At 67.1% G+C, this 47,730-nt stretch carries 43 protein-coding genes, 7 tRNA genes, 2 pseudogenes and 1 riboswitch (1 of these 53 cut by a window edge); of the genes and pseudogenes, 27 read left to right on the forward strand and 25 right to left on the reverse strand.

The annotated features are described in order from the left end of the window. On the reverse strand, positions 1-30 hold the start of the coding sequence (locus JOF29_RS21025; protein WP_209695850.1) for a hypothetical protein. Its footprint begins 420 nt before the window's first position; 30 of the gene's 450 nt are visible here — the first part of the coding sequence; its start codon is at positions 28-30; its stop codon lies beyond the left edge, outside the window. Positions 31-93: 63 nt separating this feature from the next. Here JOF29_RS21025 and JOF29_RS21030 point away from each other — a divergent pair, with 63 nt between their 5' ends. Beyond that, entirely contained in the window at positions 94-501 is a 408-nt protein-coding gene (locus tag JOF29_RS21030; protein WP_209695851.1) for an HIT family protein, read from the forward strand. Here the strand turns inward: JOF29_RS21030 and JOF29_RS21035 are convergent. From JOF29_RS21035 to pgsA, 3 genes are read right to left on the reverse strand one after another with little or no spacing between them, the layout of a single operon-like run. Beyond that, entirely contained in the window at positions 494-1,591 is a 1,098-nt protein-coding gene (locus JOF29_RS21035) for a glycosyltransferase family 4 protein (RefSeq protein WP_209695852.1), read from the reverse strand. The two genes, JOF29_RS21030 and JOF29_RS21035, sit on opposite strands and share 8 nt — an antisense overlap. Positions 1,592-1,601: 10 nt before the next feature. Further along, positions 1,602-2,471 carry a phosphatidylinositol mannoside acyltransferase gene (locus JOF29_RS21040; RefSeq protein WP_209695853.1) on the reverse strand — a complete coding sequence of 290 codons (870 nt, stop codon included), beginning with the start codon at positions 2,469-2,471 and terminating at the stop codon, positions 1,602-1,604. Next, positions 2,471-3,106 (reverse strand): phosphatidylinositol phosphate synthase, encoded by a 636-nt coding sequence (gene pgsA, locus JOF29_RS21045; protein ID WP_245357692.1) that lies wholly within the window; start codon positions 3,104-3,106, stop codon positions 2,471-2,473. Before pgsA ends, JOF29_RS21040 begins: the two co-directional genes overlap by 1 nt. 107 nt (positions 3,107-3,213) lie before the next feature. Between pgsA and JOF29_RS21050 the strand changes: the two genes are divergently transcribed. After that, positions 3,214-4,161, forward strand: coding sequence for a hypothetical protein (locus JOF29_RS21050; RefSeq protein WP_245357693.1), 948 nt, complete (start codon positions 3,214-3,216; stop codon positions 4,159-4,161). 1 nt (position 4,162) lies between these two features. Here the strand turns inward: JOF29_RS21050 and JOF29_RS21055 are convergent, their stop codons facing one another. From JOF29_RS21055 to JOF29_RS21070, 4 genes and pseudogenes are all read right to left on the reverse strand, one after another. After that, entirely contained in the window at positions 4,163-4,732 is a 570-nt protein-coding gene (locus JOF29_RS21055; RefSeq protein ID WP_209695854.1) for an HIT family protein, read from the reverse strand. Continuing rightward, positions 4,729-6,751, reverse strand: a pseudogene (gene thrS, locus JOF29_RS21060) (threonine--tRNA ligase). Before thrS ends, JOF29_RS21055 begins: the two are co-directional and overlap by 4 nt. A gap of 240 nt (positions 6,752-6,991) precedes the next feature. After that, positions 6,992-8,542 carry a MinD/ParA family ATP-binding protein gene (locus JOF29_RS45440; protein ID WP_209695855.1) on the reverse strand — a complete coding sequence of 517 codons (1,551 nt, stop codon included), beginning with the start codon at positions 8,540-8,542 and terminating at the stop codon, positions 6,992-6,994. Between the two features lie 210 nt (positions 8,543-8,752). Beyond that, a complete protein-coding gene (locus tag JOF29_RS21070) occupies positions 8,753-9,835 on the reverse strand; it encodes a LacI family DNA-binding transcriptional regulator (protein WP_209695856.1) in 1,083 nt (360 codons plus the stop codon). A gap of 165 nt (positions 9,836-10,000) precedes the next feature. On the opposite strand from JOF29_RS21070, the gene JOF29_RS21075 reads away from it, so the two are divergent. Beyond that, a complete protein-coding gene (locus JOF29_RS21075) occupies positions 10,001-11,464 on the forward strand; it encodes an ArnT family glycosyltransferase (protein WP_209695857.1) in 1,464 nt (487 codons plus the stop codon). A gap of 127 nt (positions 11,465-11,591) precedes the next feature. Then, the gene (locus JOF29_RS21080) at positions 11,592-12,110 is read left to right on the forward strand and encodes a GNAT family N-acetyltransferase (protein WP_209695858.1); all 519 of its coding nucleotides are present in this window, start codon (positions 11,592-11,594) and stop codon (positions 12,108-12,110) included. A 581-nt stretch (positions 12,111-12,691) separates the two neighbouring features. On the opposite strand, the gene JOF29_RS21085 is transcribed toward JOF29_RS21080, so the two are convergent. The 3 genes from JOF29_RS21085 to JOF29_RS21095 form a co-directional block, all read right to left on the reverse strand. Next, positions 12,692-12,763, reverse strand: a tRNA-Val gene (locus tag JOF29_RS21085). A 35-nt stretch (positions 12,764-12,798) separates the two neighbouring features. Beyond that, positions 12,799-12,869 (reverse strand) — tRNA-Cys (locus JOF29_RS21090). Between the two features lie 22 nt (positions 12,870-12,891). Then, a tRNA-Gly gene (locus JOF29_RS21095) sits at positions 12,892-12,964 on the reverse strand. Positions 12,965-13,138: 174 nt separating this feature from the next. Between JOF29_RS21095 and JOF29_RS21100 the strand changes: the two genes are divergently transcribed. Next, entirely contained in the window at positions 13,139-13,957 is an 819-nt protein-coding gene (locus tag JOF29_RS21100; RefSeq protein ID WP_209695859.1) for an aminotransferase class IV, read from the forward strand. A 115-nt stretch (positions 13,958-14,072) separates the two neighbouring features. Here JOF29_RS21100 and JOF29_RS21105 read toward each other — a convergent pair whose 3' ends face one another. After that, positions 14,073-14,633, reverse strand: a complete 561-nt coding sequence (locus tag JOF29_RS21105; protein WP_209695860.1) for a CGNR zinc finger domain-containing protein — start codon at positions 14,631-14,633, stop codon at positions 14,073-14,075. Between the two features lie 128 nt (positions 14,634-14,761). Here JOF29_RS21105 and JOF29_RS21110 point away from each other — a divergent pair. From JOF29_RS21110 to JOF29_RS21125, 4 genes are all read left to right on the forward strand, one after another. After that, positions 14,762-14,833: transfer RNA gene (locus JOF29_RS21110), tRNA-Val, on the forward strand. 528 nt (positions 14,834-15,361) lie between these two features. After that, the gene (locus tag JOF29_RS21115; protein ID WP_209695861.1) at positions 15,362-15,895 is read left to right on the forward strand and encodes a PadR family transcriptional regulator; all 534 of its coding nucleotides are present in this window, start codon (positions 15,362-15,364) and stop codon (positions 15,893-15,895) included. Positions 15,896-15,966: 71 nt separating this feature from the next. Continuing rightward, complete coding sequence (locus tag JOF29_RS21120; protein ID WP_307863528.1) at positions 15,967-16,665, forward strand: ABC transporter ATP-binding protein; 699 nt, start codon at positions 15,967-15,969, stop codon at positions 16,663-16,665. A gap of 5 nt (positions 16,666-16,670) precedes the next feature. Next, on the forward strand, positions 16,671-18,515 hold the full coding sequence (locus JOF29_RS21125; RefSeq protein ID WP_209695863.1) for an ABC transporter permease: 1,845 nt from the start codon (positions 16,671-16,673) through the stop codon (positions 18,513-18,515). A gap of 37 nt (positions 18,516-18,552) precedes the next feature. On the opposite strand, the gene JOF29_RS21130 is transcribed toward JOF29_RS21125, so the two are convergent. Both JOF29_RS21130 and JOF29_RS21135 read right to left on the reverse strand, forming a co-directional pair. Further along, positions 18,553-19,257, reverse strand: coding sequence for a P-loop nucleotide/nucleoside kinase family protein (locus JOF29_RS21130; protein WP_209695864.1), 705 nt, complete (start codon positions 19,255-19,257; stop codon positions 18,553-18,555). A 26-nt stretch (positions 19,258-19,283) separates the two neighbouring features. After that, positions 19,284-20,279 carry an SDR family NAD(P)-dependent oxidoreductase gene (locus JOF29_RS21135; RefSeq protein ID WP_209695865.1) on the reverse strand — a complete coding sequence of 332 codons (996 nt, stop codon included), beginning with the start codon at positions 20,277-20,279 and terminating at the stop codon, positions 19,284-19,286. A 71-nt stretch (positions 20,280-20,350) separates the two neighbouring features. On the opposite strand from JOF29_RS21135, the gene JOF29_RS21140 reads away from it, so the two are divergent. After that, positions 20,351-21,274 carry an AraC family transcriptional regulator gene (locus JOF29_RS21140; protein WP_209695866.1) on the forward strand — a complete coding sequence of 308 codons (924 nt, stop codon included), beginning with the start codon at positions 20,351-20,353 and terminating at the stop codon, positions 21,272-21,274. 79 nt (positions 21,275-21,353) lie between these two features. On the opposite strand, the gene JOF29_RS21145 is transcribed toward JOF29_RS21140, so the two are convergent. Continuing rightward, complete coding sequence (locus JOF29_RS21145; protein WP_209695867.1) at positions 21,354-21,794, reverse strand: pyridoxamine 5'-phosphate oxidase family protein; 441 nt, start codon at positions 21,792-21,794, stop codon at positions 21,354-21,356. A 132-nt stretch (positions 21,795-21,926) separates the two neighbouring features. Between JOF29_RS21145 and JOF29_RS21150 the strand changes: the two genes are divergently transcribed. The 4 genes from JOF29_RS21150 (at position 21,927) to JOF29_RS21165 (ending at position 23,218) form a co-directional block, all read left to right on the forward strand. Then, positions 21,927-22,799 carry a sigma-70 family RNA polymerase sigma factor gene (locus tag JOF29_RS21150; protein ID WP_209695868.1) on the forward strand — a complete coding sequence of 291 codons (873 nt, stop codon included), beginning with the start codon at positions 21,927-21,929 and terminating at the stop codon, positions 22,797-22,799. A 146-nt stretch (positions 22,800-22,945) separates the two neighbouring features. After that, positions 22,946-23,018 (forward strand) — tRNA-Gly (locus JOF29_RS21155). 22 nt (positions 23,019-23,040) lie between these two features. Beyond that, positions 23,041-23,111 (forward strand) — tRNA-Cys (locus JOF29_RS21160). Between the two features lie 35 nt (positions 23,112-23,146). Continuing rightward, positions 23,147-23,218, forward strand: a tRNA-Val gene (locus tag JOF29_RS21165). A 236-nt stretch (positions 23,219-23,454) separates the two neighbouring features. On the opposite strand, the gene JOF29_RS21170 is transcribed toward JOF29_RS21165, so the two are convergent. The 3 genes from JOF29_RS21170 to JOF29_RS21180 form a co-directional block, all read right to left on the reverse strand. After that, positions 23,455-24,198: an SDR family NAD(P)-dependent oxidoreductase gene (locus JOF29_RS21170; RefSeq protein ID WP_209695869.1), complete on the reverse strand. Its 744-nt coding sequence runs from the start codon at positions 24,196-24,198 to the stop codon at positions 23,455-23,457. A 31-nt stretch (positions 24,199-24,229) separates the two neighbouring features. Next, positions 24,230-25,297 (reverse strand): ribosome small subunit-dependent GTPase A, encoded by a 1,068-nt coding sequence (gene rsgA / locus JOF29_RS21175; protein WP_209695870.1) that lies wholly within the window; start codon positions 25,295-25,297, stop codon positions 24,230-24,232. A 153-nt stretch (positions 25,298-25,450) separates the two neighbouring features. Beyond that, entirely contained in the window at positions 25,451-26,611 is a 1,161-nt protein-coding gene (locus JOF29_RS21180; protein ID WP_245357694.1) for a YihY/virulence factor BrkB family protein, read from the reverse strand. Between the two features lie 63 nt (positions 26,612-26,674). On the opposite strand from JOF29_RS21180, the gene JOF29_RS21185 reads away from it, so the two are divergent. Both JOF29_RS21185 and JOF29_RS21190 read left to right on the forward strand, forming a co-directional pair. Then, positions 26,675-28,321: an acyl-CoA dehydrogenase family protein gene (locus tag JOF29_RS21185; RefSeq protein ID WP_209695872.1), complete on the forward strand. Its 1,647-nt coding sequence runs from the start codon at positions 26,675-26,677 to the stop codon at positions 28,319-28,321. Then, a riboswitch (ZMP/ZTP riboswitch) is annotated at positions 28,321-28,400 on the forward strand. (Overlaps the previous gene by 1 nt.) A gap of 28 nt (positions 28,401-28,428) precedes the next feature. Beyond that, a complete protein-coding gene (locus tag JOF29_RS21190) occupies positions 28,429-29,895 on the forward strand; it encodes a glycine hydroxymethyltransferase (RefSeq protein ID WP_209695873.1) in 1,467 nt (488 codons plus the stop codon). 48 nt (positions 29,896-29,943) lie between these two features. Here the strand turns inward: JOF29_RS21190 and JOF29_RS21195 are convergent, their stop codons facing one another. After that, a complete protein-coding gene (locus tag JOF29_RS21195; RefSeq protein WP_209695874.1) occupies positions 29,944-31,497 on the reverse strand; it encodes a DHA2 family efflux MFS transporter permease subunit in 1,554 nt (517 codons plus the stop codon). A 63-nt stretch (positions 31,498-31,560) separates the two neighbouring features. On the opposite strand from JOF29_RS21195, the gene JOF29_RS21200 reads away from it, so the two are divergent. From JOF29_RS21200 to JOF29_RS21230, 7 genes are all read left to right on the forward strand, one after another. Further along, positions 31,561-32,031 carry a GbsR/MarR family transcriptional regulator gene (locus JOF29_RS21200; RefSeq protein WP_209695875.1) on the forward strand — a complete coding sequence of 157 codons (471 nt, stop codon included), beginning with the start codon at positions 31,561-31,563 and terminating at the stop codon, positions 32,029-32,031. Next, complete coding sequence (locus tag JOF29_RS21205; RefSeq protein ID WP_209695876.1) at positions 32,028-33,035, forward strand: hypothetical protein; 1,008 nt, start codon at positions 32,028-32,030, stop codon at positions 33,033-33,035. The genes JOF29_RS21200 and JOF29_RS21205 overlap by 4 nt, the downstream gene beginning before the upstream one ends. A gap of 4 nt (positions 33,036-33,039) precedes the next feature. Continuing rightward, a complete protein-coding gene (locus JOF29_RS21210) occupies positions 33,040-33,360 on the forward strand; it encodes a hypothetical protein (RefSeq protein ID WP_209695877.1) in 321 nt (106 codons plus the stop codon). Between the two features lie 150 nt (positions 33,361-33,510). Continuing rightward, a complete protein-coding gene (locus JOF29_RS21215) occupies positions 33,511-34,797 on the forward strand; it encodes a tyrosine-type recombinase/integrase (protein ID WP_209695878.1) in 1,287 nt (428 codons plus the stop codon). Between the two features lie 20 nt (positions 34,798-34,817). Beyond that, a complete protein-coding gene (locus JOF29_RS45445) occupies positions 34,818-37,304 on the forward strand; it encodes a tyrosine-type recombinase/integrase (protein WP_209695879.1) in 2,487 nt (828 codons plus the stop codon). Positions 37,305-37,330: 26 nt separating this feature from the next. Further along, entirely contained in the window at positions 37,331-38,071 is a 741-nt protein-coding gene (locus tag JOF29_RS21225) for a TetR/AcrR family transcriptional regulator (protein WP_209695880.1), read from the forward strand. Positions 38,072-38,157: 86 nt separating this feature from the next. Next, positions 38,158-38,781 carry a class I SAM-dependent methyltransferase gene (locus JOF29_RS21230; protein WP_307863531.1) on the forward strand — a complete coding sequence of 208 codons (624 nt, stop codon included), beginning with the start codon at positions 38,158-38,160 and terminating at the stop codon, positions 38,779-38,781. A 51-nt stretch (positions 38,782-38,832) separates the two neighbouring features. Here the strand turns inward: JOF29_RS21230 and JOF29_RS21235 are convergent, their stop codons facing one another. Then, positions 38,833-39,330 (reverse strand): TetR/AcrR family transcriptional regulator, encoded by a 498-nt coding sequence (locus tag JOF29_RS21235; RefSeq protein WP_372446322.1) that lies wholly within the window; start codon positions 39,328-39,330, stop codon positions 38,833-38,835. Positions 39,331-39,471: 141 nt separating this feature from the next. Between JOF29_RS21235 and JOF29_RS21240 the strand changes: the two genes are divergently transcribed. The 4 genes and pseudogenes from JOF29_RS21240 to JOF29_RS21255 all read left to right on the forward strand — a co-directional run bounded on the left by JOF29_RS21240 (position 39,472) and on the right by JOF29_RS21255 (position 41,885). Beyond that, positions 39,472-40,131, forward strand: coding sequence for a class I SAM-dependent methyltransferase (locus tag JOF29_RS21240; RefSeq protein WP_209695883.1), 660 nt, complete (start codon positions 39,472-39,474; stop codon positions 40,129-40,131). Continuing rightward, positions 40,128-40,274 (forward strand): annotated as a pseudogene (locus JOF29_RS21245) (ATP-binding cassette domain-containing protein); the annotation flags it as partial. The gene JOF29_RS21240 and the pseudogene JOF29_RS21245, both read left to right, overlap by 4 nt. 62 nt (positions 40,275-40,336) lie before the next feature. Next, positions 40,337-41,404 (forward strand): recombinase family protein, encoded by a 1,068-nt coding sequence (locus JOF29_RS21250; protein ID WP_245359293.1) that lies wholly within the window; start codon positions 40,337-40,339, stop codon positions 41,402-41,404. A gap of 13 nt (positions 41,405-41,417) precedes the next feature. Beyond that, a complete protein-coding gene (locus tag JOF29_RS21255; protein ID WP_209695886.1) occupies positions 41,418-41,885 on the forward strand; it encodes a hypothetical protein in 468 nt (155 codons plus the stop codon). A 461-nt stretch (positions 41,886-42,346) separates the two neighbouring features. On the opposite strand, the gene JOF29_RS21260 is transcribed toward JOF29_RS21255, so the two are convergent. From JOF29_RS21260 to JOF29_RS46320, 5 genes are all read right to left on the reverse strand, one after another. Then, positions 42,347-44,263 carry an FtsK/SpoIIIE domain-containing protein gene (locus tag JOF29_RS21260; RefSeq protein ID WP_209695887.1) on the reverse strand — a complete coding sequence of 639 codons (1,917 nt, stop codon included), beginning with the start codon at positions 44,261-44,263 and terminating at the stop codon, positions 42,347-42,349. Positions 44,264-44,340: 77 nt separating this feature from the next. Further along, entirely contained in the window at positions 44,341-44,625 is a 285-nt protein-coding gene (locus tag JOF29_RS21265; RefSeq protein ID WP_209695888.1) for a hypothetical protein, read from the reverse strand. Between the two features lie 256 nt (positions 44,626-44,881). Then, a complete protein-coding gene (locus JOF29_RS21270; protein WP_209695889.1) occupies positions 44,882-45,049 on the reverse strand; it encodes a hypothetical protein in 168 nt (55 codons plus the stop codon). 855 nt (positions 45,050-45,904) lie between these two features. Then, on the reverse strand, positions 45,905-46,261 hold the full coding sequence (locus JOF29_RS21275) for a hypothetical protein (protein ID WP_209695890.1): 357 nt from the start codon (positions 46,259-46,261) through the stop codon (positions 45,905-45,907). Next, complete coding sequence (locus JOF29_RS46320) at positions 46,258-46,575, reverse strand: hypothetical protein (protein WP_504739547.1); 318 nt, start codon at positions 46,573-46,575, stop codon at positions 46,258-46,260. Before JOF29_RS46320 ends, JOF29_RS21275 begins: the two co-directional genes overlap by 4 nt. Between the last annotated feature and the right edge of the window lie 1,155 nt (positions 46,576-47,730).

Consider the following 47,730-nt stretch of genomic DNA (forward strand, 5'->3'; position numbering starts at 1 on the left):
GATGGTCGGGCGCAGGAGATCGTCCGGCATCGGGCTCCTAGGAGGACAACTGTGCTGGGCAGGTTCGGCTCGCGCAGTGTATAGCCTGGGCGGATGAGCGAGAACTGCCTCTTCTGCGGGATCGTGGCCGGCACCATCCCCTCCACCCGGGTCGCGGAGACGGATCGCGCGATCGCCTTCATGGACATCGCGCCGGCGACCCCCGGACACCTGCTGGTGATCCCGCGCGCGCACTCGACCGACCTCCGCGAGGCCGCCCCCGAGGACCTGACCGCGGCCACCCTGCTCGCCCAGTCCCTGGTCGGCCGCGTCATCGACCGCCTCGACGGCGCCACGGGTGCGAATCTGCTGAGCTGCATCGGCGCCGACGCCTGGCAGAGCGTCTTCCACACCCACCTGCACGTCATCCCCCGCTACCCGAACGACCCGATGGTCCTCCCGTGGAAGCCGGAGTCCGGCGACCTGGACGAGATCAAGGCCGTGCACGAAAAGCTCATCTAGCGACGAGCTCGTACACGGACAGCAATTCCGGGAGCAGGACCGACCAGTCATAACGCGGTACGGCGGCCAGGCCCGCGGACCGGAGCCGCTCGCGTTCTTCGGGGCGACGGAGCAGCCGGAGCGCGCGGGCGGCCAGCTCGGGTACGTTGCCGGGCTCGAACAGCTCGCCCAGGTCGCCGCCGTCCAGCACCTGGCGGAACGCGGCCAGGTCGCTCGCCAGCACCGGTGCGCCCGCAGCCATCGCCTCGAGCAGCACGATGCCGAAGCTTTCCCCGCCGAGGTGCGGCGCGACGTACAGGTCGGACACGGCGAGCATGTCGGCGCGGGCCTCGTCGTCGATCGCGCCGAGGAACAGCACGTTGTCGCGGTACCGCGACGGCAGGGAGCGGCGCGCCTCGTCCGCCTGGCCCGACCCGGCGACGAGGATCTTCAGCCGCGGCCGCTCGGCCAGCAGCAGCGGTACGGCGTCGAGCAGGACGCCGAGCCCCTTACGGTGCTCGTCCAGCCGGCCGAGGAAGCTGATCGTGCCGTCCGCGCCCATCCACTCCGCGCGCGGGCTGCCCTTGAAGCGGGCGGTGTAGAGGCCGTTCGGGATCACCACGGCCTCGCCGCCGATGTGCTGCACCATCATCGAGCGGGCGTTCTCCGAGACCGCGATCCGCGCGTCGATCTTCTCCAGCGCCGGGCGCAGCAGGCCGGCCGCCACGCTCATCGCCCGGGACCGCACCTGCCAGGTGTGGAACGTCGCCACGAACGGCCCGTCCGCGGACCAGAGCGCGATGATCGACGCGCTCGGCGTGGTGGGCTCGTGCACGTGCACCACGTCGAAGTTCCCGTCGGCGAGCCAGTTCTTCACCCGGGCCGCCGTACGGGGGCCGAACGTCACGCGGGCGACCGACCCGTTGTACGGTACGCCGACCGCGCGGCCGGAGGAGACGACGTACGGCGGAGCTGTGTCGGCATCGTCGACCGGTGCGAGGACGGACACCTCGTGCCCGAGGGCGAGCAGCGCCTCGGCGAGGTCGCGGACGTGGTTCTGCACCCCGCCGGGCGTACCCAGCGAGTACGGGCACACCACGCCGATCCTCACACCTGGATTCTTACTGGTCGAGGAAGATCCGCTGCAGCATGTGCCAGTCGCCGGGGTGCTCGGCGATCCCCGCGGCGAACGCGTCGGCGCACCGCTGGGTCATCGCGGCCGTGCCGCCGTCCGGCTCGATCGCGTCGTGGAACGTGATCACCAGCTCGGGTCCGTCGTAGTGCAGGGTCGCCGGAATCAGCGGCGCGCCCGTCTTGAGGCTCAGCGCGGCCGGCCCGGCCGGCATCCGCGACGGGCGGCCGAAGAACGTCACCGGGACGCCGCGCTCGGACAGGTCCCGATCGGCCACCAGGCAGACGAATCCGCCCGCCCGCAGCCGGTCCGCGAGTACCGCCGTCGGGTCCTCGTCGCCGCCGGTGAGCGGCAGCACCTCCATGCCGAGCTTCTTGCGGTACTCGATGAAGCGGTCGAACAGGGACTCCGGCTGCAGGCGCTCCGCGACCGTCGACACCGGCATCCCGGTCAGGCCGGCCCAGGCGCCCGCGTGGTCGTAGTTCGCCAGGTGCGGCAGCGCGCAGATCACACCCTGCCCGGCGGCGTACGCGTCCCGCAGCAGCTTCTCGTTGACCGTCCGCACCCGGCCGACGATCTGCTCGTCGGACCATTCCGGCAGCCGGAACGCCTCCTGCCAGTAGCGCAGGTACGAGCGCATCCCGGCCCGGGTCAGCGCGTCCAGCTCGGCGTCGGTGGCCTCCGGGCGTACGGCGGCCAGGTTGCCGCGCAGCCGCCGTACGCCGCGGCTGTTGCGGGCGTAGGTACGGTCGGCCGCCTTCGTGAACAGCCAGGTCACGGTCCGCTCGGGCAACCGCCGTACCAGGGTCCAGGCGAGCGCGAACGCCAGGTCGACGGCCCGCTGCCGGGCGGCGGCCATCAGGACTCGAGGTCGTTCTTCGCCGGGTCGGACATGACCTGTTTGCGGACCGAGAGCGAGCGCTGGATCACCGTGATCGTGCTCGCGACGGCGACGTACCAGATCACCAGCTCGAGCAGGATCGGCAGGTCGAAGACGTCCGAGAAGAACGCCAGGATCAGCGTGAACACCAGCCGGTCGGCGCGCTCGGCGAGACCGCCGCTGGCCTTCAGGCCGAGGCTCTCCGCCTTGGCCCGCGCGTACGACGTGACCGCGCCCATGACCAGCGCCCACAGCGTCACCGCGGCCATCAGGGTGGAGTCGCCGGCCCGCGAGTTCGCGTAGTACATCACGAGGCCGCCGTAGATCGCGCCGTCGGCGATCCGGTCCAGCGTCGAGTCGAGGAACGAGCCCCATTTCGAGGACGTCCCCGAGGTCCGGGCCATGTGGCCGTCGATCAGGTCGGAGAACACGAACAGCGTGATCACCACGACGCCGATCCACAGCTGCCCGCGCGGGAAGAAGATCAGCGCACCGGCGGACACCCCGATGGTGCCGACGAGCGTGACCATGTCGGCGGTCACGCCGAGCTTGAGCAGGAGGGTGGCGATCGGCGTGATCACCTTGGTCCAGAACTGCCGGAATCTGTTAAGCATGGCAGCGCGATCGTAGTTCACCAGGATCACCATCAGGTGAAGAGGCACGGCTTTCGGCCTGCGGTGAAGCCTCCCAGGCGCGATGCTGGGTCTGGAGGAGGTGACGCATGCCACGACGACTGGCCGGTGCGCTCGTTCTCCTGCTCCTCACCAGCGGGTGTGCGGTGGCTCAGCGCGCGAACGGCACAACGCCGCGGCCCGCGCTGCCCACCACGGTGGTCCCGACCGCGGTCGCTCCCCCACAGGCCGAGGGCCTCGACGGTACGGCGGGAGCGCCCGGACCGCAGGTGTGTACGGCGATCTCCCGGACGCTGGCAGCCCGGCTGAATCATCCCGTCGCCGCGAAGCCGAACGCGTGGAACGACGGCGGCCTCCCCGCGATGGACCTGTGCACGCTGCTCGTCGACGGGCGCGCGGTCACGATCGGTGTCAGCGCCCTGCCGAGCCGGCCGGACTCGCTCGTCCGGCTGATGAAGGGCGCCGGCGGGGTGGACTCGCTGCCCGAGCTCGGACCGGAGGCCCTGATCGGCGAGTCCCGCCTGGTGTTCCACGCCGACGGCCACGCGGTCCGGGTCACGCCGGCCGGCGGTATCGACCTCGGTACGCCGGACGGCATCAACCGGGCCACGGCCGTCGCGATCGCCGAGGCCGCGCGGGACGCCGTACCGCGGAGTCTGCGGCCCGCGCGTCAGGTCGACGAGACGTGCCAGCTATCCAACTCGGCGGCCGAGCGGTTCGTCCGCGCGCAGGTGCAACTGCGACGCGACTACCGCGTGAAGGGCGCCCTCACGTGCATCTGGGGAACCCGCGACGCCACGGTCTCGATCGTCGAAGCCTTCGGCCAGAAGACGATCCCCGAAACCCAGCAGATCCCCCCACCCCAGTTCGCCCCACTGGGCGACCCCGGCTACTACCTCCCCGAAACCCCCGAACTCGTCTTCCGCCAGGGCCGCCGAGTAGTCCGCGTCACCGCCCTCACCGACCCACCCCAGCCGGTAAGCCTCGACACCCTGACGACGTTGGTCGACCCAATGCTCCCGTTGTTCCTGCGCTGACCTACGGCCAGGACTTCGCGAGCAGTGCCCGGGTGTCGGTGAGGAGTTGCGGGAGGACCTTGGTACCGGCGATCACCGGCATGAAGTTCATGTCGCCGGACCACCTGGGCACCACGTGCTGGTGAAGGTGCGCGGCGATTCCGGCGCCGGCGATGTCGCCCTGGTTCATGCCGATGTTGAAGCCGTGCGCTCCGGAGACGGCGCGCACGGCCTGCATCGCCTGCCGGGTGAGGGTCGCGACGTCGGCGACCTCCTGGTCGGTCAGCTCGGTGTAGTCGGCGACGTGCCGGTAGGGCACGACCATCAGGTGGCCCGGGTTGTACGGGTACAGGTTCAGGACGGCGTACGCCGACTCGCCGCGATGCACGATCAGCGCGTCCGCGTCCGCCAGCCCGGGGAGCCGGCAGAACGGGCAGCCGGAGCCGGCCGCCGAACTGGTCGGCTTGTTCTCCCCCTCGATGTACGCCATCCGGTGCGGCGTCCACAGCCGCATGAACGCATCCGGCACCCCGACACCGCCCTGCCGCACCAACTCGTCCGGCGCGTACGGCGAGTCGGGGTGTTCGGTCATACCTGGACGCGCTTTTCGACCGACTCGACGATCTCCGCGACCGCGTCCGCGATCGGTACGCCGTTGTGCTGCGAGCCGTCGCGGTACCGGAACGAAACGGACGCCATGGCCACGTCGTCGTCGCCGGCGATCAGCATGTACGGCACCTTGGACTTCTGCGCGTTCCGGATCTTCTTCTGCATCCGGTCGTCGGAGGCGTCGATCTCGACCCGGATGCCCTGCGCCTTCAACTGCTTGGCGACCTCGAGCAGGTAGTCGACGTGCCCGTCCGTGATCGGGATGCCGATCACCTGGACCGGGGCCAGCCACGGGGGGAAGGCGCCCGCGTAGTGCTCGGTCAGTACGGCGACGAACCGCTCGATCGAGCCGAACAGGGCCCGGTGGATCATCACCGGCCGCTGCCGGGAACCGTCCGGCGCGGTGTACTCCAGGCCGAACCGCTCCGGCAGGTTGAAGTCCAGCTGGATCGTCGACATCTGCCAGGTCCGGCCGATCGCGTCCTTGGCCTGGACGGAGATCTTCGGGCCGTAGAAGGCCGCGCCGCCCGGGTCCGGGACCAGCTCGAGACCGGAGCCCTCGGCAACTTCCCGGAGCGTCTCGGTGGCCTCCTCCCAGACCTCGTCGGAGCCGACGAACTTGTCCGGGTTCTTGGTCGAGAGCTCGAGGTAGAAGTCGTCCAGGCCGTAGTCGGCGAGCAGGCCGAGCACGAAGGTCAGCAGGTTCCGCAGCTCGTCGCGCATCTGCTCACGGGCGCAGTAGATATGCGCGTCGTCCTGGGTGAAGCCGCGGGGCCCGGGTCATGCCGTGCACGACGCCGGACTTCTCCAGCCGGTACACGGTGCCGAACTCGAACAGCCGCAGCGGCAGCTCCCGGTACGACCGGCCGCGGGCCGCGAAGATCAGGTTGTGCATCGGGCAGTTCATCGGCTTCAGGTAGTAGTCCTGGCCCTGCTTGCGGATCTGCCCGTCCGCGCCGCGCTCCTCGTCCAGGTGCATCGGCGGATACATGCCGTCGGCGTACCAGTCCAGGTGCCCGGAGGTCTCGAACAGCTGCGCCTTGGTGATGTGCGGCGAGTAGACGAACTCGTAGTCGTCCTCGACGTGCCGCTGCCGGGAGTAGTCCTCCATCACCTTCCGCAGCACGCCGCCCTTGGGGTGGAAGACCGCGAGGCCGGAGCCGATCTCGTCGGGGAAGCTGAACAGGTCGAGCTCGGTGCCGAGCTTGCGGTGGTCCCGCTTGGCGGCCTCCTCCAGGCGGGTCAGGTACGCCTTCAGCTCGTCCCTGGTCTCCCACGCGGTGCCGTAGATGCGCTGCAGCTGCGGGTTCTTCTCGCTCCCCCGCCAGTACGCCGCCGCCGTCCGCATCAGCTTGAAGTTGCCGAGGTACCCCGTGGCCGGGACGTGCGGGCCGCGGCACAGGTCCTTCCAGGCGACGCTGTCGTCGCGGCGGACATTGTCGTAGATCGTCAGCTCACCGCCGCCGACCTCGACCGACGCGCCCTCGGCGTCGTCCGCGGCCGAGCCCTTGATGCCGATCAGCTCGAGCTTGTACGGCTCCGAGGCCAGCTCGGTGCGCGCGTCGTCGTCGCTGACCACCCGGCGGCTGAACCGCTGCCGCTCCTTGATGATCTGCTGCATCTTCTTCTCGAGCTTGGTCAGGTCCTCCGGCGTGAACGGCGTCGGTACGTCGAAGTCGTAGTAGAACCCGTTCTCCACCGGCGGGCCGATGCCGAGCTTGGCCTCCGGGAACACGTCCTGCACGGCCTGCGCGAGCACGTGCGCGGTCGAGTGCCGGATGATCGCGCGGCCGTCCGCGGACGCCGCCTTGACCGGCTCGATCCGGTCGCCGTCCGCGACCACCCGGGAGAGGTCGCGCAGCTCACCGTTGACGCGGGCGGCGATGGCGGAGCGGTCCTGGCCGAAGATCGCGGCGAACAGCTCCCCGATCGTCGTCGTCTCGGTCACACTCCGCTCAGCCTCGCCCTCGACGCCGACCAGCTGGACCTTGACTTCCGACACGTTCACTCCTCGGTTCGTGCGTGACCGGCCGAATTACCGGCCACGAAGCAGATGGTATCGACCCCGCTGACCTCCACCCCGCGCCACCACCCCCGCCAGCCCCGGGCACAACCCTCCAGGTCAGGGGATATCGCTTCAAGTGGAGGGTTGCCCCCTCATATTTTGAGGGGGCAACCCTCCAGTCGAAGGGGCAAGCTCCTTAGCGCGGGGTGTTCGGCGCGGGGTGTTCGGCGCGGGGTGTCAGCGCGGAGTGTTCAGGGCGATCGTGATCTGCTCGGAGACCTTGGCGGCCAGCTCCAGGGCGGCGCGGCGGGTGGCCGGCTGCAGGGCGGAGTGGTCGAGCGGGCCTTCGGCGGCGATGTGCATGTCGGTCGGGATGTCGATGACCGCGGCCGCGCGGGACTCGAAGTACGGCCGGAGCTGCTTCTCGACGTCCCTGTTCACGTCGCCGGGGCCGTTCGAGACCGCGATCACCGCGCGGCGGATCAGCCGCTGCGCCTCGGGGCCCTGGTTGTCGAGCTCCTCCAGCATCTGCACGGCGGCCGCGCAGGACAGGCTCTTCCACTTGATCGGGATGACGAGGGCGTCGGCCGCCTTCATCGCTTCGCGCCAGTTGCTGGAGCCCTCGTTGTTCCCGGTGTCGATCACGAGCACCTTGTAGAACCGGCTCAGCAACCGGTGCACCAGGTCGAAGTCCTTCGCCTCGATCTGCGCGTACGTCGTGGTCGCCGACGTCAGCACGTCGTACTGACCGGACACCTGGTGCCGCAGGTACGCCGCGACGTCGCCGAGCCGGGCGTCCGGCTGAGTCAGCATCGGCATCGCCTGCAGCATGTCCGTGACGGTGGACCGCGAGTTCGTGTCGTGGGTGCGCAGGTGCATGTTGCCGCGCAGCTCGTTGTTGTCCCAGGCCACGACACCGCCGCCGCGGGCCTGGCCGAGCGCGCCGGACAGCAGCAGCGTCGTCGGCGTCTTGCCGGAGCCGCCCTTCGGGTTCGCGATGACGATCGTCACCGGGCGGCGGAAGGCCGTCGCGGCGATCGCGCGGGCGAGCCGCTCGGAGCGCTCCGTCGTACCGGGACGCAGCTTCAGCATGCTCCGGACGCCGCGCTCGGCGGGAGCCTCGCGCGGCAGCGGCAGCGCCTGAATCAGGTCGTCGGTACGGAACGACAGGTTCTGCGGCGGCTGCTGCTGGGCCTGCTGGCCGGGGATGCCCTGCGGGAAGAAGTGCTGCGCGGCCGGCGAGAGCGGCTGACTGCCCTGACCAGGCTGCGGGTTCTGCTGGTTCTGCGGTGTCTGCGGTGTCTGGGGAGCCGGGGGGAACTGGCCGGACTGCGGGGCCTGCTCCTGACCGGCGTTCTGGAACGAGCCGCCGCCGAACACCGGGGCGTCCGGCTGGGGACTCGCAGGCTCGTCCGTCGTCGTGGTCTCCGGCTCCGGGTCGGCCTCGTCGTCCTGCGGCTCCGGCTGGCTCCACGAGGACGCGGCAGAGTCCGGCACCGGCTGCGTCCAGGAGGGGGCCGGCTGGCTCTGTTGCGGCTGGGTCCACGGCGCGGGCTGGTCGACCGGCTTGGCCGCCGGTCCGGACCAGGAGTCGCCCGGGAAGTCGTCGGACAGTGCGTCCGGCTGCTGCGCCGAGTACTCAGGGTCCTCGGCGTTCCCCGTGGTCTCCTCGACGGCCTCGCCGTCGTCCGGCTGGGTCCAGGAGGGGGTCGGCTGCCACATTCTCCGGACCTCGGCCGCCGCCGCTTCCCGGTCCTTGTGCTGTCCGGAGTTGTGCGAGTCGGTCACGACCTGGATCCCCGATTCTGTCAGAGGGGGCGGGTGGCCCCTGGAGCTTGTTCTGGGTACTTGTTCTCGGTACGCCGGAGGTGAGGTCTCCGGGAGGGGTCCACTATCCCACGACCGAGTGTCCTCACCACGTCACCACCCGGAGCCGTCCGGTGACGGTTCCGCAACCAGTATCCAGGCTCACCAGGACCATGCGTCCCGGTGAGCTGGTCACACCTGCCGGCGCTCGGCGTCGATCAGCTCGAACGGTACGTACGAGAGGCTCGGCACCTGCTCACCGCGCAGTTGTGCGAGCAGGAGGTCGACGGCGCGGCGGCCCATCTCGGTCTGGTTCTGTCTGACGTGCAGGTACGGCGGTCCGCCGATGGAGTCGCCCGGTGAGTCGAAGCAGGCCACCACGCGGTCCCCGCCCAGCACCCGGTCGACCATGCGGGCCAGGTTGTACTCACAGGCGAAGTACGCCGTCACCTCGGGCCGGTTGGCGCGGAACGCGCGGATGGTGTCCAGGTCCGCCCGCACGCTCTCCGTCGTAGTCGAACCCGGCAGGGTGCTCCGCAGGTCGGTCAACTCGTACGGCTGGCCGCGCTCGCCGAACGCGGTACGGAAGCCTTCCAGCCGGTCCTCGATGGACGAGGTGTTCACGGGCGGTGGCGAGACGAACGCGATGTGCTCATGCCCGTGGTCCAGCAGCCGGGTGGTCAGTGCCCGCGCCGCGGCGACGTTGTCGGTCAGTACGGCGGACACCGGGATCCCTGACAGGTGGCGGTCCACCAGCACTACCGGGAACCCGTCCAGCACCTGGCGGAGCAGGCTGGCGTTGTAGAAGTCCCCGTGTACCGGGAACACGATCAGCCCGTCCACAGCGGCCACCAGCGAGTCGACGGCCTTCTCTTCATCGGTCTGACGCCCGTGGGTACGCCGTACCACCAGGTGCGCGCCGTACTCCGCGCAGCGTTCCTCGATCGCGTTCAGCAGGTCCAGCCCGTACGCCTCGGACATGTCCGGGACGATGAGCGCCACGGACCGCGCCTCCCGCCGCTGCGCCGGCCGGAGCGGGACGCTCAGGTCGGTGAGGTCAGGCAGCCGCCGTACGACGAACGTGCCTTTGCCGCGGACCCGCTCCACCAGACCGGCCTCCCGCAGCACCTCCAGGGCACGCTTGGAGGTGATCCGGCTGACGCCGAACTGCGCCGCCAGCTCCATCTCCGACGGCACCCGGTCCCCCGGCCGGAGCGCACCACGGCGCAGCTGCTCCAGCACATGAGCGCAGATCCGCTCGTACAGCAGTGTCACGAAGTCGCCACCTCACCTGTCCTCTTGACATATCCAATCATCCCGCCGGAACTGTCGGCGGTGGCGGACGTCGACGCTCACGGGCCGGGTCCTGCTTCTCGATCGCGCCACCGAACCTCGCTTCCTGCCCTGGTCGCGGCCCGCTTCGACTGACACCATGCCGCCATGACCCGCCCAGCAGTGCCTGCCTTCGCGGCCCGGCCGGTAGCGGCCGTCGCAGTCCTGGTCGGCGTCGTACTCACCGCGCTGTCCGGCCGCTACGGCTACCACCGCGACGAGTTGTACTTCATGGTCGCCGGCCGGCACCTCGGCTGGGGGTACGTCGACCAGCCGCCGCTGACGCCGTTCATCGCGCGCGTGTCGACCACGATCTTCGGCGACACCGTGATGGGTCTGCGGGTGCTGTCGACGCTGAGCAGCGTCGCGACGATCGTCGTGGTCGCGCTGCTCGCCCGGGAGTTCGGCAGCGCGCGGCGCGGTCAGGTGCTCGCGGCCGTCTGCGCCGCGGTCTCCGGGTTCGTGCTCGGGGTCGGGCACATGGTGTCGACGGCGACGTACGACCTGCTGGCCTGGATGCTGATCGCGCTGTTCGCGGTGAAGCTGCTGCAAACGCGGGACGGCCGATGGTGGCTCGCCCTGGGGCTGACGGCCGGGATCGCGTTGGAGAACAAGTACCTTGTGGTGCTGCCGATCGGCGCACTGCTGGTGTCGTTGCTGATCGTCGGTCCGCGGAGCGTGCTGCGGTCCTGGTGGGTGCTCGCGGGCTTGGCTGTCGCAGGGCTGATCGCCTTGCCGAACGTGGTGTGGCAGTTCCAGCACGACTGGCCGCAGCTCAAGGTCGCGGGCGGGATCAGTGCCGACGACGGCACCGAGAACCGGATCATGTTCGTCCCGCTGCAGATCCTTCAGCTGTCGCCGTTCCTGGTCGCGGTCTGGGTCGCCGGGTTCCGCCGCATCTGGCGTTCGTTGCCTTGGGCCCGTGCTGTGGCGCTCGCCTACCCGGTGCTGTGCGTCGCCGTACTCGCCGTCGGCGGGAAGTCGTACTACGCGCTGCCGTTGCTGCTCGTACTCGTCGCGGCGGGGTGCGAGCCGACGCTGCGGTGGGTCGAACGGCGGCGACGTACGGCGGTCGTCACGTTGGTACTGACCGCATTGTCGTCGGCGTTATTCACGCTGCCGGTGCTGCCGGCGTCGGCGGCGGACCTCGTCATACCGGTGAACAAGGAGCAGGGCGAGCAGATCGGCTGGCCCTCGTTCACCGATGCGGTGGCTGCCGCGTGGCACCAGGTGCCGGCGGATCAGCGTTCCACCGCGACGATCGTGACCGGCAACTACGGGGAGGCCGGGGCGCTCGTTCGGTACGGTCCCGCCCGCGGGCTGCCGATGCCGTACTCCCCGCACATGAGCTTCTGGGAGTGGGCCCGGCCGCCGGACTCCAGCACCGGGCCGGTACTGCTCGTCGAAATCGAACGGACGCCGATCTTCGAGAAGTACTTCCGCGACTGCAACCAGGTCGGCACCGTACACAGCATCGTTTCGAACGACGAGGACGGCACCGCGCTGGTCCTGTGCGCGGCACCGGCCGAGCCGTGGTCCGCGCTCTGGCCGAAGATCCGCCAGTACTACTGAGCGCCCACTGCGGCGCGGGCTTCCAGCTCGCTGGATCGTGGTCGTCAGGTGCGGGCCGATCACGTGCACGGGATCCTCGTCGTAAATCCGGTAGCCCTCAGCTGAACCCGACCGCTAACGTCCCCGAATGGAGCTCACCACCCCAAGGCTCACCCTCCGCTGGCCCGTCGAGTCCGACTTCCAGATGCTCTGCGAACTCTGGACCGACCCCCGAGTAGCCCGCTTCATGGACGACTACGGCCCCCGCGACATCCCGTCCGTCCGCGAATGGCTGGACCTCCACGCCGGCGGCACCAGCCGAAACGGCACCCACCTCCAGCTGATCCTCACCCACCACACCACCCCTGTCGGCTGGCTAGGCCTAGGCGAAAGCAACTCCCCCATCGCCGCCTGGAGCTTCGGCTACGCCATCCACCCCGCCCACCGCTCCCACGGCTACGCAACCGAAGCCCTGACCGCGGCCCTCACCCACTGCCACACCCACCTGTCAGTCCCCACCCTGTGGGGCGAATGCCACCCACCCAACACCGCCTCAGCCCACGTAATGCTCACCGCCGGCCTGCAAGAACTCTCCCCCACCCCCACCAGCCGCCGCTTCCTCTACACCCCAACAACCCACCAGCCCCTCCCACAGCCCACGACCTAACCCCACCACCTCATCCCCTACACCCCACCCACGGGGCAGGCCCCACGCCGCAACCCCCAACTCCGCCACAGCTACCGGACCGCCACGCCATCACAATCCACGCAACCGGCCCTACCTCACGCCTACCGCACCCCATCCCACGCAAATTGTGATGGCCTGGCGATCCGCCCCAACCAGCCCACCCCACCCGAGCCACCCGCCCACCGCGGGAGCCGAGCGAAGCGAGGTCACCCGCAGAACGTCCACCCGTGCAGTAGGCAACTACCGGCCCAACACAAGGTGATCCACCCGCCCGACCCCGACGTACACGGGTACGCAAACCACACACCCGACCTAGTACGTGCATGAGCGAGGTCGCGGCGGGGCACTACGACGACCCGGCCGGTGAGCCAACCGCCGGGGCCGACCCAAGCAGGTGAACCAACAGCGCAACCCGACCCAAGCCGCCGAGCGAAGCGAAGGCGTAGGGGGTGCGGGTGGCGGAGCCCCCGCAACGCGGCAAGCGAAGCGCAGCCGCACAAATAACGAAGGCGACGAGGTCAGCGCACGCAGTGCGCGACACACGTCGCCCATCGCCTTCGTGGACGATACTGGGATCGAACCAGTGACCTCTTCCGTGTCAGGGAAGCGCGCTACCGCTGCGCCAATCGTCCAAAACCGGAACCATCAGAATACCCTGAGGTTCTCGAGGTGGAGACGGGATTCGAACCCGTGTACACGGCTTTGCAGGCCGTTGCCTCGCCTCTCGGCCACTCCACCACTGAGAGCCGAACCCTCTCCGAGCGGACGACCGGGTTCGAACCGGCGACCTCAACCTTGGCAAGGTTGCGCTCTACCAACTGAGCTACGTCCGCAGTGCGACCGGGCTTTTCCGTCCCTCGGCGCGAAAAGAACATTAGCCCATCTCCGCCCGAGTTCAAAAACGGGGGCCTCCGCCGTCGACGTACGGTCATCAACTGCTCACCTTCGAAGGGCCGCGCTGCGCCGGATCAACTGCGCACTAAGGTGTTCCGCGGAAGGAGCACCACATGCGTATCTGGCTCAACGGCGCCCTGCTGGACGACGCGGCGACGGTCTCGCCGCTGGATCACGGGCTGACCACCGGTGACGGCGTCTTCGAGACGATCAAGATCGAGGACGGCAAGCCGTTCGCGGTACGCCGGCACCTGGACCGCCTGGTCCGCTCGGCGGTCGGGCTCGGTCTGCCGACGCCGGACGTGACCGCGATCGAGGGCGGCATCGACGCGGTGATCGCGGCCGACCCCGGCATCCCGTTCGGCCGGCTGCGGATCACGTACACCGGCGGCGTCTCCCCGCTCTCGTCCGACCGCGGCACCTCCGGCCCGACGATCCTGGTCGCGACGCAGGCGATCAAGCGCCCCGCCGCGACCTCCGCGATCGTCACGGTCCCCTGGGTCCGCAACGAGCGCAGCGCGGTCGCCGGCCTGAAGACCACGTCGTACGCCGAGAACGTCCGCGCGCTCGCCTACGCGAAGGAGCGCGGCGGCAGCGAGGCGATCTTCGCGAACACGATCGACGACCTGTGTGAGGGCACCGGGTCGAACATCTTCTGCGTGTACGACGGTGAACTGGTCACGCCGACGCTCGCGTCGGGCGCACTCGCCGGGGTGACCCGGGCGCTGGTGCTCGAGTGGTTCGGCGGCGTCGAGTGCGACGTACCGCTGGCGAAGCTGTCCGAGGCCGAGGAGATCTTCCTCACATCGACAACGCGTGACGTCCAGGCGATCCAGCGTGTCGACGACCGCGAACTGCCCGCGCCCGGCGTGATCACGGCGCAGGTCGCGAAGATCTTCGCCGAGCGTTCGGCGCAGGACCTCAATCCCTGACGGTCGCGGACCTCAGGCACTGACCAACCCGCCGGAGAACAGCCAGTACGGCGCCGGTCAGGCGGCGGCCTGTCGCTGACGGCGAGGTTGGTCAGTGGTGCAGGTCCGCGTCCGGCTACTCCCCCGATGCCTTGCGGCGTTCGCGGTACGCCGCAACGTGCAGGCGGTTGCCGCACGTCCGCGCATCGCAGTACCGCTTCGAACGGTTCCGGGAGAGGTCGATCAGGGCGTCGTCGCAGTCCGGCGCCTCACAGCGGCGGAGGCGTTCACGTTCGCCGGCCGAGATCACCTGAGCAAGCGCGATCCCGCACTCCACCGTGATCCGGCAGGCCAGCGACGCACCCGCCCGGGAATAGTGGATGTGCCACGGGTGCCCGTCGTGGTTCGTGAGCCGCGGAGTCGACGTACCGCGGGCGATGATCGCGTTGATCATCGTCGCCGCCGACGCGTCGGCATCGGTCGTGAACACCGGCGCGAACAGCGGCCGCAGATCGCGGACCTCGGCCAGGTCCTTCTCCGACAACGAGTCGACCGCGCTGAACTCCCGTTCCTGGACGAACTTCTCCAACTCCTCAAGAGTCTCCAGCGAATCGACCTGGCTGTTCGGTCCGGGCAGGGTGTTGACGAGCCGGACCAGCGTCCCGAGCGCCTGCTCGGTGTCGTGCGAGAAAGTCACAATCACGTCTCCAACGCGACGGGATCTCCGTCCTGACCCAAGAGTAGCCCGGCCCGATTAGATCAGGCGCCTCATCATGCGCTAAGGTTTCACCCGCAACACCACATCAGAAACACCAGCACCACGCTGGGCGATTGGCGCAGTGGTAGCGCGCTTCGTTCACACCGAAGAGGTCACTGGTTCGAACCCAGTATCGCCCACGACAGTCGACAGGCGACGTGTGTCGCGCACTGCGTGCGCTGACCTCGTCGCCTTCGTTATTTGTGCGGCTGCGCTTCGCTTGCCGCGTTGCGGGGGCTCCGCCACCCGCACCCCCTGCGCCTTCGCTTCGCTCGGCGGCTGGGTCGGGTCGCGCTGTCGGTGCACCTGCTCGGGTCGGGTCGCGCTGTTGGCTCACCTGCTTGGGTCGGGTCGCGCTGTTTGCGCACCGGCGGGGGGCGGGTTGAACTGTTTGCTCACCTGCGTGGGCCGGGTTGCACCGTCTGCTCACCCGCGGAGGGCGGGTTGAACTGTCTGCTCACCTGTGTGGGGGCGGGTTGCGCTGTTGGCTTAGCCGCGTGTGTCAGGTCCGGCGGTTAGCTCGCCGCCCGTGGGGTTCGCGGTGGTTCAGCAGGGGACGCCCCATCGAGGGCGCCGGTGTGCCTTCCGGATCGCGCTTCGGGTTTGGCGACCTTGAGGTTGGATGACATAACGGTTAGGGTCTGCATAACCGTTATGTGGAGGTTGCGGTGCGGCAGGAAGTGTTGTTGGCGTTGCTGGCCAAAGAGCCGTCGCAGGGGTATCAGTTGCGGGCTCGGCTGAACGACGCGTTGGGTTCGTTCGGTGCGGAGCTGAATGACGGGCAGATCTATGTGCCGTTGGGCCGGTTGCAGAGGGCCGGCCTGGTCACGGCTGACGGGTCGCGATCGCGGGAGCGCGCAGACCGCAAGGTGTACTCGTTGACCGCGGCAGGACAAAGCCGGGTTGGTGAGTGGCTGAGCGAGGTGAGCTGGCCGAAGCCTGACGTGGCTGAGTTCCATCTGAAGCTGATCGCCGCCGCGACCGCCGGCTTGGCTGACCCGGTGGCGATCATCGATGCCCAGCGGCGTGAGTTGTTGCGCCTGTTGCGGGAGGCGCAGGACGCGGCGATGGCCGAGGTGGAGGGCTCGTCGGCGTCGCTGCTCCTGGAGGGGATCGCGCTGCGGCTTCAGGCGGACGTGCGCTGGCTGGAGGCCTGCGAGGGCGCTTGGTCCAAACCACGGAACAAGGGGAGTACGTCGTGACCGTCGCCGTTGACCACCCACCTGTCGTCGCCCGCGGATTGAGCAAGATCTACGGGCGTGAAGGTGGGTTGGTGCGCGCCGTCGACGCGGTCGATCTCGAGGTTGCCGAGGCCGAGACAGTGGCGGTGATGGGCCCCAGCGGATGCGGAAAGTCCACCTTGCTGCAGATGCTGGGTGGGCTGGACCGCCCCAGTTCGGGGGAGGTCTGGCTCGCTGGCCGTCGCATCGACGACACGAGCGAGCGGGAGTTGGCGCGCCTGCGGCGCGGCGTCGTGGGGTTCGTGTTCCAGGCGTTCCAGCTGATGGATGAGCTCACCGCCCAGGAGAACGTCGAGTTGCCGGCGCTGCTGGCCGGACGCACTCCGCGCCTGGCCCGCCGGCGGGCTGCCGAGTTGCTCGACAGCGTCGGGTTGGCCGACCGGGCGGCCCATCTGCCCTCGGCGCTGTCGGGCGGTCAGCGCCAGCGGGTCGCGATCGCCCGGGCGTTGGTGAACGACCCGCTGGTGGTGCTGGCCGATGAGCCCACCGGCAATCTCGACAGCGCGGCCACCCTCGACGTACTCAAGCTGTTCAGGCAGCTACGCGCGAGCGGACAGACATTGGTGATCGTCACCCATGACGAGCGAGTGGCGGCCACCGCGGACCGGCTGATCTCCATGCGTGACGGCGCGTTCGTGGACCAGACACACCTGACCGGCGGCACCACCGGTCGGCTGGCCGGACTGGCTGGACTGGACTGGCTGGCTGGTCTGGACGGGCTGGACGGCTGATCGGAATGGGGAGAGCCTTTCTGTTCGGCCGTCTGGCCGCCAAGGACCTGCGCCGGCACCTGTCCGAGGCGGTACTGCTGTTCTTGGTCATCGCCGCCGCCGCGGCCACGCTGACGATGGGGCTCGTCCTGCACGGCGAAACCAGCAATCCGTACGACACGACCCAGGCCGCAACCAACGGCCCCGACGCGGTCGCCAACCTCTCCCCCACACTCTCGGACAGCGGCTCTGTCCGTGCGAATGCGAACCCGGCGGATCTCGCAGCGCTCGAAAGTGCACCAGGGGTCGTCGGGCACAGCGGGCCCTACCCGACGACCTTCGCGTTGCTCGACGCGCGCGGCATGAGGACGAGCGCCATGGTGGAAGGCCGCGACCTCGCGCCTGCGACGCTCGCGCAGCCCGCGCTCACCGCCGGCAGTTGGATCCGCGACGGTGGGGTGGTGATCGAGCGTAGTTTCGCCGACGCGCTGGGCGTACAGGTCGGGGACGCCATCAGTTTGCGCGGCCGGCCTTACCGGGTTGCGGGGATCGCGGTCGATGCCGCGACGGCGCCTTATCCGCACGTGTGCGCCGGGGGCTGGTGCGACGTGATCTATCGCCCGTCCGTCGCGAAAGATCAGATCTCGCAGTACCAGCCCGGCGTCATCTGGCTGCCGCGCTCCGACGCAGTCGATCTCGCCGCACCTGACATCGGACTCTCGTACCTGCTGAACCTGAAGCTGACCGACCCTGCTCAGGCTCCGGCGTTCGCCGCCTCGCGTACCCACACCTCGTCGCCGGGATCACCCGTGGTGATCAAATCCCGCCAGGAAATCTCCACCGATGCCGCCAAGTTGGTGCGTGGCCCTCACACGGTCCTGCTCGTCGGTAGTGGGCTGTTGATTCTGCTCGCCCTGGCCAGTGTCACCGTTCTCGTCGGCGGCCGCCTGGCCGAACAGACCCGGCGGGTCGGGCTACTCAAAGCGGTCGGCGCCACCCCAGGGACTGTGGCGATCCTGCTGCTCGTCGAACATCTCGCCGTGACCCTCGTCGCGGCGGCTGCGGGCCTGGCGATCGGCTGGGACCTCGCGCCCCTGCTCACCAGCCCCGGAGCCGGGCTGCTCGGCGCGCCCGGCACCCCACCGATCACCGTGTCGACCGTCGCTGCCGTTGTCGGTGTCGCGCTGGCGGTTGCCGCGCTGGCGACGGTTACGCCTGCGCTGCAGGCAGCGCGGACCAGCACCGTGAACGCCCTCGCCGACACTGCCCGCCCACCAAGGCGAAGCACAGTGGTCAACGCCCTCTCGACCCATCTGCCCGTACCACTGCTCTTAGGCGTACGACTCGCCGCCCGGCGACCCCGCCGCCTCGCCCTGAGCACGCTGAGCGTGACCGTCACCGAGGCCGGCATCATCGCGATCGTCATGGAACACGCCCGCCTCGGCGGAACCTCCGGGCTGGTCAACCCGCAGAACCAGCGGATGACCCAAGTCATGCTCGTCATCACCGTCATGCTGATCGCGCTGGCCGCCGTCAATGCCGTCCTCATCACGTGGGCCACCGTTTTCGACGCCCGGCGCGCGTCGGCCCTCGCCAGGGCGCTCGGCGCTACCCCTCAGCAGGTCACCGCTGCGCTCATCGCGGCCCAGCTTGTCGCGGTCCTGCCCGGCTCCGTGCTCGGTGTCCCACTCGGTATGGGACTGCTCAAGGTGGTAACCACGTCCGGGGATGCCTACAAGCTCGTGCCCAGCTGGTGGTTCCTTCTCGTCGTCCTCGGAACGTGGCTGGTGACAAGCGCCCTCATTGCCATCCCCGCTCGGTTCGGCGGCCGGCTCCCCACAGCGCGAATCCTCCGAGCCGAGCTCAGCTGACTGACGAGGCTTGGTCCCGCACAGGAGTTCACCTGGTTCAGGTGTGGCGCGGCGACAGGATTGCCGGGCGCGCTTGGGAAAGCGCGGTGGGGGTGAGTTCTACGACGTCGGTACAGGTCGGGTCGGCGCATTCGCAGTCGAAGGTGATGGGGGTGGTTCGGTTGCGGGCGTGGGCTTGAACCACCAGTTGGTTGTTGCTGGTGCGGATGAAGGACTGGCGGGTGGGGGTGTCGGGGGTGGGGTGGGCGGTCAGCAGCGGAGCGAAGTGTTGTTCCAGGGCGTTCAGTGTTTGGGGGATGGTTTGGTTGTCGACGTTGATGACTGTCGCGGTGGTGCCTGCCAGCTGGTCGTTGATCAGTTGCCAGCCCCAGATGAGGCCCTCGTGGTTCGCGCCGGGGTTTCGTTCGTGGAGCCTTGCCAGTTGTTCGGGTTTGGAGGGCATCAGCCAGACCGCGTTGGGTCCGGTGCCGGCCATGGTAGGAGTGACGAAGGCGCCTTCGACGATGGTGGGGGCGTGGATGTCTTCGAGGATCATCGGGCCGCGGTCGAAGGCTCCGGGGCCGGCGCCCAGCTCGTGGAGGCCGGCGGCGGCTGCACGTTGCTCGTGGTCGAAGGTGTGAGCGTCGACGCTGTACCAGACGTAGCCGTGCTTGCGGGCGAACAAGCGGCTGACGGTCGACTTACCGGCTGCAGCAGGCCCGCCTACCCAGAGGGCCTCGGAGGGCAACAAGTACGGCGTCATGGGCGGGACGATAGCGGCACGTCGGCTCAGTGCTTGACGAGGTCCTCGCTGAGGTTCCACAGGCGTACGGCGGACTCCGGGTCGACCGCGTGCGGGACCACGTATGACCGGACGTCCGGATCGTGGAAGTCCGTCTTTCCGACCAGGTCCAGCGGTGAGATGTCGTTGTCCTTCAGGTAGGTGCCGCCGTGCCCTTCCAGCAGCGGGCTCGTAGCGCCGAAGACAGCCGTACTCGCGCCCTGCGCCACCGTCTTCCGTTCGCGCGCGGGGTCGATGATCTGGTTGCCGTCAGCATCGACGAGGCCCATCGCCTGGTAGTCCTCCAGCGACAGCCACGGAGTGCGGGTCTCCCCCGCCTCCAGATGCGGGCCGAGGTTCGTGGTGATGACGATGCCAGGGTGCGCGGCGAAAGCGTGGATGCCGTACTGCGACCAGCGTCGCTCCAGCTCCACCGCGAAGAGCACGTTCGCGGTCTTCGACTGCCCGTACGCGCGCAGCGGGTCGTAGTCATCGGTAAACTGTGGGTCATCCCAACGAATATCGGACAGCCGGTGGCCGCCCGACGTCACGTTCACGATCCGGGCGCCGTGCGCCGCCTGGAGAGCGGGCAGCAGACCGAGCGTGAGCTGGAAGTGCCCAAGGTGGTTCGTGGCGAACTGCGACTCGTACCCGCGAGCGTCCCGGTACAGCGGGCCGGCCATGATGCCGGCGTTGTTGATCACGATGTGCAGCGGCCACCCGTTCGCCAGGTACCGCTCGGCGAAGGCGTCGATCGACCTCGGATCGAGCAGGTCGAGCTGGCTCGCCTCCACTCCGTCGATGGCCTCGAAGGCGGCGGGATTGCGAACGGCGACCGTCACGTGGGCGCCGGCCTTGCGCAGCGCCTGCGTCGCCGCCAGACCGAGGCCGCGATGGCCGCCGGTGACGATCGCGTTCTTGCCGGTCAGGTCGATGCCTGCGAGTACGTCGTCCGCGGTCGACGCGGCGGTGAATCCGGTACCGATGAGCTGTTGTCTGGTCATGCCTCCACACTGGCGCGAGTTCGGCGTACGATGAATAAGTATCCGTCCGGCTTTTCTTCGTGAGAGTACAGATGACCGATCAGTTGTCCGAGGTGTTCGAGCTCGTGGAGGTGCGCGGGCTGGTGTCCGGCGGGTTCGTGGTCCAGGGCCCGTGGGTGTCGCGCGCGACCTTTCAGGAGGCGTTCAAGTTCATCGCGATGATCGGCGGCCGCGCCCGCCTGACGACCGACGGCATCGACGCACCGATCGACCTGCTCCCGGGCGACGTCGCGATCCTCAACAACCGCACGCGGCTGGAGCTGTCCGGCGGGTCGGGCGACGGCCCCGTGCGCGAGGTCGTTCCGGTGGAGACCGGCCTCGAGCTGCTGGACGCGGACTGGGACAGCAACGACATCGTCATCGGCGGCCGCATCGATCTGAACGAGGCCGGGCGGACGCTGCTCGGCGAGGCCCTGCCGCCGGTCGCGCACGTGCAGGCCTCCCCCAGCACCGGCGCGAATCTCCGCGGCAGCCTGCACCGGTTGTTCGCCGAGGTCACCGGCCACCGGATCGGCTCCACGTTCGCGATCCGCCAGCACGCGCAACTGGTACTGCTCGAAGTCCTTCGCACGTACGTCGAACAGGCCGAGCTCCCGCCGGGCTGGCTGCGGGTCCTGACCGACGAGCGCCTCCGCCCGGCGCTCACCCTCATGCACTCGCAGCCGGACACGCTCTGGAGCCTCAACGAACTCGCGCGCGCCGCCGCCATGTCCCGCACCGCGTTCGCCGAGCGGTTCCGCACTGTCGCCGGCATGCCGCCCCGCGCGTACCTGAACCGCTGGCGCATGATGCTCGCCCAACGCGCCCTCCGCACCCTTGACGTCAGCGTGGGCTCCCTCGCGACCGAGCTGGGCTACGCCTCGGAGAGCGCCTTCAGTACTGCGTTCAAACGCGAGGTCGGCGAGTCCCCGTTGCGGTACCGCGTCAACGCCCGCGCTCAGGCCTTGTCCAACTGAGCCACCGGGTCATCCTCAAGCCGCAACTGGACAGCAGCCAGCGCCTCCTCCAGGTGGGCTACCGCCGTGCGCTGATCAGTCAGACCAGCCAGCGGCCGTCCTCCATCAGCACGCGGTCCTTGAGCTCGTTGACCTCGCGCCATGCCTGGATCTTTGTCGGCGTCACCCGGAAGAACGGGTAGGTCGGCAACGGCCGCGGGTCGAAGCCGGCCTTTGCCGCGAACGCTGCGCCCTCGGCGTCGGTCGCCTCCACCACCTCGACGGTGCCGGTTACGTGGATCACGTCGCGCACCCCGCCGAGCGTCAACTGCACCTGCGGGTTCGCGACCAGGTTGCGTGCCGTCGGGTTCGTCCGCGTCGTCGACAACAGCAACGTCCCGTCGGTCCACAGGAACGAGAGCGGCATCAGGTACGGCGTACCGTCCAGGGAGGCCGTCGACACCCACGCGTCGACATCCTTGTCCAGGCGGTCCAGGGTGTCCTGCTTGCGGGCCGCCGGCGGGCGGGGTGCTGCCGTCATCGCGTGCTCCTCCATCACATGTCGCTTTCACATGTCGCTGTCACATGCCGGTGTCACATGTCGTCCTGGGGTTCCGTCAACCGAAGTGACGGCGCTCGGCCGGACAGTGTGACAGGTGAGAGGTTGGGAGACATGACCGGGGACGACTGGCTGGCAGTACGGTTCGAGGAGAACCGGGACCGGCTGCGCGCCGTCGCGTACCGGATCCTGGGCTCCGAGCCGGAGGCCGAGGACGCGGTCCAGGAGACCTGGATCCGGCTCAGCCACAGCGACACCGACGTGATCGGCAACCTCGGCGGGTGGCTCACCACCGTCGTCGGGCGGATCTGCCTCGACATGTTGCGGACCCGTCGCGGGCGGCCCGAGCTCCCGGTCGGCGACCACTCCCCCGTGCTCGCGGACGACGGCGTACCAGATCCGGAACTCGAAGCGATCCAGGCGGACTCGGTCGGGCTGGCGTTGCTCGTGGTGCTCGAGACGCTGTCGCCGGCCGAACGGCTGGCGTTCGTGCTGCACGACCTGTTCGCCGTACCGTTCGAGGACATCGCGCCGATCATCCGGAAGTCGCCGGCCGCGGCGCGGCAGATCGCGAGCCGGGCACGGCGGCGGGTTCGCGGTACGTCGGAACCGACCGACGTGGATGTCCTGCGACAGAAGGAAGTCGTGAACGCGTTCCTCACCGCGGCACGGGAAGCGGACTTCACCGCGCTGCTCGAGGTGCTCGATCCGGAGGTCGTCGTCCGCGGGGACGCGAGCGCGGCGTCGTACGGGTCGACGATGTCGCCGTTGTCCGGTGCTGCCGAGGTCGCGCACGCGTTCAGCGGGCGGGCGCGGGCGGCGAAGCTCGTCCTCGTCGACGGGATGCCAGGCCTGGTGTGGATGCAGCGCGGCGAACCGTTGATTGTGTTCTCTTTCACGGTCGCCGGCGGGCGTGTCGCCGCGATCGACCTTCGAGGCGATCCGGAGTACCTCGAAAGCGTCGATCTCGTGACTTTGCGGGGCTGACCCGACGGCGTGGCGAGTGGACAGAACCGGTGGGATTCATAGGCCCGATGTGGCGCCTCCGAACGGCGTGAAATCCCGTTTTTGCGGACGCCGAAAGTGCGCTACTGTTCTGCTCTCGCACCGAGCGGAAACGCTCCGAGCGAAGCGCGGACGTAGCTCAGTTGGTAGAGCGCAACCTTGCCAAGGTTGAGGTCGCCGGTTCGAACCCGGTCGTCCGCTCGGAGAGGGTTCGGCTCTCAGTGGTGGAGTGGCCGAGAGGCGAGGCAACGGCCTGCAAAGCCGTGTACACGGGTTCGAATCCCGTCTCCACCTCGAGAACCTCAGGGTATTCTGATGGTTCCGGTTTTGGACGATTGGCGCAGCGGTAGCGCGCTTCCCTGACACGGAAGAGGTCACTGGTTCGATCCCAGTATCGTCCACGAAGGCGATGGGCGACGTGTGTCGCGCACTGCGTGCGCTGACCTCGTCGCCTTCGTCATTTGTGCGGCTGCGCTTCGCTTGCCGCGTTGCGGGGGCTCCGCCACCCGCACCCCCTGCGCCTTCGCTTCGCTCGGCGGCTTGGGTCGGGTCGCGCTGTCTGTTCACCCGCTTGGGTCGGGTTGCGTTGTTGGTTCACCTGCGGCGCCTGCATGGTCGTTGCCAGTGAGGGCGGGCCTTACATCCGGAGGTACGAGCCGCCGTTGAAGTCCAGGATCGTGCCGGTTGCGAACTCCGCCTCGGGCGATGCCAGGTACAGGATCGCGGCCGCTACCTCGGACGGGTCGGCCACCCGCTCGAGCGGGCTCTCCAGCCGTCGGCGGTCGTATCCGTCGCCGGCCAGGTTCACCGCGGCCATGTCGGTGACCGTCCACCCCGGCGCGATCGCGGTGACCGCGATCCCCTCCGGCCCCAGCGCCCGCGCCAAGGACTGCGTGAACGACACGATCGCCGCCTTCGAGGCGCCGTACGCCGGCTGGTTCGGCTCACCCCGGAACGCGCCGCGCGACGACACGTTCACGATCCGCCCGCCGCGGGTCATGTGCCGTACGGCGCACCACGTGACGTTGGACGGACCAACGAGATTCACCGCAAGTGTGTCCGCCCACGCCCGCTGCCACTCGGCGTACGTCGTCTCCCGGATCCGGTGCGGGTGATACACGCCGGCGTTGTTCACGAGTACGTCGATGCTGCCCAGCGCGGTCGCGGCCGCCGAGACCATCGCCTCGATCGCGTCCGGATCCGCCAGGTCCGCCTGTACGGCCAGGTGCCCCGACCCGGGCAGCTCCTTCACGAGCTGCGCGGCCGCCTCCCCCGACGAGCTGTAATGCACCGCCACCCGGTCCCCCGCAGCAGCGAAGGCCCGCGCCGCCGCCGCACCGATCCCCCGCGAAGCCCCTGTCACCAGCACTGATCGGTTCATGCGACCGATCCTTTCATTCAAGGGCGCAGCATCAAGGACGGGGCTTCAAGTCCCGCCGGTACGACTTCGACGCTCGCACCCACTGCTTCTTCGCCTCGTTCCGCAGCCGCACGTCCGCGCGCCGAGCCATGTACGCGGCTTCGCGCTGAAGCTTCACCCAGCTCTCGTAGCGCCGGTACGGCAGCCTGCCGTCCTCAAGACCCGCCCGTACCGCGCACCCCGGCTCCGACTCGTGTGAGCAGTCCTTGAACTTGCACTGCTCCGCCAGCTCCGTGATGTCCGGGAACGCCGCGGCCAGGCCCTCTCCGCTCTCCTGCAGGCCGATCCCCCGCAGCCCGGGTGTGTCGATGACGACCCCACCACCCGGCAGCACGATCAGCTCCCGCCGTACCGACGTGTGCCGCCCCTTGCCGTCCTCCCGAATGTCCTGCACGTCCAGCAGTTCCACACCGGCCAGTGCGTTCACCAGCGACGACTTGCCCGCACCGCTGGACCCCAGCAACGCCAGCGTCGCGTCCCCGGCCAGCAGCTCGCGTACGGCGTCCATCCCGGCGCCTGTGCTCGCACTGCACACAAGTACGTCGGCCCCGGGCGCAGCAGCGGCCACGTCCTCGGCCAGCAGGTCCGCGTCGGTGACCAGGTCCGACTTGGTCAGTACGACGACCGGACGCGCACCGCTCTCCCAGGCCAGCGCCATGAAGCGCTCGATCCGGACGATGTTCGGCTCCGGGACCAGGCCGACGACGATCGCGATCACGTCGACGTTCGACGCGAGCACCTGGCCGCGGGACGACCCGCCGACCTCGGCCCGGACGATCGCCGACCGCCGCGGCAGCACCGACTCGACCGTGATCCGGTCGTCCGGCCAGAAACGCAGTACCACCCAGTCACCCGTACACAGGCCGGCCTGGGCGTCCGACGCGATCTCGGCGAGCAGCGCCCCGGACCAGCTGGCCCGGACCGGCCCGTCCTCGGTGAAGACCGTCGCCAGGCCCTTGTCGACCCGGGCGACGCGTCCCGGGACCAGGTCCGCGGGGACAGTTTGCAGGCTTTCGGTCGTGGAGCTGTCGAGTCCCAGGGCCTGGAGTGTGGCTGACATGCGGCGAACCTTTCGAAAGGTCCGGCCGCGGGATTCAGCTCCGCGGACGGACAGTACGGAAGACAACGGGCCGTGCGGCCTGTTCGAAGCTCATGGCGGGTTGCCTCCCTTCGGGTCCTTGCGGTCCAGCCAGGACCGTCTGTCGCGATGCCGTCAGCGTAGGTCGTCGGTCTCCCCGTGCGCACCCGGTTTTCCGACCGGCGCGGCCTTGCGGTCCGGCTCGTCGGGAGCCTTGGGTTTCTTCTTCAGGCCCTTGCGTACGGCGGGACCGAGGTTCCGCGGCTGCTCCGCGAACTCCTCCAGCTTCCGCGCCGCCTCCGCGTGCGCGTCGGACTCCACCGGGGTCAGCGGGTTCGGGTGCTCGTGGTGGTGGTCCGGCTCGGCCTTCATCACCGGCTCGACCTCGTCCTCGTCCGCCGCGGGTTCCGGTGCTTCCTTCTTGACCTCGGTCACGTGCGCCTTGTGCGGCCACAGCCGGTCCACCACCGCGTTCAGCGCCGCGCCGATCAGTACTGCGATCGCGGTCATGTAGAGCCACATCAGTACCGCGATCGGTGCTGCCAGCGGGCCGTAGATCGACGTACCGCCGACCGTGCTCTGCAGGACCCAGCGGAGCACGAAGCTGCCCAGGATCCAGATCGACAGCGCCAGGAACGAGCCCGGCAGGTCCGAGACCCACGGAGTCCGGATCGGGACCGACAGGTGGTACAGGGTGTTCAGGAAGCCCGCGGACAGGATCGTGACCACCGGCCAGTACAGCTGGTTCAGGAAGTCCAGCCGGTGCGGCAGCAGTGAGTCGACCGCGCTCGGGCCGGCCAGCACCAGCGGCAGCACGATCACGCCGATGACCAGCGCGGCGCAGTACAGACTGAAGGACAGCGCGCGGGTCCGGACGATGCCGCGCTTGCCGCCCATCCCGTACATGATCGTGATCGTGTCCACGAACACGTTCAGCGCCCGGCTGCCGGACCACAGCGCCAGCACGAACCCGATCGAGATCACGTCCGGCCGGCCGCCGTTCAGCACCTGGTCCAGGGTCGGCGCGATCACGTTCTTGATCGAGTCGTCGGTGAGCGCCCGGGCGGCCAGGTCGACGATCTGCTGCTTGACGTCGTTGATCGTCTCGATCGCGAACCACTTGCTCGCGATGTACCCGAGCGAGCCGGCCAGCCCGAAGATCAGCGGCGGTAGCGAGAGGATCGCGAAGAACGCCCCCTCGGCCGCGAGACCGGTGACCCGGTACCGCAGACACACCCCGACCGTCTGGGTGAGCAGCTTCCAGGTCGTCGCGGGGACCTTACGAACCCATGCCAATGAGAGGGAGCTCCCACCAGTGGGTCCTGCCCCAGAACGTGCCATACCGCTTACCGTACTGACATGGCGGACCCATTCGCGGTAACGAACCAGGCTCCCCCACTGCGGGGCGTGAACTTCTTCACGCGGGACGCGGCGCTCGGTGACGCTCTGCGCCCGTACGCCGGCCTCACCGGTGATCTGGCAGCCGACCCAGGGCTGACCCGGATCGGCGAGCTGGCCGGCTCCGAGGAGGCCCGCGGGCACGCCCTCCCGGCGAACCAGCACCCGCCGGTGCTGCAGACCCATGACCGGTACGGGAACCGGATCGACGAGGTCGAGTTCCATCCGTCGTGGCACTGGCTGATGGAGCAGGCCGTCGGGTTCGGGCTGCAGGCCGCGCCGTGGACCAGCGACCGACCGTCGCCGCACCTCACCCGGGCGGCCGGCTTCTACGTCTGGTCGCAGGTCGAGCCCGGCCACGGTTGCCCGATCTCGATGACGTACGCCGCGGTTCCGGCGCTCAAGGCGGACGAGCGGCTCGCGAAGGAGTGGATCCCGCAGCTCGCGTCGACGCAGTACGACGTACGCCGGTTGCCGGTCGCGGCGAAGAACGGTGCCCTCGCCGGGATGGGGATGACCGAGAAGCAGGGCGGGTCGGACGTCCGGGCGAACCTGACGACCGCGACCCCCGTCGGGGATGACGGTGAGTACCAGCTCAACGGGCACAAGTGGTTCTGCTCGGCGCCGCAGGCGGACGTGTTCCTGGTACTGGCGCAGGCCCCGGACGGTTTGAGCTGCTTCGTCGTACCGCGAGTGCTTGCCGACGGCAACCGGAACCCGTTCGCGCTGCAGCGGCTGAAGGACAAGCTCGGGAACCGCTCGAACGCGTCCAGCGAGGTCGAGTTCCACGGGACGATCGGGTACCGGCTCGGGGACGAGGGCGCCGGCGTACGGACGATCATCGAGATGGTCGCGGCGACCCGGTTGGACTGCGTCCTCGGCTCCGCGGCACTCCAACGGCGGGCGCTGGTCGAGGCGATCTGGCACACCCGGCACCGCTCGGCGTTCGGCGGTCTGCTCGCCGACAAGCCCGCGATGCAGAACGTGCTCGCCGACCTCGCCCTCGAAAGCGAGGCGGCGACCGCGCTGGGGATGCGACTGGCCGCCGCGGTGGATTCCTCGGACCCGAAGGAGGCAGCCTTCCGCCGGATCGGGCTGCCGCTCGCGAAGTTCTGGGTGTGTAAGCGGACGCCGTTCATGGTCGCGGAGGCGCTCGAGTGCCTCGGCGGCAACGGGTACGTCGAGGAGTCCGGGCTGCCACTGCTCTACCGGGAGTCGCCGCTGAACTCGATCTGGGAAGGGTCCGGCAACGTCAACGCGCTCGACGTACTGCGCGCGCTGAGGCGGCCCGAGTCGCTCGAGGCCTGGCTGCTCGAGGTTGGCGCGGTCCAAGGGGCCGACGATCGGCTCGACGCCGCCGTGCACGACGTACTGCAAGCGCTTGCTGATGTCGCTGACGCCGAAGCCGGAGCACGTCGACTGGCCGCGCGGATGGCGTTGTGCCTGCAGGCGTCACTGCTGATCCGGCACTCGACACCGGCAGTCGCGGACGCCTTCGTCGCGTCCCGGCTGGCGAACGACTGGGGCGGTGTGTTCGGGACCCTTCCACAGAAGACACAGTCGCGGACGACACCGTTCCAGGAGATCGTCGAACGCACGATAGGGTGAGCGGGTCGCGACTGGCGCGCTGAGGTGGAGAACCACCGGGGAGCGAAAACCGTCGGCACCGTGCGCCTGGGTGCCTTCGACCCACTGCAACCGCAGGAGAGACAACGATGCCTGAATCCTCCGACACCGCCGCACCCTTCGACGCCGCCGCCGCGTCGGCCGCGTACAACAACGCGCTGCAGGTGATCGCCGCGGTCGAGCCGACCATCGCCGGCGCGATCCGGTCCGAGCTGGCCGACCAGCGGTCCTCGCTGAAGCTGATCGCCAGCGAGAACTACGCCTCCCCCGCCACGCTGCTCACGATGGGCAACTGGCTGTCGGACAAGTACGCCGAGGGCACCGTCGGGCACCGCTTCTACGCCGGCTGCCAGAACGTCGACACCGTCGAGCGGACCGCCGCCGACCACGCGGAGGCCCTGTTCGGCGCCCCGCACGCGTACGTCCAGCCGCACTCCGGCATCGACGCGAACCTGGTCGCGTTCTGGGCGATCCTGGCCCAGCGGATCGAGTCCCCGGCGCTGGCCGAGGCGGGCGCGAAGCACGTCAACGACCTGTCCGACGAGGACTGGACCAAGCTCCGCAAGGCGCTCGGCGACCAGAAGATGCTCGGCATGTCGCTGGACGCCGGCGGCCACCTGACGCACGGTTTCCGGCCGAACATCTCCGGCAAGATGTTCAACCAGCACTCCTACGGGACGAACCCGGAGACCGGCCTGCTCGACTACGACGAGGTCGCCCGGGCCGCGCGCGAGTTCAAGCCGCTGATCCTGATCGCCGGCTACTCGGCGTATCCGCGCAAGGTGGACTTCGCCAAGATGCGCGAGATCGCCGACGAGGTCGGCGCGACGCTGATGGTCGACATGGCGCACTTCGCCGGCCTGGTCGCGGGCAAGGTGTTCACCGGCGACTTCGACCCGGTGCCGCACGCGCACGTCACCACCACGACCACGCACAAGTCGCTGCGCGGCCCGCGCGGCGGCATGGTGCTCTGCCAGCCGGAGTACGCCGAGTCCGTCGACCGCGGCTGCCCGATGGTGCTCGGCGGTCCGCTCAGCCAGACGATGGCCGCGAAGGCGGTCGCGCTCGCCGAGGCGCGGCAGCCGTCGTTCCAGCAGTACGCGCAGGCCGTCGCGGACAACGCCGTCACGCTCGCCGAGGGCCTGATGAAGCGCGGCGTCAAGCTCGTCACGGACGGAACCGAGAACCACCTCGCCCTGCTCGACGTGTCGGCGTACGGCATCACCGGCCGGCAGGCCGAGTCGGCGCTGCTCGACGCGGGCATCGTCACCAACCGGAACGCCGTACCGCGGGACCCGAACGGCGCCTGGTACACCTCCGGTGTCCGGATCGGTACGCCGGCCCTCACCACCCGCGGGTTCGGCGCCGACGAGTTCGACCGGGTCGCGGAGCTGATCGTCGACGTACTGTCCGCGACGACGCCGACGACCACCTCCGCCGGCGCTCCGTCCAAGGCGAAGTACGTGCTGGCCGACGGCGTCGCCGACAAGACCCGCGCCGCCGCCGCCGAGATCCTCGACAAGCACCCGCTGTACCCGGGCCTCGAGCTCACCTGACCCATCGACAGCGCCCGCTCCCCTCGGAGCGGGCGCTGTTGCTTGTCGTCAGGCGTCCTGCTGGACGCCCGTCAGCGCATCCGGGGAGGCCTTCGCGGCCCGCTTCGGCATCAGCGTCGCGGCGAGGATCGCGCCGGCGACGGCGATGCCGCCGGAAACCCACATCGTGGTGTTGAGGCTGGTGAGGAACGCCTCCCGCACACTGCTCGCCAGCTCCGCCGATCCCGTCTTCGCCGCCACCGCGAGACCACCTGCAAGACTCCGCTGCGCCGCGTCCGCCACCTGCGTAGGCAGACCGGTCGTGTCCACGTTGTGCCGGTACACCGAGTTCAGCACGGTCCCGAGTACGGCGACACCGACCGTCCCGCCGACCTGACGGAACGCCTGCAGCAGCCCCGATCCGGTGCCGGCCCGCTCCGGGTCGAGCACACCGAGCGCCGCGTTCATTGCCTGCGGCATCGAGCACCCGAGCCCGAAGCCGACCACCACGAACCAGATCGCCGTGTACCCGTACCCGGTGCCGCGGCCGGTGAACGCGCCGAGCACGAATCCGCCAGCCATCACCACGAACCCGGTCATCACGACCAGCCGGGTGCCGATCCGCGACTCCACCGGCGCGGCCAGCTTCGCGCCGGCCGTCATCCCGCCGATGAACGGCAGCAGCTTCAGCCCGGTGTGCAACGCGTCGGAGCCGTTGATGCCCTGGAAGTACTGCGGCATCGTGAACAGCAGCCCGAAGATCGCGAACACCGAGACGGTCAGCAGTACGGCGCCGCCGGTGAACACCCGCTCGCGGAACAGCCTCAGCTCGATCAGCGGCTCCGGGTTCCGGCGCTGCCAGAGCAAGAATCCGCCGATCAGTACGACGGCCAGCCCGAGGAACACGATCGTGACCGCGTCGGCCCAGGACGTCTCGCCCGCCTTCGTCACGCCGTACACCAGGGTCGCGAGTCCCGCGCTGGACAGCACGATGCCGAGCCAGTCGATCGCGGGACGCCGCGAGCTCCGGGTCTCCGGCACCAGCAGCGTGACGGCGAGCGCGGCGAGGAACGCGATCGGGACATTCATCAGGAAGATCCACTGCCACCCGGCGTGGTCGAGCAGCAGGCCGCCGACGATCGGGCCGAGCGGCATGCCGATGCTGTTGGCAACGACGAAGAAGCCGATCGCCTTCTTCCGCTCCTCCTCGGTGCGGAACAGGACGGTGATCAGCGAGAGCGCGACCGGGACGATCATCGCGGCACCGATCCCGAGGAACGCCCGGGCGGCGATCAGCTGACCGGCCGAGTCCGAGAGCGCACAGGCCAGCGAGGCGAGCCCGAACAGGGCGAGCGCGATCGCGATGATCCTGCTCCGCCCGTAGCGGTCGCCGAGCAGACCGGCCGGCAGCAGCAGCGCGGCGAGCACCAGATTGTAGCTGTTCGCCATCCACTGCAGCTGGCCGGTGGACGCGTCGAGGTCCTTGGCGAGGGTCGGCAACGCGACGTTGAGCACGGTGGTGTCCAGGCCGAGCACGAGGACGGCGAGACACAGCGCGACGAGTACGCCGAAGCGGCGGGTGCCGGTCAGCGCCGGTGCTGCGGTGGTGGCGTCGGGAGTCATGAAATTCAAGTTATCAGAAGTTTGTGATACTTGCGATAAATCCGATTACTGTACGCTTCAACAGTGGCGGAGGAACCGGGCCGGGAGGCAGTCAGCCAGTTCGTCGAGCGATTCGCGGGCGTGCTGGCGAACAGCGGCGTACCGACGATGTCGGCTCGGGTGATGGGCGCGATGCTGGTCAGCCCGGACGGGGCGATGACCGCGGCCGAGCTCGCCGAGGCGTTGAAGATCAGCCAGCCGGCCGTGTCCGGCGCGGTCCGGCAGCTGCTGCAGGTCTCGTTCATCTCCCGCGAGCGGCTGCCCGGGTCCCGCAAGGACCACTACCGGATCCGGGAGGACGTCTTCGCCGCCATCCTGGAACGCCGCAACCTCGCGCTCAGCGAATGGGAGTCCACCAGCCGCGCCGGCGCCGGCCTGTTTCCGGCCGGCTCCCCCGTCGCCCGCCGCCTCAGCGAGGCCGCCGACTTCTTCGCCTTCATCCACGCCGACATGGACCAGATGATCAAGAACTGGCGCGCGGAGCGGCATCAGTGAATCGCCGCGAGGCCGGTCGTCTGGTCGGTACGGCGTGGCTCGACAGCGACTACCGCGTCGCCTGGGAGACGCGGATCATGCGACGGCGGGTTCCGCTGTACCGCGCCGGGATCGCCGCGCTGCGTGGGCTGAACGCCGTCACGGGCGGCAGGCCCTCGCTGCAGAGAACCCGCTGGGAACGGGTCGGCCCGCACGGCGGGACGTTCGTGATGGACAAGCTCGAGACGATGACCGGGCGGACCGATCATCCGGTGACCTCGCGGGCCGAGCTGCGGGCGCGTACGTCGTTCGCGTCCCGGCTGGCGCGGGCGATCTCGGCGGACGAGTGGCCGCAGATGATGGCGGAGTACGACCGGCGCCGGCGTGGTGAGCGTCCGCAGTACCACTATGTCGGCCATCGGCCGCTGAACACCGCCTCGCACGCGCTGATGGACGAGGCGTGGGTCCGCGGCGAGCTGCCGACGGACGAGTTCCGGGCCTGGAACGTGCTGAAGCACGAGGACGACGGTGCCTTCTACAGCGAGTTCTTCACCCACGGAAATGCGCGCGGCTACCCCGGCGGCGAGACGAACCCCGGCTTCCGGCTCGGGCGGATCAGCTTCGACGTCAGCTGGCGGGACAAGGCCACGCTCGCCCTCGAACACCAGGTGCTCCGTCGCAGCCGGGCGCTGCGAGCAAAGGAACTCCTCAAGTTCCTCCGCACCGAACTCCACGAAGCGATCCACCCACCAGCACCGATCCACATGGCGTCGGCCTCACACCATCAGGACGCATACACGCCCGAGGTCGTCGCTGCCGTCGCAGAATTCGCCAAGCCCAACGACCTACGCTCACCGACCGCCCGCGGCGAAACCGTGCCGAACCGGACGCAGGCATTGTCTGTCGAGGTCGCGAACGCAATGGCCCACGCCCTTCCACCTCCACACACCTCCGCCGCACCCGCTATCCCTCCGCGGCCGCGCCCGGGCCGACGACCCGGCCTACCACGCCAGCCCGAACGCTGAACTGGTGACTGCCATTGACCTCGAACTGCGCGACGAGCTGCTTCGGATGGCCTCCGCGGACCAGGATGCACGGCAGCGTCTGGACGGACATCCACGACTGGTGCACGGCGTACCGGAGCAGGATCTCACGACGGCCGAGCGGCAGACCCTGAAACATCTGCAGATTGTGGACGCCGGCAACACCGCGCGAATGAAGACAATCATCGTGACGTACGGCTGGCCCGGCCATGCCCTGGTCGGCGCCGACGCGCCCACGCGGCCTGGTTGCTGGTCCAGCACGCCGACCGAGACCCAGCCTTCCAGCGCCTCTGCTGTGACCTGTTGAGCGAGTCCGTCAGAGCCGGCGATGGCGATGGCGGTCATGAGGCTTACCTCGCCGATCGGGTGTTGGTGGCCGAGGGACCTGTTGACTGAACTAGATGTGGAGTTTCCGCAGGTCAAGTGACCTTTCTCGGTTCCATCAGTTAGGCGCTCCATGGACGGACCCGACGAGTTGGCGAGAGATCTTGCTTCTTTGCGCGTGCCGTTGGCTGGTGCCCTGAGGGTCACGGACAACGAGTGGGAGCCGTACGAACTGATCGATGTGCGCGGTCTCGTGGAGCCGGGAGTTGCGCTGTTCTTGGTGGATCTGCAGGCGGCTGGGCGTCGGCCGTCGACGCTGCGGTCGTACGGCATGGCTCTGCTCCGATGGTACCGGTTCTTGTGGGCGGTCGATGTTGCATGGGACCGGGCGTCGAGGATTGAGGCCCGGGACTTCAGCAGGTGGATGCAGATCGCGGACAAGCCGTCGCGGGTTCATTGGCGCAACCGCGGCACCGATGCGGTCGACACGACGATCGCCCGGTTAGCAGGGCAGCGCGGGTCGGCCGGTGTTCCGAATCAGGTCACGGGCAAGCCGAAGCTGGGAGCGAAGTATGCGGCGTCGGTCCGCGCACATAGCGAAACGGTGCTGAGGACGTTCTACGACTTTCACCGGGACGTGGGCAGCGGGCCGGTCCTGAATCCGTTCCCGCTGGTGAGAGAGCGCCGAGATCATCGTGCGCATGCGCACCAGAGCTCGATGGAGCCGCGCCGCAACGAGCGGTCTGGGCTCTACCGACCTCGGGTTCCCAAGCGGCTGCCGCGCAGCGTCCCGGACGAGTATTTCGACCGGCTGTTTGCGGCCTTGCCCAGTGACCGGGACCGGGCGCTTGTGGCGTTCTGGGTTTCCACCGGTGCTCGGGCCTCGGAGCTTCTCGGCACGTGCCGAGGCGACGCCGACCCTGGCCAGCAAGTGATCTCCGTGGTGCGCAAGGGTTCCCGCGCGGTCCAACTGCTGCCCGCGTCGTCCGATGCGTTCGTGTGGTTGCGGCTCTACCAACAGCAATTGCACGGGAAGGTCCCGGCCGGGCGGAGCCAGCCGTTGTGGTGGACGCTTCGCCGGCCGCTGCGTCCGTTGACCTACCCTGCCGCGCACCGGATGTTCGAGCGTGCGAATGCGGGGCTTGGGTCGAATTGGACGCTGCATGATCTTCGGCATACTGCGGCCTATCGGATGGCACGTGATCCGGAGGTGCCGCTCACCGACGTGCAGTGGGTCCTCGGACACGCGCATCTGACGACGACCCAGATCTACCTTGCCCCGCATCAGGACGAGGTGATCGGCAGCATGCTCGCCCACCACGCGCGTCAGGCCGGGCGTCGCGCCCAGGTGCCGGTTGCTCCGGTGGCCTCCGGCTACCGGCCGGATGACCTCGACGTGCTTTTCGGGAAGCCGATGTGACCGCGAGGTTGGGTAGCCCCGTGCGGCGTGTGCTCACGGATCCGCCGATCGAAGCGGCCACGATCATCACCGAGCATCCGGTGGACGATCTCCTTCGGCGCTATCCCCCGCGGCGGCCCGTCGATTCGTGGCCACAGACGTATTTCTCGCGCGAGCAGGTGATGGAGTTGCTGCTGCACTCCCGCTATCGCTCGGCTGTCTACGAGACTGAATACGTGCGCCGTCGCGGTCTCAGGTGGGTGCTGAGCTGGCTGGAGACCTTTCCTGGGGAGTCGTGGCAAAGCCGATGGTTGGTCAGTGGCGCCGATGCGGCGGGTTGGGAATGGATCAAGCTCGTCGAGCGGTGGCTGAAACCCGACGCGGCAGTTTCGGCCAATGACCACTTCGCGCTCCTGAGTGGTGTCAACGCCTTGATCTACAGCGAAGTGGTGCGGCCGACCTACCGCTGGTTGCTCGGGCAGCGAGGGCCCACGAAGCTGCTCAAGCGAGTCAAGGCTGTCATCGACCCTGCCGGGTTCAGGCGTCTGCACGAGGTGGCCAGTAGTCTTGAAGGCGTTCACGACAAGCGCCTGCAGGAGGCGCTGAATCGGGTTGCCTGGATCGTGATTCACAAGGGCGGCGGTGTCATGGACGTCACCTTGGGCGACCTGCTAGAGCTGAACGAGGCAGCGAGGGCAAGGAACCGACTGCGGGTGAGGCACCTCAACCTCACCTATCAACTACTGCTCGGTGCAGGTGTCCTGCCCGACGGGCTCCCGCCCAACATCCGACCGCTGATCAGCCGCGGACAGGCCAGCGTCGAAGATATGGTCGACCGCTACGAGGTCGCCTGCCGGTCGGTGCGCGACCTCCTGGTCGCCTACCTCAAGGAACGCCAGCCCTCGGTCGACTACGTCACCTTGGACCGGACCAGCCACGATCTGGTGAAGCTTTTCTGGAAAGATCTGGAGCTTCACAACCCCGGCATCGAGTCCCTGCGCCTGCTGCCCGAAGTCGCAATCTCCTGGAAACAACGGGTGAAGGTCCTGCGGTCCAAGGACGGCACCTCGAAGGGCGAGCGGAAGAATTATCCGGGCGTGCTGCTGCAGGTCCGAGCCTTCTACCTTGACATCGCTCAATGGGCAGCCGAGGAACCGGAACGATGGGCTCACTGGGTGGCGCCCTGTCCCGTCAAGGCGAACGAATGTGCTGTCCGCAAAGCGAAGCTGCACCGCAAATCCCGGATGGACCAACGCACCCGCGACCAACTGCCAGCGCTGCCCTCCCTGGTCGACGCGCTGAACCAGTACCGCCGGCGCTGCGAGCAACTCCTGCAGGCCGCCCGGACCACAGCACCGGGTCAGCCGTTCACCTGCCACGGCGAGCCCTGGACACGTCCGCAGATGCCTTACAACCACACGTCCAAGGTCTACGCCACTGACGACACCGGCCGGCGCCACGACCTGAGTACACGCGAAGACAGGGCGTTCTGGGCCTGGGCGCTGGTCGAGGTCCTGCGACACAGCGGGGCCAGGATCGAGGAAACGCTCGAACTCACCCATCACGCCTTCGTGCAATACACGCTGCCCACGACCGGCGAGATCGTCCCGCTGCTGCAGATCGTTCCGTCGAAGACCGACACCGAGCGGCTAATCCTGGTCTCTCCAGAACTCGGTGAGGTACTTGCCACCGTCATTCGCCGCATCCGCACCGACGGCGCGGCGGTGCCGCTCGTCAGCGCCAGGGATATCCACGAGAAGACCTGGTCCGCGCCAATGCCGTTCCTGTTCCAGCGGCAGTACGCCTCCGAACGCCGGGTGATCAGCTCAGCCTGTGCCCGAGACCTGATCAAGAAGGTCGCGGAGGAAGCCGGATTCGCAGCCTCCTCTGGAGGCGAGGCTGTCACCTTCACCCCGCACGACTTCCGGCGGATGTTCGTCACAGACTTGGTCATGAACGGTCTCCCGCCCCACATTGCCCAGGTCATCTGCGGTCACCAGGACATCAACACGACGATGGGCTACAGGGCTGTCTACCCGCAGGAAGCGATCAGCAACTTCCGCGGCTTCCTCGCCCGACGACGATCGACCCGGCCAGGTGCCGAATACCGCACCCCCACTCCCGAGGAATGGGACGAGTTCCTCGGCCACTTCGAGAAGCGGAAGGTCTCCACGGGATCGTGCGCGCGTGCCTTCGGAACTCCCTGCATCCATGAACACGCCTGCGTCCGTTGCTCGATGCTCCGTCCCGACCCAGCCCAACGCCCCCGCATGACCGAGATCAGAGACAACTTGATCTCACGCATCGCGGAAGCCGAACGCGAGGGATGGCTCGGCGAAGTCGACGGACTGAAGATCAGCCTGGCCGGAGCCGAGGACAAGCTCCAGGAAATGAAACGGCTGGAACAACGCTTCCCGACCATCCACCTCGGCATGCCCGACTTCAGCCGCGTGACCGCCACGACCATCACCCCTGCTCAGACCGGACTGGAGCCACCAGGGCTATTGACCACCAACACTATTGACTGACTGAGTCGGTCAGTTATAGTCGGTTCATGGTTCGGACGATTCCTTCAGACCGGTTCGCGGCGGTGGTTGCTGCGGCGGCGCGGGTGTTCATCACGCATGGCTATCAGCGTGCTCAGGTGCAGGATGTGGCTGACGAACTTGGGCTGGCCAAGGGCACGTTGTATGGCTACGCGCAGGGCAAGGCGGCCCTGTTCGCGGCCGCGGTGCGCTTCGCGGACGGGCATGAACCGCTACCAGTGCCGGCCGATCTCCCGGTACCGGCGCCGGCGGATGGGGAGGTCGCGGCGCTGGTGTCCGACCGCCTGATCCGCGAGGTCGCAGACCTGAGGCTGGCCCGGGCGCTGACCGATCCCCTCCCCGCCGACGCGCCGCCGGCGGACCTCCGGGCGGAGTTCGTCGGCATCGTCACCGACCTGTACGCCCGCCTGGCCCGGCACCGGATCGCCATCAAGCTGATTGACAGGTGCGGCCCGGAGTTGCCCGATCTAGCCGAGGTGTGGTTCGGCACCGGCAGGCGGGCGAACGTCAGTGGCATCGAGGAGTATCTGGCCCGCCGTCAGCAGGCCGGCACCGTCAGTCTGCCCGGGCCGGCGCCGTTGGTGGCCCGCACGATCGTGGAGCTGTGCGCGCTCTGGGCGGTGCACTGCCACTTCGACCCCGCCCCCGGTCCCTCCGGCGCCGTCGCGTCCGTCGTCGTCGACGACGCGGCAGTTGCCTCGATGATCGCCGAAATTGTCGCACGAGCGACCACCCCAACCTTGAAGTGACCGGAGGCCACCCCATGCTGCGACGACGCTCCTGCCCTCTCCCTTGCGCCGACCGGCGACCCTGGCACCACCGCGCCCGCAGTGCCGTGGCAGCGGCGGTCGGGCGATATCTGTCCGGTCAGGCCGCCCGGCCATCTGGCGCGGTCGGCAGGTTGATGGGCCGCAACTGGGTCCGGGAGACCGCCGCGGTCAACGACACAGCCATTGAACTTCTGCGCCTGGTTCCCGGTGAGCGGATCTGTGAGATCGGCTTCGGTCCCGGTCGCACCTTGGAGCGGCTTGCCGCGGGCGGCGCCGAGGTCGTCGGCGTCGATGTCTCCCCGACCATGGTCGACACGGCCAGCCGCCGTAACGCCAAGTCCATCGCCGCTGGCCACATGCGCCTGCACCAAGGCGATGGCATCACGCTGCCCGTAGCCGACGATGGCCTCCACGCGGTCATCGCGGTACACACCATCTACTTCTGGCCTGAGCCCATCACCACACTGGCCGACATCTCCCGAGCGCTTCGCTCAGGTGGCCTACTCGTCCTGGCCTTCCGGGCCGGCGAGCATCCACTACCAGCCCGCTTCGACTCTTCTGTGTACAACGTGCCGACGACTGCCGAGGCCACTGCGTGGCTCCACACGGCAGGTTTCTGTGACATCCGCGTCGATCACCGACCAGACATCGCCCCCACGATCGTGTGGGTCTCTGCAGCAACGCCCTGACCAGCCGCATCGGACTACTGCCGACGGGCCACTCGATCCTTGCTGTCGGCCCTAGTCGCCTGCGATCGCGGTGACGGTGCCTCCGACGATGCTGGTGATGGTGTCTGCTGCCGTGGGCGGTGACGGCTTGCCCGCGTCCAGCCACGCGATCACGGCTTCGACAGCGACGGTCGGTATCAGCTGCGCGGCCCACTGCAGCCGGTTCTCGTCATGGATCACTTCCCTTAGGTACGGCTCGGCGGTCGCGGTCATCGCTGCACGGAGCTCATCGGCGTGGCGGCGGAAGTCGGGCTCTTGGGCCGACTGGCGGAAGAAGAGCTTGAACCCGTCGGGGTTGTCCTGAGCGACCGCGATGAGTGCCTGAAGGCTGGACTCGGTGAGGTGGTTGGGATGTCCCGTGGCCTCGCGCAGCTGGTCGCTGACTTCGTCGAGGACCGCCTTGTACAGCTCGGTCTTGGAGTCGAAGTGCCGGTAGATCAGCACTCTGCTGACGCCGGCCCTCGGTGGCGACGTCCTCGAGGTTCGTCGCCGCGTAGCCGCTGCGGGCAAAAGCCCGGGCAGCGGCAGCGATCAGGGCCTGGCGCCGCTCGGGGCGCTTCATCAGCTTGCCTTCAGTCGGCGCAGCCACGACTCTCCTCAAGTGTTTACATCCGTGTTGACACTTGCTTGTTAACACCTCATGGTAGTGCCATGCCAGCACAGATGTCGCACCCGCTGTTCGCCCGTGTGTACGCCCGCCTCAGACCGGTGATGGATCGCCAAGGTGTGGCCGAGCATCGCGGCCGCCTGCTCACGGGCTTGGCCGGCCGTGTCCTCGAGGTCGGGTGTGGTGACGGCGGGAACTTCGCTCACTACCCGGCCGAAGTCACTGAGGTCATTGGCGTCGAGCCCGAGCCCTACCTGCGCACCAAAGCGGCAGAGCGCTCGCGTGAGGTCGACGTGCCGGTCACCGTGGTCGACGGGCCGGCGGAACAACTGCCGGTCGACGACGGCTCGTTCGACGCCGTCGTGGTCTCGCTGGTGTTGTGCTCGGTGGCCGATCCGGGCCAAGCGCTGAAGGAGGCCTACCGGGTACTGCGCCCTGGTGGCGAGCTGCGGTTCTATGAGCATGTCGCCGCACCGGCTGGTGGCCGCCTGGCGAGGGTCCAGTGGGCCGCGGACGCGACGTTGTGGCCTGTGTTGATGGGCGGCTGTCACGTGGCCCGCGACGCGGCGGCGGCGATCAGCGCCGCTGGGTTCGTCATCGAGGAGATCGACCGTTTCGACTTTCCACCCGGTCAGCCGTCGCCTGCCTCGCCGCACATCCTCGGTCGCGCGACTCGCCCCCAGACCAACGGGACGGCGTCATGAATGGCGCTGGCATCGAGGTCCGTGGCCTGGCGAAGTCGTTCGGCACGGTGCGGGCGGTCGACGATCTGAGTTTCGAGGTTGCTCCCGGGACGGTCACGGGGTTCCTCGGGCCGAACGGCGCCGGGAAGACGACCACCGTTCGCTAGCGGAACAGACTCCCTACTTGACCTAGAGTGATCAACAGGGAGGTAGTTCCGTGACGGGTATGACGTTTACGCGCAAGGTTTGGTCCGACAAAATAGCCCTGCTAATGGCCGGTACTGGGGTTGGCGCGCTGAGTTATGGCCGTGCGAGCAAGGATAAGAAGAAAGAAAAGTACTCGGTCGGTACTCAGTTGAACATGAATGACGAGAACATTAACCGGCATTCGTGGAAGAAAGTAGCTGAGTTCAGCGATAACGATGTATCCGCCTCGCGGCACGCACCGGAGGCGAAGCGGAAGCGGAAAGACTTTGAGCGTCTTATCCTTGCAATCAAGTCGGGCAAGGGTGACGTATTGGTCCTGACGGATATGTCTCGGTCACAGCGGATGCTTGCCGTATACGCCATGTTGCGTGATCTCTGTTACGACAATGGATTGTTCTTCTGGCTGGTAGAGGGAAACCTGTATGACCTTCGGGTGACGGCGGACCGGGCGTCTTTGGGTCAGCAGGCTTTGAATGCTGAAACTCAGGTGGACACGATCCATGACAATACGTCGCGTGGTTTGAAAGGCCAGATTGACGCTGGTCGCCCGCATGGTCACGTTCCTTACGGCTATGAGCGTTTCAAGAATCAGAAGACAGGTGCTTTCGAGCGCCAGGATTTCGACCAGACTTCGTATGTCGTGAAAAAGGAAGACGGCACCGAAGAGACTTACACGCCGTATAGCATCGTGCGGGAAATTTTCTGGCATGCGCGACGCCTTGTGACCGAAACGGCTATCGCGAACCTGTTCAACGCTCGCGGCATTCCGTCGCCTAGTGGCAAGTTGTGGTCACGGCAGACAATCAGGAGCATTGCGACGAATCCGGTCTATGTCGGCAAGCGTGCACATTTCCGCGAGGCTGTGACCGATGGCCAGTGGAAAGGGATTGTTACACCGAAGGTTTTCCACAATGTGCAGGCAATTATCAGTAGGGCAGTGGAGTCCGGGCCGCACGCACCGGCCTTTCTCCCGGGTCTGGTTGCTGTCGTATGCGTCGAACTGCGGCGAGTGCGGTTCGTGGATGCACAGCAAGCACAAGCAGGACAGGAAGAAACGGAAGTCTGTCGTGTACTCGTGCGCCGATAGTGCTTGCGCTTCGGTGGATATCTCGAAGTTCGACAGCTATGTAGAGGCGTCGCTTGTTTCGTGGCTTTCACGGCGTGACATCTACGAAAAGATGGTCTCGCTGACCAGCAAGCATGATTCGGATATCACCATCTATGAGACTGCGATTGCGGAAGCACGCGCGCAGATTCGCGAGATCCCGGCTTTGTGCAAGGCGGGCAAGTTGAGTATTGCTCTGGCTGGTGAGATTGAATCGCAGATGAATGCCAAGATCGGCGAGGCGCAAGACGCGATCCGCGCGGTTGCCGTTCCGGATATTCTGATGGATTTGATCGGGCCGGACGCTGCCGAGCAGTGGGCTTCCATTGCTGATATCGAACTGCGGCGGCAGATTATCAAGTTGGTTTGCGCGCCCCGTCTGCGGTCGGCGAACAAGAATCCCCGTATGCCGTTGGCTGACCGTGTGTCGTTCGGTGGCCTGATGGGAGACCTTGCCGCCTGAGAACCCCGTTGCCTGCCTGTAAACGCGAGAGGCGACCGGCCGGACCTATTCGGGTATGGCCGGTCGCCTTTTGCTATGCCTGCCTGTCTAGGTCGTCGCCGAAACCGAGGACCAGTGCGAGGGTTTCTATCGCGTCGTCGTCGGGGAGTGGCATTGCGGAGACTCGCGCAACAATTGCGGGATCGGTTGGTTTGTAGGGTTTGTTCTTCCAGTAGTCACTGAGTGGCAGTTTCAGCATTTGCCCGCCAATGTTTGCGGGTTTTTGCTGTTGTGGTTCTGTTTTCTCCTTTCTCGCCTTTGCGGCGTTGGGTTGGCGTGGCGTGGTGGGCGCTGTGAACCCCCTTCCCAGGGTGGCCGGACCGGGCCTTGATCAGGTCCGGTCCGGCCACCCTTGAATTGGTGACGTTTTGTGACTGTGCGGGAAGTGTCTCCGAAGTGTCCACGGTGCCCGGATGTGTGCCTCAACGTGCGGGCGCGCGTGAGATTCCGGGACTTTGAGACAGTCCGTGGACAGTTACGGTGAGTGATCTTGTGGCCGGTTGGCGGGGTCTCCGCCGGTGTCTCCTTCCGGGGTCGGGCCGGTGCTGTCGGCGGGCCGGTCGGCAGGGGTCGCCTGCCGGGGGCCTGACGGCTCGCCAGCGGCCATAGCTGGGGCTCGCGATGGTGGTATCGGCCTGACCGGCTTTCAGGCGCTTGTAGACCCACGCTCGGCCCTTGCCGGTCGCGTCCTGCAAGACGCCTGCGGTGACCCCCTCCGGTGGGGCGTCTCGCAGGGTCGCCCAGAGCGCCATTTCCGGGCCTGACACGGTCGCGGGTGCCCCGATGGTCTCCGGACCCCCTGACAGGCGCTGAGAACGGCTCTCAGGGCGTCCGGTGCCTGCTGTGTCGGCAAGCTGGTCGGCTGCTGAGCCGGGACGGGCGTAGGTGGTCGCGGTCTCGGTCACGTCGGCATCGGTGATCAGATACGCGCGTCCACGGCGGGGTGTGTCCATTCCCGGACCGGACACAAAGAATTTCCCCGGTCCGTCGAACTTCGTTGCATCCCAACCCGCCGAGAGTTTCCCGACACCCAAGATCAGGTCGACGTCGGGACGCTCATTCACCCGCAGACAGAACCTGATATTCATTTGGGACCGCAGCGCCGACGATTCACCCATCGCCTTTTGAGTCGGCCGCTGAGTAGCGATCAACAGGACTACCGCAACAGCACGGCCACGCCGGGAGATTGAATCCGCCAATCGTTGGGCTTTCTTCGACAGTTCCGCGTATTCATCGATGATGATAAACAGTTGCGGTGCATCGAATTTCGGATACCACTCACGCCGGCCTCGGCCCATTAGAAATTCCGCGCGTTTCTCCAATTCATCTACACCGGCTTGTAGTAGCCGTTCGGCGGAATCGTTATCGGTGGCCAGAATTTGCAGGACGCTCGACCAGGGCGCTAGCTCCATTCCCTTTTTCAGGTCGATGCCCCAGGCAATGGCATCGCCGCATTCTGCGATCCGTGCCAGGATCACGTTCAGCAGCCCGGATTTGCCGGAGTCGGTAGCGCCACCGATCAGGACATGCTTTCGCAGCAGCGGAACCGTGATCGGTGCGCCGTCTTCGAATACCCCGACCGTGACCGGCTGAGTGATCGACGCGCGGGATTTCCCGACGACTGGCACGGCGCGTGGTTCCCACACAATGGGTTGTGCGTGGGGGTCGGTCTCGACTAGTCGCAATGTGAATTGCGATGCGTCGTCGGTGACCGGTTCGGCGCGTGTTCCACCGATCCGGGCACCCAATGCCGATTCCAATTCGGGTAGCGCCTTGACTACGTCCGAATAGGTTTGGCCGCGCCGGAGTTTGATTCTCGCGGTCCAACCCCATTTGTCCATTACCGCTGACACCATCCGTGCGCCGGTCAGTCCGGCCGCGTCGGCAGTGTCGGGGAAATGGTCCCGAATGATCCGGACCCGGGTAAGGCGTCGCCTGTCTTCCCGCCACAACCACGGCACCGCGAAAACCCCGGTACCGATGATGGCAAAGGATTCCATCGGGCCAGCGGTCGCGCCGTGAATCGTCGCAGCGGTCAGCCACTGCGTCACAAACGCGATGAATCCCGCTCCCCACACACGGACACGCCACCTCTCCAATAGCGGGAAGCGTGCCAGCACCTTTGCCGGACGGACTGCCAGCACCACAATTCCGGCGATACCGGCCAGCACGATCAACGGCCACCAATTCGGGTGGACCTTGTGCAGCCACGAACCGGCCAGCAAACAACCGGCCAGCCAATACAACGGGGCGAGCTCGGCCCGGTAGCGCCACAGCAACCGGCCGACATGCCCGATCAGATAGAACGGCTCACTACCCGATCCGTAATGAACCGGCACTATCCACAAATCATCTCTCCGGCCATAGCGGCCGGGGCGGCCCCGTCGGTGAGACGGGACCGCGCCACGACGACGCATCAAAGAGATTCACCTCCCCAAAACCGCAGGGGAAGAACTTCCGCCAATGGGTGGAACGGCGGAGGCGCTGCAAGCGCATCCGTCACGTAAAGCCACGGCGAATCCAGCGCCCATACCGAAGCCGTGCTCGGCTCGTTTTCGACCGCTGCCAGCAGACCGGCGCGGCAGGAAGCTTCAAGGATTTGATAGCGGGACCGAAGCCGTTTGATCTCGCGGACCAAGTCGGGCACATCGGCCGAAGAAATAATGAATGCATCAACCCCGGCATCGCGAGGGAGATTCATCGGGGGCACGCGCAAAGTCGCCTCAAATCGGGCGCGGGCTCCGTCTACTTGCTCAAGAGACATACTGCGTGAATACGGAACGTTCAGGACAAATCACCACCAATTATTCAGGAAGCACAACGGATAGGTTTCAGTCATGCGGTTACTCCTCTCAACTCGACTACATGGATAGTTCGGGGAATGGTCGGGCCAATACTCCTCCCCAAGAAAGTGGCCCGACCGTGTCAGCTACTCAAGCCGCCTTAGTGCCTACTTCTCACTTGGCACCCAGGAACTCCGACAGGAACTGCCGGATATACGGCGCGAACTCGCTAGACGCCAGGAAGAACCCGAACAACACACAAATCACAGCCTGAATCAACGTCAGGCTTGTGTATCGGATCAACACAAAGACGCCAACAGCAAACGTCAGCAGCAGCGACACCGAAATAATCAGTACTCATCACCCCCTCTCGATCTCCTCGAATATGAGAGAGAGGGCGACCCCGTTGACTGCCGGTCGTGAGGCTTACCGGCAACCGTTGGCACGGTCATTCCGCACGAAGCGGTAACGCCGTACACACTTCTCACAGCCAGCTCGGCCCTTGGCTTTCCGCGCACCACACGCGCAGCGAGTCGAGAACCACACACGCTGACTAAAACGCAAGTAACCACCTCCTCAAAGAGTCATTCGGTGGGGACCAGTTCCCCTTGACACCACCCAGTCCAGCACACCTGAGCAGACCGCGTCAGACACCCTGTGGATAACCTCCACCTGACGCCTTGGATGCTCTGGGCAACCACCTCCAATCTGCTGAACGGGGGAGCCATCCTTGCCCCAAGCAACGGAATAAATCAAGACCAACCAGTCTCGGTTGCAGGAAGTTGCAATTCCCGTACACCTGCCTGTCAACCCCTTAACGCTTGAATGCCATAGCCATCTGCACCCGCGCTTGCACGTGCATCTGCACGGCCATTGCCCGGAGCAACAAGTAACCCGCGACCGCCACGGAGTACCTACCTCTCGGGGGAAAGGTAGGTACTCCGTGAGTTGCGGTCACGGGTTACGAGATCAGGTGTTGCTATTCAGTTAGGCAATCCCCCGCTCGCTGTGAAGTGCCATACGCAGGGGTCAGGCGCGAGCGGAGGATTGCGTCTTGGAAACGGCGGGGCGGGCGTGGCTCTCTTTCCCGTCGGGCGGAATGGTCACACCACACCGCGCCCCGCCGAAGTCAGGGTGACCGGGTAACAATCGGGAAGGCTCGCCCCTTCCCCTTGCACACCAACCACCCTGACGGGTCTATTCGACGTGTCCGGCAATCAACACCTCTACGCCGTAGCTATGGAAGGCTTTCAGTACGTCCAGCGGGTTATCTCCGAGTCCCGCTAGGTGATGCACGCCAGGCATGATAAGGACGTTTCCCGTAGACGCTTGGAACTTCGCATTCATAGCCGCAAAAGCGTTCGGCACCGTCTCCGGTTTCTCCTCAAAAATCTCGTTTACCACTAGCCCCCGCGACCTAGCGAAGCTAATCAGTCCGTCGCGAGCACGGCGCATTTCCGTTGCGCTCATCAGCGGAAATTCGCGTATGTAAACAGCGACGAACGGCTCTTTCTTTTCCACTATCTCCATGATTTCCCCGTGAACTAGCTTCATTCGCCTACCCCGATGCATTCGCGTCGATTCAGGATCGGCCAACCTTTGCTGTCGCGCTCCGGTTGCTTCGGTTGCTTGAGAGACGACGCCGAGATATCCGGCCCGTCATCGATCCACTCAATTTCTGTTGCGCCATCGTGGCCATGAGCGGCAATCAAGTCCAAGATGCCCGACCAAACCGAGGTGGCGGAGGGATGGCCTGGCCAGTGCAAAGCCACTGCGCCCGATGACCACAATGTCCCCTCCGCAACTAAGCCGGTTCCTGAGACGCCCGAAATGTCTTTATGCCGGACCAGCAGGAAACGGCGCGGCAGGCTCCGGGCCGGACTCGATGAGTGCGCCCACTTCCTGACTGCCGGTCAACATCACCACTCCACACCGCGAGACATCCAAGACCTCCTATGTGTGGCTGTTCGGCGGATGCCCCGTCCGACTCACCGGCCCGACAGGGGTATTGCTCAATCACCGTGACAGTCAGTGAGGCCGCTTGACACCTGTGTGATGGGGGGAGTCTGGACGGGCTCGTGGGCAGGTGTCGCTGCAGTTGCCCATCCAGATGGGTAGAGTGGAGGAATCAGGCATAGAAGCGTGAAAGGTCAACAAAGTCATGGGAATCTCGACATCATCGGATGTGTCAGCCCAAAGTCCGCAGAAGCGCGGTAGGGAATTAGCTTCACAGGGAAAGAAGCTTTGGGCGCAGATGGGTTCTGTAAAGGCTGCGGCCACGGAGCTGATGTCGCGATACCCTGAGGTTCCGAGTCTTCAGGCTTTCAGGTACGCCGCAGGTCTATCTCAAGATCATGCGGCCGCGCGCTATAACGAAGTCACCGGGAATCAAACTTCCCTAGGTGGCACGACAATCAATGCCTGGGAATCATGGGCGAGAGTGCGTGGCAATGGGTCGCCGCCGTCGATTTCTAGCCTGTTGATCTTGTGTTCTGCTTATGGCAGGGGTCCGATGGGTATCTCGGATGAGGAAATCACTCCCGCAGATCTTATCGCGGAGGTTAGTCGTACGAAGGTAGGGATTGAGGATCAATTGGTTGAAGCTTTACAAGCGACTGACCTAGGCAGTCAGGGTGGCCAATCCACCTTGAGAAGAAAGTTCGCGGTATTGAGGCCCCAAGCGCGTACGATAGATCATTATGCGAGGTCGGCAGGATTTCATCATCTCGGCTCCAGGTCGGAGAGGGAATCTGAAATCAACTATTCGTGCCGAAACTCGACGGGAGGACGTTGGACTCAGTGGACAACCTGTGGTATGGCGTTAGTAGAAGTCTATGCAGCAGATCAGAATCTCGGAAGCGTTAGACGTGGGGACGCTAAATGTTGGCGGTACAATGAGGCCGGAAGTATGGTAGTATTGATCGTCACGGTTTACGCGGTGCCCTATTGGGTACTCGCGGTGCAATACAGTCGCGAGGGATAGAGCTTGACAAGTTTTAATCTTTTCCAGAGACGGAGGATGC

This window comes from Kribbella aluminosa (assembly GCF_017876295.1).
GTDB classification, from domain to species: Bacteria; Actinomycetota; Actinomycetes; order Propionibacteriales; family Kribbellaceae; genus Kribbella; species Kribbella aluminosa.

Excerpts from the sequence above, each read along its gene's own strand:
- JOF29_RS21030 (WP_209695851.1), top strand. The coding sequence starts at position 94 with ATGAGCGAGAACTGCCTCTTCTGCGGGATCGTGGCCGGCACCATCCCC.
- JOF29_RS21040 (WP_209695853.1), bottom strand. The coding sequence starts at position 2,471 with ATGGCCGCCGCCCGGCAGCGGGCCGTCGACCTGGCGTTCGCGCTCGCC.
- pgsA (WP_245357692.1), bottom strand. The coding sequence starts at position 3,106 with ATGCTTAACAGATTCCGGCAGTTCTGGACCAAGGTGATCACGCCGATC.
- JOF29_RS21050 (WP_245357693.1), top strand. The coding sequence starts at position 3,214 with ATGCCACGACGACTGGCCGGTGCGCTCGTTCTCCTGCTCCTCACCAGC.
- JOF29_RS21055 (WP_209695854.1), bottom strand. The coding sequence starts at position 4,732 with ATGACCGAACACCCCGACTCGCCGTACGCGCCGGACGAGTTGGTGCGG.
- JOF29_RS21075 (WP_209695857.1), top strand. The coding sequence starts at position 10,001 with ATGACCCGCCCAGCAGTGCCTGCCTTCGCGGCCCGGCCGGTAGCGGCC.
- JOF29_RS21080 (WP_209695858.1), top strand. The coding sequence starts at position 11,592 with ATGGAGCTCACCACCCCAAGGCTCACCCTCCGCTGGCCCGTCGAGTCC.
- JOF29_RS21100 (WP_209695859.1), top strand. The coding sequence starts at position 13,139 with ATGCGTATCTGGCTCAACGGCGCCCTGCTGGACGACGCGGCGACGGTC.
- JOF29_RS21125 (WP_209695863.1), top strand. The coding sequence starts at position 16,671 with ATGGGGAGAGCCTTTCTGTTCGGCCGTCTGGCCGCCAAGGACCTGCGC.
- JOF29_RS21130 (WP_209695864.1), bottom strand. The coding sequence starts at position 19,257 with ATGACGCCGTACTTGTTGCCCTCCGAGGCCCTCTGGGTAGGCGGGCCT.
- JOF29_RS21135 (WP_209695865.1), bottom strand. The coding sequence starts at position 20,279 with ATGACCAGACAACAGCTCATCGGTACCGGATTCACCGCCGCGTCGACC.
- JOF29_RS21140 (WP_209695866.1), top strand. The coding sequence starts at position 20,351 with ATGACCGATCAGTTGTCCGAGGTGTTCGAGCTCGTGGAGGTGCGCGGG.
- JOF29_RS21145 (WP_209695867.1), bottom strand. The coding sequence starts at position 21,794 with ATGACGGCAGCACCCCGCCCGCCGGCGGCCCGCAAGCAGGACACCCTG.
- JOF29_RS21150 (WP_209695868.1), top strand. The coding sequence starts at position 21,927 with ATGACCGGGGACGACTGGCTGGCAGTACGGTTCGAGGAGAACCGGGAC.
- JOF29_RS21170 (WP_209695869.1), bottom strand. The coding sequence starts at position 24,198 with ATGAACCGATCAGTGCTGGTGACAGGGGCTTCGCGGGGGATCGGTGCG.
- rsgA (WP_209695870.1), bottom strand. The coding sequence starts at position 25,297 with ATGTCAGCCACACTCCAGGCCCTGGGACTCGACAGCTCCACGACCGAA.
- JOF29_RS21185 (WP_209695872.1), top strand. The coding sequence starts at position 26,675 with ATGGCGGACCCATTCGCGGTAACGAACCAGGCTCCCCCACTGCGGGGC.
- JOF29_RS21190 (WP_209695873.1), top strand. The coding sequence starts at position 28,429 with ATGCCTGAATCCTCCGACACCGCCGCACCCTTCGACGCCGCCGCCGCG.
- JOF29_RS21195 (WP_209695874.1), bottom strand. The coding sequence starts at position 31,497 with ATGACTCCCGACGCCACCACCGCAGCACCGGCGCTGACCGGCACCCGC.
- JOF29_RS21215 (WP_209695878.1), top strand. The coding sequence starts at position 33,511 with ATGGACGGACCCGACGAGTTGGCGAGAGATCTTGCTTCTTTGCGCGTG.
- JOF29_RS21225 (WP_209695880.1), top strand. The coding sequence starts at position 37,331 with ATGGTTCGGACGATTCCTTCAGACCGGTTCGCGGCGGTGGTTGCTGCG.
- JOF29_RS21240 (WP_209695883.1), top strand. The coding sequence starts at position 39,472 with ATGCCAGCACAGATGTCGCACCCGCTGTTCGCCCGTGTGTACGCCCGC.
- JOF29_RS21250 (WP_245359293.1), top strand. The coding sequence starts at position 40,337 with ATGACGTTTACGCGCAAGGTTTGGTCCGACAAAATAGCCCTGCTAATG.
- JOF29_RS21265 (WP_209695888.1), bottom strand. The coding sequence starts at position 44,625 with ATGAATCTCCCTCGCGATGCCGGGGTTGATGCATTCATTATTTCTTCG.
- JOF29_RS21275 (WP_209695890.1), bottom strand. The coding sequence starts at position 46,261 with ATGAAGCTAGTTCACGGGGAAATCATGGAGATAGTGGAAAAGAAAGAG.